54 protein-coding genes and 1 pseudogene (2 of these 55 cut by a window edge) are annotated in these 56,045 nt (G+C 64.4%); 35 read left to right on the forward strand and 20 right to left on the reverse strand.

The window, feature by feature from the left end; genetic code table 11:
* Together X265_RS07365 and X265_RS07370 are read right to left on the reverse strand one after the other, a co-directional pair.
* Positions 1–84, reverse strand: partial view of an acyl-CoA desaturase gene (locus X265_RS07365; protein WP_128964209.1) — the beginning only. It extends 1,080 nt beyond the left edge of the window; the window shows 84 of its 1,164 coding nt (coding positions 1–84); the start codon lies at positions 82–84; the stop codon falls past the left edge of the window.
* 277 nt (positions 85–361) lie between these two features.
* Entirely contained in the window at positions 362–880 is a 519-nt protein-coding gene (locus X265_RS07370) for a DUF2231 domain-containing protein (RefSeq protein WP_128964210.1), read from the reverse strand.
* A gap of 402 nt (positions 881–1,282) precedes the next feature.
* Between X265_RS07370 and tolQ the strand changes: the two genes are divergently transcribed.
* The 11 genes from tolQ to X265_RS07425 all read left to right on the forward strand — a co-directional run bounded on the left by tolQ (position 1,283) and on the right by X265_RS07425 (position 14,045).
* A complete protein-coding gene (tolQ, locus tag X265_RS07375) occupies positions 1,283–1,999 on the forward strand; it encodes a protein TolQ (protein ID WP_027532430.1) in 717 nt (238 codons plus the stop codon).
* Positions 2,000–2,042: 43 nt separating this feature from the next.
* Positions 2,043–2,495, forward strand: coding sequence for a protein TolR (gene tolR / locus X265_RS07380; RefSeq protein WP_128964211.1), 453 nt, complete (start codon positions 2,043–2,045; stop codon positions 2,493–2,495).
* A gap of 4 nt (positions 2,496–2,499) precedes the next feature.
* Entirely contained in the window at positions 2,500–3,462 is a 963-nt protein-coding gene (locus X265_RS07385) for a protein TolA (RefSeq protein WP_128964212.1), read from the forward strand.
* A 41-nt stretch (positions 3,463–3,503) separates the two neighbouring features.
* A complete protein-coding gene (tolB, locus tag X265_RS07390; protein ID WP_128969167.1) occupies positions 3,504–4,850 on the forward strand; it encodes a Tol-Pal system beta propeller repeat protein TolB in 1,347 nt (448 codons plus the stop codon).
* Positions 4,851–5,094: 244 nt separating this feature from the next.
* On the forward strand, positions 5,095–7,425 hold the full coding sequence (locus X265_RS07395; protein ID WP_128964213.1) for a putative bifunctional diguanylate cyclase/phosphodiesterase: 2,331 nt from the start codon (positions 5,095–5,097) through the stop codon (positions 7,423–7,425).
* A gap of 158 nt (positions 7,426–7,583) precedes the next feature.
* The gene (locus tag X265_RS07400) at positions 7,584–8,345 is read left to right on the forward strand and encodes an N-acyl amino acid synthase FeeM domain-containing protein (RefSeq protein WP_128964214.1); all 762 of its coding nucleotides are present in this window, start codon (positions 7,584–7,586) and stop codon (positions 8,343–8,345) included.
* A 237-nt stretch (positions 8,346–8,582) separates the two neighbouring features.
* Positions 8,583–9,071 (forward strand): peptidoglycan-associated lipoprotein Pal, encoded by a 489-nt coding sequence (gene pal / locus X265_RS07405; protein WP_128964215.1) that lies wholly within the window; start codon positions 8,583–8,585, stop codon positions 9,069–9,071.
* Positions 9,072–9,256: 185 nt separating this feature from the next.
* The gene (gene ybgF, locus X265_RS07410) at positions 9,257–10,279 is read left to right on the forward strand and encodes a tol-pal system protein YbgF (RefSeq protein ID WP_128964216.1); all 1,023 of its coding nucleotides are present in this window, start codon (positions 9,257–9,259) and stop codon (positions 10,277–10,279) included.
* A 79-nt stretch (positions 10,280–10,358) separates the two neighbouring features.
* On the forward strand, positions 10,359–11,441 hold the full coding sequence (gene tilS / locus X265_RS07415) for a tRNA lysidine(34) synthetase TilS (RefSeq protein ID WP_128964217.1): 1,083 nt from the start codon (positions 10,359–10,361) through the stop codon (positions 11,439–11,441).
* A gap of 254 nt (positions 11,442–11,695) precedes the next feature.
* Positions 11,696–13,621: an ATP-dependent zinc metalloprotease FtsH gene (ftsH, locus tag X265_RS07420; protein ID WP_128964218.1), complete on the forward strand. Its 1,926-nt coding sequence runs from the start codon at positions 11,696–11,698 to the stop codon at positions 13,619–13,621.
* Positions 13,622–13,634: 13 nt separating this feature from the next.
* Complete coding sequence (locus X265_RS07425; RefSeq protein ID WP_128964219.1) at positions 13,635–14,045, forward strand: DUF3052 family protein; 411 nt, start codon at positions 13,635–13,637, stop codon at positions 14,043–14,045.
* A 79-nt stretch (positions 14,046–14,124) separates the two neighbouring features.
* Here the strand turns inward: X265_RS07425 and X265_RS07430 are convergent, their stop codons facing one another.
* The 3 genes from X265_RS07430 to X265_RS07440 all read right to left on the reverse strand — a co-directional run bounded on the left by X265_RS07430 (position 14,125) and on the right by X265_RS07440 (position 17,880).
* A complete protein-coding gene (locus X265_RS07430) occupies positions 14,125–14,460 on the reverse strand; it encodes a hypothetical protein (RefSeq protein WP_373291552.1) in 336 nt (111 codons plus the stop codon).
* A 103-nt stretch (positions 14,461–14,563) separates the two neighbouring features.
* Positions 14,564–16,369, reverse strand: a complete 1,806-nt coding sequence (locus X265_RS07435; protein WP_128964221.1) for a hypothetical protein — start codon at positions 16,367–16,369, stop codon at positions 14,564–14,566.
* 11 nt (positions 16,370–16,380) lie between these two features.
* Complete coding sequence (locus X265_RS07440) at positions 16,381–17,880, reverse strand: hypothetical protein (RefSeq protein ID WP_128964222.1); 1,500 nt, start codon at positions 17,878–17,880, stop codon at positions 16,381–16,383.
* Between the two features lie 514 nt (positions 17,881–18,394).
* Here X265_RS07440 and X265_RS07445 point away from each other — a divergent pair.
* Positions 18,395–18,559, forward strand: a complete 165-nt coding sequence (locus X265_RS07445; protein ID WP_128964223.1) for a Flp family type IVb pilin — start codon at positions 18,395–18,397, stop codon at positions 18,557–18,559.
* Positions 18,560–18,728: 169 nt separating this feature from the next.
* Positions 18,729–19,958 (forward strand): glycosyltransferase family 87 protein, encoded by a 1,230-nt coding sequence (locus X265_RS07450; protein ID WP_128964224.1) that lies wholly within the window; start codon positions 18,729–18,731, stop codon positions 19,956–19,958.
* Between the two features lie 92 nt (positions 19,959–20,050).
* On the opposite strand, the gene X265_RS07455 is transcribed toward X265_RS07450, so the two are convergent.
* A complete protein-coding gene (locus X265_RS07455; protein ID WP_128964225.1) occupies positions 20,051–20,695 on the reverse strand; it encodes a c-type cytochrome in 645 nt (214 codons plus the stop codon).
* A 316-nt stretch (positions 20,696–21,011) separates the two neighbouring features.
* On the opposite strand from X265_RS07455, the gene X265_RS07460 reads away from it, so the two are divergent.
* From X265_RS07460 to X265_RS07475, 4 genes are read left to right on the forward strand one after another with little or no spacing between them, the layout of a single operon-like run.
* Complete coding sequence (locus tag X265_RS07460; protein ID WP_244659250.1) at positions 21,012–22,568, forward strand: cytochrome C; 1,557 nt, start codon at positions 21,012–21,014, stop codon at positions 22,566–22,568.
* 25 nt (positions 22,569–22,593) lie between these two features.
* The gene (locus X265_RS07465; protein WP_128964226.1) at positions 22,594–23,370 is read left to right on the forward strand and encodes an outer membrane protein; all 777 of its coding nucleotides are present in this window, start codon (positions 22,594–22,596) and stop codon (positions 23,368–23,370) included.
* Between the two features lie 33 nt (positions 23,371–23,403).
* Entirely contained in the window at positions 23,404–24,027 is a 624-nt protein-coding gene (locus X265_RS07470; protein ID WP_244659249.1) for a c-type cytochrome, read from the forward strand.
* A gap of 58 nt (positions 24,028–24,085) precedes the next feature.
* The gene (locus X265_RS07475) at positions 24,086–24,682 is read left to right on the forward strand and encodes a c-type cytochrome (RefSeq protein ID WP_128964227.1); all 597 of its coding nucleotides are present in this window, start codon (positions 24,086–24,088) and stop codon (positions 24,680–24,682) included.
* A gap of 164 nt (positions 24,683–24,846) precedes the next feature.
* Here the strand turns inward: X265_RS07475 and X265_RS07480 are convergent, their stop codons facing one another.
* A complete protein-coding gene (locus X265_RS07480) occupies positions 24,847–26,406 on the reverse strand; it encodes a glycosyltransferase 87 family protein (protein WP_164938459.1) in 1,560 nt (519 codons plus the stop codon).
* A gap of 413 nt (positions 26,407–26,819) precedes the next feature.
* On the opposite strand from X265_RS07480, the gene X265_RS07485 reads away from it, so the two are divergent.
* Positions 26,820–27,500, forward strand: a complete 681-nt coding sequence (locus X265_RS07485) for a TetR/AcrR family transcriptional regulator (protein WP_128969170.1) — start codon at positions 26,820–26,822, stop codon at positions 27,498–27,500.
* Positions 27,501–27,651: 151 nt separating this feature from the next.
* Here X265_RS07485 and pyk read toward each other — a convergent pair whose 3' ends face one another.
* Together pyk and X265_RS07495 are read right to left on the reverse strand one after the other, a co-directional pair.
* Positions 27,652–29,088, reverse strand: a complete 1,437-nt coding sequence (pyk, locus tag X265_RS07490) for a pyruvate kinase (protein ID WP_128964229.1) — start codon at positions 29,086–29,088, stop codon at positions 27,652–27,654.
* The gene (locus X265_RS07495) at positions 29,085–29,690 is read right to left on the reverse strand and encodes a DUF1036 domain-containing protein (protein ID WP_128964230.1); all 606 of its coding nucleotides are present in this window, start codon (positions 29,688–29,690) and stop codon (positions 29,085–29,087) included. Before X265_RS07495 ends, pyk begins: the two co-directional genes overlap by 4 nt.
* A 180-nt stretch (positions 29,691–29,870) precedes the next feature.
* On the opposite strand from X265_RS07495, the gene X265_RS07500 reads away from it, so the two are divergent.
* A complete protein-coding gene (locus tag X265_RS07500; RefSeq protein ID WP_128964231.1) occupies positions 29,871–30,176 on the forward strand; it encodes a DUF1244 domain-containing protein in 306 nt (101 codons plus the stop codon).
* Between the two features lie 196 nt (positions 30,177–30,372).
* Positions 30,373–30,645, forward strand: a complete 273-nt coding sequence (locus X265_RS07505; RefSeq protein ID WP_018641571.1) for a DUF2312 domain-containing protein — start codon at positions 30,373–30,375, stop codon at positions 30,643–30,645.
* Between the two features lie 69 nt (positions 30,646–30,714).
* Here X265_RS07505 and X265_RS07510 read toward each other — a convergent pair whose 3' ends face one another.
* From X265_RS07510 to X265_RS07520, 3 genes are all read right to left on the reverse strand, one after another.
* The gene (locus tag X265_RS07510; protein WP_128964232.1) at positions 30,715–32,328 is read right to left on the reverse strand and encodes a peptidoglycan L,D-endopeptidase MepK; all 1,614 of its coding nucleotides are present in this window, start codon (positions 32,326–32,328) and stop codon (positions 30,715–30,717) included.
* A gap of 261 nt (positions 32,329–32,589) precedes the next feature.
* The gene (locus X265_RS07515) at positions 32,590–34,815 is read right to left on the reverse strand and encodes a L,D-transpeptidase family protein (protein WP_128964233.1); all 2,226 of its coding nucleotides are present in this window, start codon (positions 34,813–34,815) and stop codon (positions 32,590–32,592) included.
* 348 nt (positions 34,816–35,163) lie between these two features.
* Entirely contained in the window at positions 35,164–36,660 is a 1,497-nt protein-coding gene (locus X265_RS07520; RefSeq protein WP_128964234.1) for a sigma-54-dependent transcriptional regulator, read from the reverse strand.
* A gap of 127 nt (positions 36,661–36,787) precedes the next feature.
* On the opposite strand from X265_RS07520, the gene X265_RS07525 reads away from it, so the two are divergent.
* From X265_RS07525 to X265_RS07575, 11 genes and pseudogenes are all read left to right on the forward strand, one after another.
* The gene (locus X265_RS07525) at positions 36,788–38,683 is read left to right on the forward strand and encodes a M3 family oligoendopeptidase (protein WP_128964235.1); all 1,896 of its coding nucleotides are present in this window, start codon (positions 36,788–36,790) and stop codon (positions 38,681–38,683) included.
* A gap of 99 nt (positions 38,684–38,782) precedes the next feature.
* Positions 38,783–39,007, forward strand: a complete 225-nt coding sequence (locus X265_RS07530) for an AbrB/MazE/SpoVT family DNA-binding domain-containing protein (RefSeq protein WP_128964236.1) — start codon at positions 38,783–38,785, stop codon at positions 39,005–39,007.
* A 14-nt stretch (positions 39,008–39,021) separates the two neighbouring features.
* The gene (locus tag X265_RS07535; protein ID WP_128964237.1) at positions 39,022–39,417 is read left to right on the forward strand and encodes a type II toxin-antitoxin system death-on-curing family toxin; all 396 of its coding nucleotides are present in this window, start codon (positions 39,022–39,024) and stop codon (positions 39,415–39,417) included.
* Between the two features lie 96 nt (positions 39,418–39,513).
* A complete protein-coding gene (locus tag X265_RS07540; RefSeq protein WP_018317799.1) occupies positions 39,514–39,666 on the forward strand; it encodes an aa3-type cytochrome c oxidase subunit IV in 153 nt (50 codons plus the stop codon).
* Positions 39,667–39,808: 142 nt separating this feature from the next.
* Entirely contained in the window at positions 39,809–40,936 is a 1,128-nt protein-coding gene (locus X265_RS07545; protein WP_128964238.1) for a Re/Si-specific NAD(P)(+) transhydrogenase subunit alpha, read from the forward strand.
* A gap of 12 nt (positions 40,937–40,948) precedes the next feature.
* Positions 40,949–41,266, forward strand: coding sequence for a proton-translocating transhydrogenase family protein (locus tag X265_RS07550; RefSeq protein WP_014492434.1), 318 nt, complete (start codon positions 40,949–40,951; stop codon positions 41,264–41,266).
* Positions 41,267–41,305: 39 nt separating this feature from the next.
* Positions 41,306–42,706: an NAD(P)(+) transhydrogenase (Re/Si-specific) subunit beta gene (locus X265_RS07555; RefSeq protein ID WP_128964239.1), complete on the forward strand. Its 1,401-nt coding sequence runs from the start codon at positions 41,306–41,308 to the stop codon at positions 42,704–42,706.
* Positions 42,707–42,770: 64 nt separating this feature from the next.
* A complete protein-coding gene (locus X265_RS07560) occupies positions 42,771–43,571 on the forward strand; it encodes an alpha/beta hydrolase (protein ID WP_128964240.1) in 801 nt (266 codons plus the stop codon).
* Between the two features lie 60 nt (positions 43,572–43,631).
* Positions 43,632–44,729, forward strand: a complete 1,098-nt coding sequence (locus X265_RS07565; protein WP_128964241.1) for a calcium:cation antiporter — start codon at positions 43,632–43,634, stop codon at positions 44,727–44,729.
* A gap of 25 nt (positions 44,730–44,754) precedes the next feature.
* Positions 44,755–45,044 (forward strand): annotated as a pseudogene (locus X265_RS07570) (cupin domain-containing protein).
* 93 nt (positions 45,045–45,137) lie between these two features.
* Complete coding sequence (locus tag X265_RS07575) at positions 45,138–46,067, forward strand: hypothetical protein (protein WP_128964242.1); 930 nt, start codon at positions 45,138–45,140, stop codon at positions 46,065–46,067.
* An 89-nt stretch (positions 46,068–46,156) separates the two neighbouring features.
* On the opposite strand, the gene X265_RS07580 is transcribed toward X265_RS07575, so the two are convergent.
* Positions 46,157–46,807 carry a tetratricopeptide repeat protein gene (locus X265_RS07580; RefSeq protein ID WP_128964243.1) on the reverse strand — a complete coding sequence of 217 codons (651 nt, stop codon included), beginning with the start codon at positions 46,805–46,807 and terminating at the stop codon, positions 46,157–46,159.
* A 120-nt stretch (positions 46,808–46,927) separates the two neighbouring features.
* On the reverse strand, positions 46,928–47,224 hold the full coding sequence (rpsU, locus tag X265_RS07585; protein ID WP_027545547.1) for a 30S ribosomal protein S21: 297 nt from the start codon (positions 47,222–47,224) through the stop codon (positions 46,928–46,930).
* Between the two features lie 256 nt (positions 47,225–47,480).
* Between rpsU and aqpZ the strand changes: the two genes are divergently transcribed.
* Complete coding sequence (aqpZ, locus tag X265_RS07590) at positions 47,481–48,203, forward strand: aquaporin Z (RefSeq protein ID WP_128964244.1); 723 nt, start codon at positions 47,481–47,483, stop codon at positions 48,201–48,203.
* A gap of 36 nt (positions 48,204–48,239) precedes the next feature.
* Here the strand turns inward: aqpZ and X265_RS07595 are convergent, their stop codons facing one another.
* Both X265_RS07595 and purE read right to left on the reverse strand, forming a co-directional pair.
* Positions 48,240–49,346 carry a 5-(carboxyamino)imidazole ribonucleotide synthase gene (locus X265_RS07595; protein ID WP_128964245.1) on the reverse strand — a complete coding sequence of 369 codons (1,107 nt, stop codon included), beginning with the start codon at positions 49,344–49,346 and terminating at the stop codon, positions 48,240–48,242.
* A complete protein-coding gene (purE, locus tag X265_RS07600) occupies positions 49,343–49,831 on the reverse strand; it encodes a 5-(carboxyamino)imidazole ribonucleotide mutase (protein WP_128964246.1) in 489 nt (162 codons plus the stop codon). Before purE ends, X265_RS07595 begins: the two co-directional genes overlap by 4 nt.
* A gap of 141 nt (positions 49,832–49,972) precedes the next feature.
* Between purE and X265_RS07605 the strand changes: the two genes are divergently transcribed.
* Positions 49,973–50,683, forward strand: a complete 711-nt coding sequence (locus tag X265_RS07605) for a GGDEF domain-containing protein (RefSeq protein ID WP_164938460.1) — start codon at positions 49,973–49,975, stop codon at positions 50,681–50,683.
* Positions 50,684–50,687: 4 nt separating this feature from the next.
* On the opposite strand, the gene X265_RS07610 is transcribed toward X265_RS07605, so the two are convergent.
* The 3 genes from X265_RS07610 to X265_RS07620 all read right to left on the reverse strand — a co-directional run bounded on the left by X265_RS07610 (position 50,688) and on the right by X265_RS07620 (position 51,525).
* Positions 50,688–50,939: a hypothetical protein gene (locus tag X265_RS07610; RefSeq protein WP_008131177.1), complete on the reverse strand. Its 252-nt coding sequence runs from the start codon at positions 50,937–50,939 to the stop codon at positions 50,688–50,690.
* 19 nt (positions 50,940–50,958) lie between these two features.
* Entirely contained in the window at positions 50,959–51,177 is a 219-nt protein-coding gene (locus X265_RS07615; protein WP_128964248.1) for a hypothetical protein, read from the reverse strand.
* A gap of 141 nt (positions 51,178–51,318) precedes the next feature.
* On the reverse strand, positions 51,319–51,525 hold the full coding sequence (locus X265_RS07620; protein WP_128969171.1) for a YdcH family protein: 207 nt from the start codon (positions 51,523–51,525) through the stop codon (positions 51,319–51,321).
* A gap of 326 nt (positions 51,526–51,851) precedes the next feature.
* Here X265_RS07620 and X265_RS07625 point away from each other — a divergent pair, with 326 nt between their 5' ends.
* Positions 51,852–52,034, forward strand: a complete 183-nt coding sequence (locus tag X265_RS07625; RefSeq protein ID WP_092302764.1) for a YdcH family protein — start codon at positions 51,852–51,854, stop codon at positions 52,032–52,034.
* Positions 52,035–52,204: 170 nt separating this feature from the next.
* Here the strand turns inward: X265_RS07625 and X265_RS07630 are convergent, their stop codons facing one another.
* Positions 52,205–53,308 (reverse strand): NAD(P)/FAD-dependent oxidoreductase, encoded by a 1,104-nt coding sequence (locus X265_RS07630; RefSeq protein WP_128964249.1) that lies wholly within the window; start codon positions 53,306–53,308, stop codon positions 52,205–52,207.
* Positions 53,309–53,513: 205 nt separating this feature from the next.
* Between X265_RS07630 and X265_RS07635 the strand changes: the two genes are divergently transcribed.
* Positions 53,514–56,045, forward strand: the 5' portion of a protein-coding gene (locus tag X265_RS07635; RefSeq protein ID WP_128964250.1) for a sensor domain-containing protein. 147 nt of this gene lie beyond the right edge of the window; the window shows 2,532 of its 2,679 coding nt (coding positions 1–2,532); its start codon is at positions 53,514–53,516; its stop codon lies off the right edge, out of view.

Consider the following 56,045-nt stretch of genomic DNA (forward strand, 5'->3'; position numbering starts at 1 on the left):
GCCGAGATGGACCAGCAGGAACGGCACGGCGGAGGGGTACATGATGTCGTCGTGGTGGTCGTCGGCGGGCGCGTGGGTCGGCATATCTTGGCGTAACCTCGGGTAACGGTATCTGGGATCTGCTTCGGCCCGGCCGAAGGCAATCGGGTACGAAAAACCCGCGGATGGCGGACCACCGCGGGGTCTGGACGATATGGTTTGCGTGCACATCCCCGGCCGATGCAGCATCAGCCGGAAATTTGCGGGACTATATGGTCGCGGACGTCTGGCATACAAGCTCGTAGCCTTACGGAGCTCAGATGGCCCGTAACGATTCGCAGCTCTCGGCAGTGGCGTGGCTGCGGCTTGAGGCGCTGTTCGCTCAAGCGGCGCGGCGGTGACTCTGGCCGCCATGATGCGGCGTGACCGGCTCCGAGCTGGTCTGGCCCGGCGCGTCCAGCACGGCGACGTGATGGCGGTAGACCATCTCCCAGCCCTTCCATCCCGTGAACAGGAGGATGCCGACGACGATCAGGGAGAGCACCACGCCCCACGGCTTGATCGCGGCCTCGGTGCCCTGCGCGTAGCGCAGATAGAAATTGACCAGGGCCAGCACGACCGCGGCAAGGTTGCCGACCATGTGGTACCAGGCATCGTTGAGGCTGCGAATGCGGGCATCATTGAAGAAGTCCGTGAAGCCGGCTGCTGCCGCGATCAGCGCCATGACGATGCCGGCGCCGATCAGCCACATGGCGGCGCGAGCCCAGAAGGCGTCGCCGGTTCCGATAAACGCCAGGTCGGCAATGGGCGCGCCGACCAGGAACGCCACGGGGAAGGGGATGATCATGGGGTGGAGTGGATGGTCGCCGATGGCGGCGGTCGTCTTGGGGTTGATGCTCATGGCAAATCCTCGCCAAAAGTGATTTTCGGGATAATTTGCCGGCGGGAGCACTGGTTCCTGCGAGCGGGTAGCAGCCAGGGATGAAGCGGAACTCTCGTGTCCCCATCCCCCTGTGTCGCCTTGCTTTCCCGGAACCAAATTCGTCCCTGGTAACCCGGCATTAACTATCGCCGGGCTCTGGTATTTATGGACAATCGCGCCCGGAGCCGTCGTCGAGGCCCATAGTTTTGACATCTTGGCAGGGAATGCAGGCGGCGGCTTTGGACGAGCCCCTGCATCCCAGAAAGACAAGGCTTTGAGCGGGCTTGCCGGCCGCGCCGGTTCTAGCGCGGCTAAAGGGGAACCGGACGCCATTTGGCCGACCGGGACATAGGTAACGATCGCCTTGAGAGGATATTTTAGATGAATCCGGCCGACGTGGCTCAATCCGCCCTTCCGGTTGCCGCCTCCGCCGACGTGTCGCTGATCGCGCTGTTCTGGCAGGCTCACTGGATCGTGAAATGCGTCATGCTGGGCCTGTTGTCCTGCTCGGTCTGGGTCTGGGCGATCGCGATCGACAAGATCTTCCTTTACGCGCGCACGCGGCGTTCGATGGATCGGTTCGAGCAGGCATTCTGGTCCGGCGAGTCGATCGAGGAGCTCTATCGCACGCTCTCGGCCAAGCCGACCCATTCGATGGCGGCCTGCTTCGTCGCCGCGATGCGCGAGTGGAAGCGCTCGTTCGAGAGCCACGCCCGCTCGGTCGCGGGCCTGCAGATGCGCATCGACAAGGTCATGAACGTCTCGATCGCCCGCGAGGTCGAGCGGCTTGAGCGCCGCCTTCTGGTGCTCGCGACCGTCGGCTCCGCCGGACCCTTTGTCGGCCTGTTCGGCACGGTCTGGGGCATCATGTCGAGCTTTCAGTCGATCGCGGCGTCGAAAAATACCTCTCTGGCGGTGGTGGCGCCCGGTATCGCGGAAGCGCTGTTTGCGACCGCGGTTGGCCTTATCGCCGCCATTCCTGCCACTATCTTCTACAATAAGTTCACCTCCGAGGTGAACCGGCAGGCCCAGCGGCTCGAGGGCTTCGCTGATGAATTTTCGGCCATCCTGTCCCGCCAGATCGACGAGCGGGGCTGACGGGCGGCATGTATAGTGTGAAGGCGAGATTGGGCACCAAGCCATGGGCATGAACGTTGCGAGCTCGTCCGGAGGCGGCGGCCGTCGCAGCCGGCGCAAGCCGGTCATGGCCGAGATCAACGTCACGCCGATGGTCGACGTGATGCTGGTGCTGCTCATCATTTTCATGGTGTCGGCGCCGTTGCTCACCGTGGGCGTGCCGCTCGACCTGCCGCAGACCCAGGCCAAGAGCCTCGACCAGAACGACCAGAAGCCGCTCCAGATGTCGGTCGACATCAAGGGCAAGGTGTTCATCAACGACACCGAGGTCGCGCTGACCGATCTGATCCCGAAGCTGAAGGCGATCACGGACGCGCGTGGCGGGCTAGAGGAACGCATCTATCTGCGCGCCGACAAGAAGGCGGATTACGGCACGGTGGCGCGGGTGATGGGCCTGTTGTCCGGCGCCGGGTTCAAGAAGCTGGCGCTCGTCACGGAAGCGGATCAGGGATCCTAAGCCGGTGAAGGTGAACGTCGACAAGACACTCGTTGCGTCGATTGCCCTCCACGTCCTCGTGCTGGGATGGGGGCTGCTGACCTTCAGCAGCAAAGCCTTCATCGCGCCGGAAGAGTCGCTTCCGATCGACATCATCTCCAGCGACCAGCTGGCGCAGATCACCAACGGGCAGAAGACCGGCAAGAAAGAAGAGCCGAAGCCCAAGGTCGAGAAGATCGCCGAGGCCAAGCCCGAGGAAGACGCCGTCGGCAAGGTCACCGAGAAGAAAGAGCTGATCAAGACCAACTCGACCCCCGATACGCCGCCGCCGAAGCCCGTCGAAAAGCCGGTCGAGAAGAAGCCCGATCCGCCGAAGCCGGTCGCCGAGACCAAGCCGAAGGAAGAGCCGAAGCCGCAGGAAAAGAAGCCTGATCCGGCCAAGGAAGATCCGATCGCGGAGCTGCAAAAGAAGCTGGAGACCAAGAAGCCGCCGCCGAAGCCGGTGGAGCAGAAGGTCGCGGCGGTGCAGCCGCAGCAGCAACCGAAGCCGAAGGAGCGTACCTTCGATCCCGCGCAGATTGCCCGCGACCTCGACAAGCGGGCCGCGACCCGGCACGAACTTGCCGGCTCGGCGCTGAATGCGTCGGCCTCGCTGGGCTCGACTTCAGGGACAGCCGCTACCAATGTCGCGACCTGGCAAGGTGCGTTCCAGGGCGCAGTCAAGCGCTGCTTCACGCCGACCTATAACGGGCAGGATGCCAACCAGTACGAAGCCGACATCGACATTCCCATGAGGATCGACGGATCGCTCGCGTCCGAGCCCGTCATCGTCGCGGTGCGCGGACCGTCGCGGTCGATCGCCCAGGCGGTGGCGGAGAGCGCCAAGCGCGCGATCGTGCAGTGCCAGGTCTATTCGTTCCTGCCGAAGCAGCAATACGACAGCTGGAAGGTCATTCCCATGACCTTCGGCCTTAAAGACATGTTGTGACATCCGAACAAAAGAATTTTGCGATGAATGACGTCCGATCGATGAACCGCCGCCGCTTCATGACCCTGACGGGATCGACGCTCGCGATGCTCGGGGGCGGACATGCCTTGGCTCAAGGCCAGCCGCGGCTTCGCATCGATCCCACCGAGTTCCGCCCGATCCCGATCGCGGTCACGAATTTCGTGCCGGGCACGCCGGCCGACGGCGATGTCAGCAACGGCGTCACGCAGGTCATCACCAACAATCTGAAGCGCTCGGGACTGTTTGCCCCGATCGATCAGGCCGCCTTCATCGAGCGCATCAGCAACATCGACGTCGCCCCGCAATTCCAGAACTGGAAAACCCTCAACGCCCAGGCCCTCGTCACCGGCCGCATGACGCGACAGCCGGACGGCCGGCTCAAGGCCGAATTTCGCCTGTGGGACGTCGTCACCGGCCAGCAGCTCGCGGGCCAGCAATATTTCACCTCGCCGGAATATTGGCGCCGGATCGCTCACATCATCTCCGACCAGATCTACGAGCAGATGACCGGCGAGAAGGGCTATTTCGACAGCCGCGTCGTGTTCGTCGACGAGTCCGGGCCGAAGGAGCGCCGCGTCAAGCGGCTCGCGATGATGGACCAGGACGGCGCCAATGTGCGCTATCTCACCCGCGGCTCCGACCTCGTGCTCACGCCGCGCTTCTCGCCGAACTCGCAAGAGATCACCTATATGGAGTTCGGTCAGGGCGATCCGAAGGTCTATCTCTTCAACATCGAAACCGGCCAGCGCGAGATCGTCGGCAACTTCCCCGGCATGACCTTTGCGCCGCGCTTCTCGCCGGACGGCCAGCGCGTCATCATGAGCCTGCAGCAGGGCGGCAATTCCAACCTGTTCGTGATGGATCTGCGCTCGCGCTCGACCACGCGTCTCACCGACACGCCGGCGATCGACACCTCACCGTCCTACTCGCCTGATGGTACCCGCATCTGCTTCGAATCCGATCGCGGCGGCCGGTCGCAGATCTATGTGATGGCGGCGGGCGGCGGACAGGCGCAGCGCATCTCCTTCTCCAAGGACGACAACAACGCCACCTATTCGACGCCGGTGTGGTCACCGCGCGGCGATTACATCGCCTTCACCCGGCAGGGCGGCGGCCAATTCTCGATCGGCGTCATGAAGCCTGACGGCAGCGGCGAGCGGCTGCTCACGTCAGGCTTCCACAATGAAGGCCCGACCTTCTCGCCGAACGGCCGCGTGGTGATGTTCTTCCGCGATCCCGGCGGCAATTCCGGACCGTCGCTGTTCAGCGTCGATATCTCCGGTCGCTTTGAACAGAAGGTTCCGACGCCGGGCTTCGCCTCCGATCCGGCATGGTCGCCGCTGCTCTCGGCGACGGCGGGCCAGTAGATCGATCGCGCGCCGCAACGCGCGATCTTCTCGAAAAAACAAAGCCGATTTTCCGCTTTCTGCGAACGCGGCAAGGTTTCCTTCACCTTGCGCTCGGCAAGGCTTGCCTAGCTGCTTGATTTTTCAGCAGAAATATCTTCGCTATTGCCGAAAAACAACTCGACTTTAACGATGTTCCCTCAGAAAGGCTTCATCTGGTCTGGGTAAGACTACGTCCCAAACAGGACGCGCGTACAAACAACAGATGCAGCTCGCAAGGCATAGCGGAGAGCCGGAACAGCGGCCGCCGAAAACTTCGGCGGCGCAAATCGATTCGCTGTTCGAAGCGCCTGGCCCGCTGCTGGCGGGTCTCATCTTCGTGTCGATCGGTGCGAGCCTGACCGCGCTGAGGACGGGCGAGCCGCTGATCTGGGCGTGCGTGGCGCTTCTTGTCCTGGCTGGTACCGCCCGGGCCATCGACTTGCAGCGCTACCAGGCCCGCAAGACTATGATGACGGCCGAGGCGGCCGAGCGCTGGCAGAAGCGCTACCAGATTGGCGCGAGGATTCAGGCGGCAGCGATCGGCATCTGGTGCGCCACCGCACTTCTGGCCACGGACGATGCCGTCGCCCACATGATCGCCTTGTCGGTCACGACCGGGATCGCGGCGGGCGGTGCGGGCAGGGCGTACGGCCGGCCGGCAATTTTCCATCTTCAGGCCATGCTCATATTCGGTCCAGCGGTGCTCGCATTGGCGCTGCGTGGAACGCCCTACTACATCGCGATGGCCCTGGTGAGCGCTGCCTTCCTGGTGGCGATCATGCAGCTCTCGGTGAACCTGCACAGGATCTTCATGGGGGCCGTGGTGGCCCGTGAGCGCGAGGCCGCGCTCGCCGGACAGTTCGATACGGCGCTGAACAACATGCCGCACGGACTCTGCATGTTCGGTGTCGACGGACAGCTTGCGGTCATGAACTACCGGTTCGCCGCAATGCTGAACCTGCCTGAAGTTCTCACGCAGAACGGCACCAGCGCGCGCGACGTCGTCGGGGCGTGCGTCGGCGCCAGATCCATCTCGGCTGCAAGCGGCGAACGCATCGTTGCGGATATCGAGAGATCGCAGGCCGAAGAGATCGTTACCGTCGATCTCAATCCGCAACGAAACCGCTCGCTGTCCTGGACCGTGCAGCCGATGGCCGATGGTGGCGCCGTGGTGTTGCTCGAGGACATTACGGAGCGGCGCAACGCCGAGGCCAAGATCACGCATTTGGCCCGTTACGACGATCTCACCGCGCTGCCCAATCGGGTCCATTTCCGCGATGAGATCGAGCGTCTGCTCGCCCATTCGAACCATTCCGAACGGCTCTCCGCGCTGCTGTTCGTCGATCTCGACCAGTTCAAGCAGGTCAACGACACACTCGGTCATCCCTGCGGCGACCAGCTCCTGTGCGCGGTCGCCAACCGTTTGCGCGAGATGTTGCGGCCGGAGGATTTCGTCGCCCGCTTCGGCGGCGACGAGTTCGTCGTGTTCCAGCAGAACATCAATGCGCCCGAAGACGCTGCGAGCCTCGCCCGCCGCATCGTCGAGCGGCTCAGCGAGCGCTATCGCATCGACAATCATCTGGTGGAGATCGGCGCCAGCGTCGGCATCGCGCTGACGTCGCCGGAGAGTGCCAGCGCCGACATTCTGCTCAAGAATGCCGACATGGCGCTATACCGGGCCAAGGCCGACGGCCGCGGTACCTTCTGCTTCTTCCGTGACGAGATGGCGGCGACGGTCGAGGCGCGCCGCACCCTCGAGCTCGACCTGCGCAAGGCGCTCGCCAACGAAGAGTTTGAGCTGTTCTATCAGCCGCTGGTCAATCTGAAGTCGGGCAAGATCACCACCTGCGAGGCGCTGTTGCGCTGGAATCATCCGGTGCGCGGTACCGTCTCTCCGATCGACATCATTCCGGTTGCCGAGGACATGGGCCTGATCGTCGATCTCGGCCGCTGGATCCTGCGCCGTGCCTGCATGGAATGCATGAAGTGGCCGGAGGGCGTCAGCGTCGCCGTCAACTTCTCGCCGCAGCAATTCCATCAGCGCGACGTGCTGAGCGAGATCCGTTATGCGCTCGAAGTCTCCGGCCTGCCGGCTCATCGCCTCGAGATCGAGATCACCGAATCCTCACTGCTGCGCAACACCCAGCTCACCCACGACATCCTGTCGCAGCTGCATGCGCTCGGCGTGCGCATCTCGCTGGACGATTTCGGCACCGGCTATTCGAGCCTCAGCTATTTGCACAATTTCCCGATGCAGAAGGTCAAGATCGACCGCTCCTTCCTGGAGGGTATCGACACGGACCGTCCGTTGACGCTGCTACGTGGCGTGGCGCGGCTGTCGGCCGACCTCGGCATGTCGGTCGTGGTCGAGGGCATCGAGACCAACGAGCAGCTCGAGCTGATCAGCGCCGACGGCACCGTGACCGAAGGGCAGGGGTACCTGTTCAGCCGGCCCGTTCCGGCCGTGCGAGTCCGGCAGTTGCTCAACGCCTCCTATGGCCGTCGCATGCCTGACGACCAGATCACGATCGTGTCGTCGCGATCGATCGCCTGATCCATTCCTGACACTCCTTCGCCAAAATCAGCTCTCGCGTGCCGTAGTCTTGCGGGCCGCAAAGGTTAACCCTAACGATTCTAAGGCTTTGCAATTCTGTTAAGGAACCATTAATCTTCGGCCACTCGCGGAAGTTGCTTGGAGTTTTGAGGTACCAGATGAAGTCCGGAGCCGAACCGAACGCGGCGCATCTTCCACGAGGCGCCGCGTTATTTGACCGCATCGACTACCGGCTCATCGAGACTTCCGAGGACAAGGACAGTCTGTACCTGATGCGCTACCGGGCCTATCTGCAGGCCGGTTTGATCGAGCCGTCAGCTTCACTGCGCGTCACCGATCGCTTCGACGAAACGCCAAACACCTGGAATTTCGGGATCTATGTTGACGGAGAGCTCTGCAGCTCCGTCCGCATCCACCTTCTGACGTCCGAATGGCGGATGTCCTATACGACCGAAGTCTTCGGCGACGTCCTGCACCCCCGCCTCGATCGCGGCGAGGTTTTTGTCGATCCGTGTCGGTTTGTTGCGGATCCCGACAAGCAGCAGCGCTTTCCCGAATTGCCGTATCTGACGGTGCGCCTCGCCTTTGTCGCGTGCGATCATTTCAATGCCGACACCGGCCTTGCGATGATACGGACCGACCATCAGGCGTTTTACCGCCGCGTCTTCCTGCACGAGACCATTTCGCCCGAGCCGCGGGGGTTTCCGGGGTGGCCGACCAAGAAGGCGGTTCTGATGGCCACCGACGTCCGGAGGCAGCGGGATCGGGTTCTGACCCGCTTTCCCATCATGCGCTCCAGCGCGTTCGAGCGGCGCATGCTGTTTGAACGCAGTCCCCGCCAGGCAGCCCCCCGCCCGATGCTGCTGACCACCCCGCGGACTCTCGATGTGGCGGCTCCGGCACTCGGTTCCATCTATTAGGCCATCCACTCTCCACGGCCGTCCAAATCCGCGAAAGCGGGCATTTTGCCTGTCGATGCGGCTTGCCTTCACCCTCGCGCCACATTTACAACGCATTAACCATGACGGGTGCTTTTCGCTGGTTGGGGGCATTTGACCGGCTGAGGCAAGGTTCCGATAAGGTTGACGGAACGTTCGCTTAACCAACCCCCTGTAGACCGGACGGCAGTGGACGAACGTGAGCGTGGAGGCTCCGGAATGAAATATCCTATGCGTATCCTCCAGGGATTGAAGCTGGCTGCAGTGGTCGCAATCGCGCTGTCGATGGGCGCCTGCGCCAAGCAGAATGCGGGCCTGGACGCCAATGCGAGCGCGGCGACGCCGGGCAGCCAGCAGGACTTCGTCGTGAACGTGGGCGACCGCGTGTTCTTCGAGAGCGACCAGACCGACCTGACCCCGCAGGCGATCGTGACCCTGGAGAAGCAGGCGCAGTGGCTGCAGACCTATCCGCGCTATTCCTTCACCATCGAAGGTCACGCCGACGAGCGCGGCACCCGCGAGTACAACATCGCGCTCGGCGCACGCCGTGCCCAGTCGGTGCGCTCGTTCCTCGCCTCCCGCGGCATCGATCCCAACCGCATGCGCACGATCTCCTATGGCAAGGAGCGGCCGGTGGCGGTCTGTAACGACATCTCCTGCTGGTCGCAGAACCGTCGTGCTGTGACCGTGCTGAACGCGAGCTCCTGACGCTTCAGGCGCCGTTCATCTTTGGAAACCGAATATGCCGGCGCCCTCACGGGCGCCGGTTTCGTTTCAGCGACCTGTGATTTAAAACCGCTTGGTGGCAGTCACAGTTTTGGCGTACTCCCCTTCAATGTGTGGCGCGTCGCATGTTCCGTCGCAGGCCATTTCGCTTTCGTCGTCAGGGCAAGATGTCATCCAGATTTAAGGTCTTTACCGGCACCGTGGCCATCGCCGCGCTGCTCCCCTTGTGCACGCCTGTCTTCGCGCAGACGGACGATGATCCCGAGATGCGGATCGAGCGGCTGGAGAACCAGCTGCGCCAGCTCACCGGACAGAACGAAGAGCTGCAATATCGCAACCGCCAGCTCGAGGATCGCATCCGCCAGCTCGAAGGCGGCGCGCAAGGCGCGCCCGGGCAGGCGCCCAATGCCGCCGCGATGCCGCCGGCCCAGATCGCACCGAACCAGGTCGCCCCCGGCTATCGCCAGCCGCCGCAGCAGCAGGCGGTGCAGCCGAATTACGAGCAGCCGCAGATCGCCTCTCCCGCACCGATCGTCCAGGAGCAGCCCGGCCCCGGCGCGCCCGGCAGCCGCCGGCGCGGGGATGCGTTCGACCCGAACCAGAATCCGAGTGCACCCGGTGCGCCGCGGGCGCTGGGCGGCGGCCAGCAGCCGCTCGATCTCAGCGCCAATGGCGGCCGCTATCCGCAGGCCGCAGCGGCGCCGACCCAGCAGGCCTATCCACCCGCCCAGCAGGGCTATCCGCCTGCCCAGCAAGGCAATCCCGCGCAGGGTGGTGGCCCGGCTCTGGCGACATTGCCGCCGTCGGCCACGCCGCGCGACGAGTTCGATCTCGGCATCGGCTATATGCAGCGCAAGGACTATGCGCTGGCCGAGCAGACCATGAAGAATTTCGCCGGCAAATATCCCAACGACCCGCTGCTCGGCGATGCGCAATACTGGCTCGGCGAAAGCTATTTCCAGCGCCAGCAATATCGCGATGCCGCCGAATCCTTTCTCGCCGTCACGACGAAATACGACAAATCGGCCAAGGCGCCGGATGCACTGCTGCGGCTCGGCCAGTCGCTCGCAGCGCTGAAGGAGAAGGAGGCGGCCTGCGCCGCTTTCGGCGAGGTCGGCCGCAAATATCCACGCGCCTCGGCCGGCGTCAAATCCGCCGTCGACCGCGAGCAGAAGCGCGTGAAGTGCTGAACTGCGGCGGCGCTCGCTGACAAGGCGCATGGCGCTGCGCTAGACTTGCGCCGCCATTCGCCGCTGTCAGGGCCGCGTCATGTCAGACGACGACAATTCTCCGATCTCCGCGCGTGCGGCGAAGCAGCTCTTCGCCGAGTTCAAAAGCGCGCCGGCGCTGGTGCTCGCGGTGTCCGGCGGCCCCGACTCTGTCGCGCTGATGTGGCTCGCGGCGCGCTGGCGGCGCAGCCTTGCGCGCGGCCCGGAGCTCAACGTGGTCACCGTCGATCACGGCCTGCGGACCGAGGCGGCGCGCGAGGCGCGCGAGGTCAAACGGCTCGCGACCGAACTCGGCCTTGCCCACCGGACGCTGCGCTGGCGCGGCGCCAAGCCGACGACGGGATTGCCCGCCGCCGCGCGCGAAGCGCGCTATCGCCTGCTGGCGCAGGCCGCACGCAGTGCCGGCGCGAGCCACGTGCTGACGGCCCATACCCGCGACGACCAGGCCGAGACGCTTCTGATGCGGCTGCTGCGCGGCAGCGGCATTGCCGGGCTGTCGGCGATGGCGCGCCTGTCGATGCGCGACGGCATCGTGCTGGCGCGGCCGCTGCTCGACGTGCCGAAATCGCAGCTGATCGCGACCCTGAAGCGGGCCAGGATCGGCTTCGTTGAGGACCCCACCAACCGCGACGCCTCTTTCACGCGGCCGCGGCTGCGGGCGCTGCTGCCCCAGCTCGCGGCCGAGGGCGGCGATATCAGAACCTTCGCGCGGCTCTCGGCGCGGCTTGCCCGGGCGAACGCGGCCGTCGAGGTGCTGACCGACGGCGCCGAACGTTTCCTCCGCCTGCGGGATCGCGGCCCTGCGCCGCAGCCGGGCGTTCGCAGCTTCGAGGCCTCGTCCTTCGCGAGCCTGCCGGAAGAAGTCCGGCTGCGACTGCTGCTGCGGGCCATCAACGCCCACGGACACGAAGGGCCGCCGGAACTCGGCAAGGTCGAGGCCCTACTGGCCGCGCTCGATCAGGCCGTGGAGCTGTCGATGACCGGAAGGCCCCGCATCGGCGCAAACGACCGTACCCTTTTGAAGCAGACCCTTGCGGGAGCCTTGATCAGCCTTGCCGGGGGGCGTATCCACATCGCGCCTGCGCCGGCCCGGCGGTCCAAAGCGGGATCCAGGGGCGAATGAGGGCGGATCATGACACCGGCTGTTTCCGCAGCCTGCCGTCAGGACACCTTAACCAGGCAGGAAAAACCCCGCCTCGGGCGCCATTATTTCAGCGGGAATCGCGCTAAGATGGGCTAAATAGTCCCATCGCGTTCCCTTGGCAGCGACCGGGACGGCACCTAAATTGTATGCGTCTAACGATGAGGATTCCTTGGGGATTTCCTCGTAGAGCCCAAGGATGAGGCCGCGATCCGCGCGACCACGAAGGAAGATCGATGAACGCCAATCTGCGCAATTTCGCCCTCTGGGTCATCATTGTTTTGCTGCTGTTGGCGTTGTTCACGCTCTTCCAGAATCCGGGTCAGCGGGCCTCCTCGCAGGACATCGCCTTCTCCCAGCTGCTCAGCGAAGTTGACCGCGGTAATGTGCGCGACGTCGTGATCCAGGGGCCTGACATCCACGGCACCTTCACCAACGGCTCGAGCTTCCAGACCTATGCGCCGAACGATCCGACGCTGGTGAAGCGCCTGTACGACAGCAAGGTGCAGATCACCGCCAAGCCGCCCGGCGACAACGTGCCGTGGTTCGTCTCGCTCTTGGTCTCCTGGCTGCCCTTCATCGCGCTGATCGGCGTCTGGATCTTCCTGTCCCGCCAGATGCAGGGCGGCGCCGGCAAGGCGATGGGCTTCGGCAAGTCGCGCGCGAAGATGCTGACCGAAGCGCATGGCCGCGTCACCTTCGAAGACGTCGCCGGCGTCGACGAAGCCAAGCAGGACCTGCAGGAGATCGTCGAATTCCTCCGCGACCCCGGCAAATTCCAGCGCCTCGGCGGCCGCATTCCGCGCGGCGTGCTGCTGGTCGGCCCTCCCGGCACCGGTAAGACCCTGATCGCGCGTGCGGTCGCGGGCGAAGCCAACGTGCCGTTCTTCACCATTTCGGGTTCGGACTTCGTCGAGATGTTCGTCGGCGTCGGTGCCAGCCGCGTGCGCGACATGTTCGAGCAGGCCAAGAAGAACGCGCCCTGCATCATCTTCATCGACGAAATCGACGCGGTCGGTCGTCACCGCGGCGCCGGTCTCGGCGGCGGCAATGACGAGCGCGAGCAGACGTTGAACCAGCTGCTGGTCGAAATGGACGGCTTCGAGGCGAACGAGGGCGTGATCCTGATCGCCGCGACGAACCGCCCTGACGTGCTCGATCCCGCGCTGCTGCGTCCGGGCCGCTTCGACCGTCAGGTCGTGGTGCCGAACCCCGACGTCGTCGGCCGCGAGCAGATCCTGAAGGTTCACGTCCGCAAGGTTCCGCTGGCGCCCGATATCAACCTCAAGACCATCGCGCGCGGCACGCCTGGATTCTCCGGCGCCGACCTGATGAACCTCGTCAACGAAGCAGCCCTTACCGCCGCCCGCCGCAACAAGCGGATGGTGACCCAGGCCGAGTTCGAAGAGGCCAAGGACAAGGTGATGATGGGCGCCGAGCGCAAGTCGCTCGTCATGACCGAGGAAGAGAAGCTGCTGACGGCCTATCACGAGGGCGGCCACGCCATCGTCGGCCTCAACGTGCCCGCGACCGATCCGATCCACAAGGCCACCATCATTCCGCGCGGCCGTGCGCTCGGCATGGTGATGCAGCTCCCCGAGCGCGACAAGCTGTCGATGTCCCTGGAGCAGATGACCTCGCGCCTCGCCATCATGATGGGCGGCCGCGTCGCCGAAGAGCTGATCTTCGGCCGCGAGAAGGTGACCTCGGGTGCCGCCTCCGACATCGAGCAGGCCACGCGGCTTGCCCGCATGATGGTGACGCGCTGGGGTCTGTCGGAAGAGCTCGGCACGGTCTCCTATGGCGAGAACCAGGACGAAGTGTTCCTGGGCATGTCGGTCTCGCGGACGCAGAACGCCTCCGAGGCCACCGTCCAGAAGATCGACTCCGAGATCAAGCGCCTGGTCGAGGAAGGCTACAAGGAAGCGACCCGCATCCTCACCGAAAAGCACGCCGATCTCGAGGCCTTGGCCAAGGGCCTGCTCGAGTTCGAAACGCTCTCCGGCGACGAGATCGTCGATTTGCTCAAGGGCAAGAAGCCGAACCGCGAGTCGGTGCTCGAGCCGACCACGCCGCGCGCCTCCGCCGTGCCCCCGGCCGGCAAGTCGCCGCGCCCGCGCCCCGATCCGGATCCCGGTCTGGAGCCGCAGCCTCAAGCATAACGGCAAGCGTCTGATGGCCGGCACTTCCGGCAAACCTTTAGTGCAGAAGCTCGGCATCAAGCCGGGCTTTTGTATTTTCGTGGACGGTCTCGTGACGTCCTATCGGGATGTCGTCGGCGAACTACCTGACGGTGTGAGCATCGCAAGCACTGCCATAGCCCGGCTGGACATGGTGCATGTCTTCGCCGCCGAGGCGAAGGGCCTCGCCGCCAAACTGCGCAGCTACCGCAAGGCGATCGCACCCGACGGCATGATCTGGGCGTCCTGGCCGAAGAAGGCCTCAGGCATCGCGACCGACGTGACCGAAGCCCTGGTGCGCGAGACCGCGCTTGCGAACGGCCTCGTCGATATCAAGATCTGCGCCGTCAACGATATCTGGTCGGGCATGAAGCTCGTGATCCCCGTCAAGGATCGGGGCGAGTGAGCGAACTAACTCCGCTCCACCCTACGATTGCTGTTCCACAAACCGTCATTGCACTTGCGACCGTGTCCAGGACATCCCCTCACGACGCGAGCCGAAGCCATACGTCCCGGCTCGCCAGCGTGCCATCGGGCGTGGCGATCTCCATGTCCATGACATGCAGGGAGCCCGGCTCGTCTCCGTAGACGTATTTGAGATGCCACATGAGCCCCAGATCCGGCGTGATCACGAAGTCATCGAGCCCGTCGGTGATCGCCCGGACGGCCTCGCGGTGCGTCAGCGGCGCCGAAAACATCGCCTCGAGCAAATTGGCGAGGCTCATGCCTTCGACCAGCATCAGTCGTGCGATATCGTCCCCGTGGACGTGACGAAGCGCCGATACGATGGCAGCGACAGCCTCCGGATTCTTCAATGACACGGAAAAACGAGCCTCCGCCTCCATGATGCCGGAGGCGGATCAGTGCGCGCAAGTGCTCTCTCGGCGGTGCCGCCAAGCATAGGGCTCGCCTGGCTCGCGCTCTCTACTTGCGCACGCGCCAGACGGTCCAGCCGGGCTTCGATACCGCCTGTATCCGCTCCAGATAATCCGGAGCTTCGCCGCGGCCGAGCTGTGCGGCGAGGCCCTCCGGCGCGAGGCGGACGAGATCCTCCTGATCGACGGAACCGTTGCATGTCAGGATGTAGTCGACCCCTCGCGCGCGGAGCACCTCGCGCGCAGCTTCCGGTGTGTCCATCATCGTGTGCACCATGACGAGGTTGCCGTCATTGTTGCGGTGGTAGGGGGCGGCGAAGACGGAATGCCTGGTCGCAGTCAGGATCGCCGGACCCGAATCGATCGGGGCCATCATCCGCCCGGGCGGCAGATCGGCGAGCGGCGCGGCGCTGGAGATGGTCTGGCAGGATGCGGCGAGGTCCGGCATCGCAATCCCGGGGGCGACCCTGCCCGCGGCGAGGGCCGGCCAGACCGCGAGGCCGATGCCGCCGAGCGAGGCGGGCGACACGAGCAGCGCGACACGGACCAGCCGCCAACCGGCCACCACCTCCGTGCGAAGCCTGACGATGGCGGCGACGCATAGCGGGGCGGCAACGATGTTGGCGGCAGCGGCGCCGCGCAATTCCCACAGGCTCACGCCGAACAGCGCTGCGAGCGTGGCGGTCGAGACGATCCAGCGGAAGCGGCTTTGCGGCGTGCAGCCGATCACGGCCGCAACACACAGGCCGAGCGTCAGCAATGGAAAGGCATAATAACCCAGCAGCTTCTGCGGCTGCAGCTGTGCGATCTCGCTCACCGGCATGGTTTCGGCGACGCGGCCAAGCCAGAAGCTGACGAGCAGGGGATCGACCTGCGCGTAGGGCGAGGCCACGCAGCCCGGGTACGACTTGAAGAATGCGCCCAGCAGCAGCGCGCCGGCGAGCGCGCTCGCGGTCAGCCGCGTCCACAAGCCCTGCCGAAGCCAGCTCGCACCGGCAATCGCGAGCAGCGCGATGCCGCCGCCCGCGCACAGGAGCAGGATGGGGCCGCCGAAGGCATCGCAGACCGGATTGAAGAGACTGCTCATCGGAAGCAGCAGGAGCGCCAGCAGCAATGACGAGACGGTCAGGCCCGCACCAAAAGCGCAGGCCGGGCGCAGGACGTCAGTGCCTTTCCACACCAGCAGTCCCACCACCGCCATGCTCGCCATGGCGATCGCGGGCAGCATTTCCAATCCGATCGACAGCGAAAGCGCGGCGAGAAATCCCGCCAGGGCCGCCTTGGCCGTATGGTGTTCGGAATCGGAAACGCAAAGCACCAAGCCGAGCAGCAGCACCATCTGCAGATTATGATGGTCGATCGCGCCGGCACGGAAGTGGATCAGGGCAGGGATCGACAGCGCCGTGACCAGGATGGCTGCAAGCCGTGCCCGCGACCTGTCGGCCGGGGCGCTTGCCTGGCTTGCAATCGTCGCTGCGAGCCATAGCGCGGCGGCCATCAGCAGCGAGGGCCACAGCACCAGCGTGAGCGCTTCGGCATGGTGCTGGCCGAGCAGCGGGCGGAACAGGAGGATCAGCACGGCGAGGGGCGCATCGACGATGCGGGACCAGTGCATGGCAATTCCGGGTGGATCGAGCCGGTATTGAGTGAGGTCGAACCAGCCCTGGCCGGCCAGAAGATCGCGCACTTCGACCAGACGCATGGCATCGTCGGTCGACAGCGCGTCGAACACGCCGGCCTTGATCGCGGGCCATCCGAGCGCCGCGACGATGATCGCCCAGGCGACCGCGAGCACGATCGCGGGCTTCGGCTCCGTGGTCGATCCTTGCCCGGTCGGCTGGACGCGCGGCGACATCGTCCGGCGGTTCAGTTCGAATGCGCTGGCATCGGCGTTTCCGCGTCCGGCGGATCATCGCGGACATGGATCACGGCGATGTTGTCGGTATAGAGCCGTTTCCATCCCTTGAGGTAATCCAGGATTTGCGGACCCGGCGTATCAGCCCCCAGCAGCGTCGCGTCTATCTTGTACTCGTCGAGCAGGCGCGGCAGCAACTCGGGCCTCTTGCCCTCGGCGGCCTTGAAAAAATCCATCACGAACTTCTCGCCGTAGAGCTCGGCGCGGCCGTCGACGAACACCGGCACGTCGCGCGAGATCAGGTAGCCGCCGAACTGGTAGCCGTTGAAGATGCGCTGCGCCTTGCGCTCTCGCAGCAGGTCGACGGCAGCGACCGGTGTCTGGTCCATCGTGAAGGCGAAGCGGTGATGCGACATGTAGATCGAGGTCGAGGTCCACGCCGCGGCCGCGATCATCAGCGCGCCCGTGATGGTGACGTAGCGCGCCGCCCAGCTCTGGGTCGCCTCGGCGCCAAATTGCGACAGCGGCGATGTTTCGCCGAGGGGCTTGGCCAGCACCAGCGGCACCAGGAAGGCAAAGGCTTCGATGCTCCGGACATGGGTGAGCCCCATCCAGGTGAAGAGCAGGATCAGCAGGATGCGCGGCGGCGACAGCGTGAGTCCGCGAAACAGGCCGAGCGCGATCAGGCCGAGGATCGCGGCTTCGAACGCCGAGAAGGAAGCGAAATTCACCGGCATCCATTCCGAGATGACCGACAGCAGCTCGCCGAGATTGAGGATGTTGGTCGCGCCCAGCAGCGTGCGCCAGCCATAGGGCGTGACGCAGGCGGCCGCCAGCGCGGCCACGCCGAACAGGAACCAGCGCGCGAGCAGGCGGATCTGCTTCGCCGAATCCAGCGTCCAGATGGCTTCGATCGCCATCGGGCCGATCAAGGCGAGGCCGAGCACGAAGCCGCCATGGAGATTCGCCCACAGCGACATCAGAGGCAGCCAGGCCCATGACGGCGGGACCTTGCGGTCGGCCGCATTCATCAGCACGCCGACCCAGGCGATCATCACCGGCAGGGCCAGCATGTGCGGACGCGCCAGGATGTGGTGCAGCGACAGCACGACCGCCAGCATCGCGAACAGCACCGAGCGCGGAATCTCGAGATGTGCATCGAGCAGATAGACCAGGATCGCGGCCGATGCGGCCATCGCGAGCGCGGTGAGGATCACGGGCCCGGCCCAGTCCCATTGCGCATAGGAGACGGCGAACAGGACTTGCGACAGCCACGAGGTCGAAATCCAGGGCTCGCCGGGCCGCGTGAAGGAATAGAAGTCCGTGTAAGGCACGGCGTGGTGATCGAGGATCCACTGACCGATCTTGATCTGCCAGAACGAGTCGGAATCCTGAAGCAGCGTGTTGCCGACAGAGAGGAAGAACAGATAGGCGCCCGCGCCGACACACAACGGCACCAGCGCCCGCGCGCGGCCCTGCACGGCAATATTGTTCGTAAAGGAAAGGGACATGCCGCCTCGTCGTATTCTTAAGTGTTGCCGAGCGGGCGGCATTGGACCACGGCGGTCATAACTTCGAGTAAATCGGCGGAACGAGAACGTGCTGCGATGCGACTCGATCACCGCCGCGACAAAGGTCCGTTCCCTCCCCCCTTGTGGGGGAGGGCTAGGGAGGGGGAGCCCAGGAAAAGGTGCTGATTATCGATATGTGCTGGGCACGCGGCGCGATTGATAGAATCCCCGTGTGGGCCCCTCTCCCTGCCCCTCCCCCACAAGGGGGGAGGGAATGGAGAGAGCGCTGCGCTCGGCCAAGATGTCGTGCGAAGTCGTGCATCCGCGCAATTTAACCGATTGTTTTAGATTTCAGTTTACCATCGACGAATACGCGCAAACCGTTCCGTGTTTACGTAGCCGAATTAACTGCGGCGCAATTCTTTGCCCCTAGGTTGGGTTCCATGGTCGGGCGGCGCTGGGAAGCCGGAATGACCAGACCATTAATGCCCTCGTGTACCCTTTGGAGCAGTTTATGAAGAACCTCGTTTCGCGTTTCGTGAAGGATGAATCCGGCGCCACCGCCATCGAATACGGCCTGATTGCCGCCGGCATCGCGCTGGCGATCATCACCGTCGTCAACCAGCTCGGCACCACGCTGAACGCCAAGTTCACCTCGATCTCGTCCAGCCTCAAGTAAGCCGGACGGTCGACGGAAATAGCGAAGAGCCTCGTCATCGACGGGGCTCTTTTGCTTTGCCCGGAGCATGCACGGGCCATTCGACAGCAAAGGCTTAAGCCTCCTGCAAGTCATCAGGGTGTATGGCTCGAACGCATCCGCCTTATCGTGTTGCGTCAAAGGAAGCCGCATGGCCGAAGTTTCGATCGTCCCGCCAGCTATCGCCCGTCACGGCGCGCTCCCTGCGACACTCCTCAACATCTCCTTCGCGCTGGCGATCGTCACGCTGGCGTATTTTCCGGCGGCCTATCTCGCGCATCTGTGGATCTTCGACGCAGACGGCCGCGGCATCCCGACGGACTTCGTCAATGTCTGGGCGGCCGGAAAGCTGGCGCTCGAGGGCCATCCCGCGCAGGCCTGGGATTGGGACATCCAGAAGCAGGTTGAGCTCGCGCTGCTCAAGCAGGATTTCGTCGGTCATTTCGCCTGGCACTATCCGCCGCCCTTCCTGTTCGTCGCCGCGTTGCTCGCGCAGTTTCCCTATGCGGCGGCCTTCATCGGCTGGGCGGCGTTCAGCATGGTGCCGTATCTGGCCGTGATGCGCGCGATCGTCGGGCGCAATGCGGGCCTCGTCATTGGAATCGGCTTTCCCGCCGCCTTCCTCAACATCCTGGTCGGGCAGAACGGCTTCCTCACGGCATCCCTGATCGGCAGCATGCTCTATCTGCTGCCGACGCGGCCGGTGCTGGCCGGAGTGTGTCTGGGCCTTCTGAGCTACAAACCGCAATATGGACTGCTGTTTCCGCTGGTGCTGCTCGCCGCCGCCGAATGGACCGTGCTGTTCACCGCCGCACTCGTCACGGTGGCGATCGCGCTGGCGTCCTGGCTCGCGTTCGGGACGGAAAGCTGGCAGGCCTTCTTCCACTGGATTCCGATGTTCTCGCAGGCCTTCCTGACCGAAGGCCGCGCACCCTGGTTCAAGATGCAGAGCATCTTCGCGCTGGTGCGCTATGTCGGCGGCACCGAGCAGCTCGGCTGGATCTTCCAATGGGTGTTGACGGCCGCGGTCGGCGTCGTGCTGGTGGCGGCGTGGCGGAGCAGGCTGCCGTACGCGCTGAAAGCGGCGATGCTTGCGGCGGCAACGCTGCTCACGACGCCCTATCTCTTCATGTACGATCTGGTCGTGCTGGGCATCGCGGTGGCGTTTCTGATCCGCGCCGGCTTAGATGAAGGTTTCGCGCGCCATGAGGTGATGGCCCTGGCGCTCGTCTTCGCCCTGCTTGCGAGCTTCCTGTTTCTCGGCCAGCCGGTCGGCTTCCCGGCGATCCTCATCGTCTTCGCCCTGATCCTCAGCCGCTGCGCGGCTTGGCGGACGGCCGAGGTGGCGTCGCCGCGGCTCTTAGGCTCGCAGACGAATTGAGAGGTTCGATCGGGCTTGGATCGGGGCTCCGGCGCGAGACCTCAGGGCGCGTACTGATGCGCGCGCTCACTCGTAACCTGCGCTGCAGCGGGCTACTCTAGTTGGCTGACATAAGCCGCCACAGACTTGATTTGCGCCTGCGTCAGCTCGTGCGCAATCGGCTGCATGATCGTTGAGCTGTCCGGATTGGCCTTGTCCTGTCCTCGCTCCTTGTCCCAGTTCGTCAGCTTTCTGGTGACGTAGTCGTTGAGTTGTCCTGCGAGCCGCGGAAACTGACCGTCGCCCTTGGCATCGGCTCCGTGGCACGATGCGCAGGGCGGTACGTTGGCGCTGGGAACGCCCTCCTCATAAATTTTCTTGCCTTCCGCGACGTTCGCGGTCGGCGCGCCACCCAGCGGCTTTGGATTCAGATTTTTGAATTCCGTGGTCAGCGCCGCCAGCATGGCGGGGGTGAGCACATGTGCCACGTTGAACATCACGGGGTTGTTGCGACGGTGTTCGACGAAGGCCTTCAATTGATTTTCGATGTATTCCGGCTGCTGCCCCGCCAGTCGCGGCATTGGGTATGATCCGCGAAAACCTTGCGCGTCGATGCCATGACAGGTCTTGCAATATTCAGTCTTTGCCTTGAGGTCGTGCGACGATACTTGCACGCCTTTCTCTTGCGCCTGCGCGATCGTCGATATCGAGGCGACGACGATCGCGGCCGCTATCCGCCCGAGCGATTGCAGGTTCATGAGCGCCCCCGCTTTGATGAGCGCACGCTACGCGCGGCGACGCACTTTGGTCCAGTTGATTCTCGTCGAGCGTGACCACGATTTTCGCAGAAGCGCACGAGAGGTAATGCGATGCGGAGTTCCGCGGTAATCAGCTGCCTTATGCAACCGCTTCCTACAAGCGTGTGCATCTAACGTTGCGGAAAAGTCTCGCGAGATTTGAAAACGGCTGACGCGCCGCGAATGTCGCTTGGCGAAACGTCGGTGTGCTGGCCTACTTGGAAACGCAAGCGGTTCGCAATATCCCAAGTTAATTGAGCGCAACGGGACAGGCGCTATGTGGGGTTACCGTTACAGTGTCATCGCGAGCAACGGCAGGTGGCTTTTCGCCGCACTCGCGTTAGCGGCTCTCTCGACGGCCGCATCGCTCATCGGCTCGACCACGCCGGCGCAAGCCTTGCCGAGCTTCGCGCGTCAGACAGGGCAACCTTGCGGCACCTGCCACACCGACTTCCCTGCACTGACGCCCTATGGCCGCCGCTTCAAATTGCTCGGCTACACCGCCGGTGGCGGCCAATTCAGGACGACGCCGTTCTCGTCCGAGGGCGGGCGCGCGGCTCGCGCTGAACTCGACAAGCTCCGCGGCTACGTGAAGGCGTTGCCGCAGGAATCGCAGACCGATGCTGACCGCAAGGAGTGGGTGCCGCCGATCTCGTTCATGGCGATCGAAGGCTACACGCGCACCCAGGGACCGACCATTCCGGATCCAACGGAGCCGTTCAAGACAAACGACAATATCGTTGCCTCTCCCGTCAGCGTGTTCTGGGGCGGCGCGATCACGGATCACATCGGCGCGTTCGCCCAGTACACATATGCTGGCGCGACCCCGCTGTCGTCGTTCTCGGGCACACCGGCGGACCAGTTCATCCACAGCTGGGGATGGGACAATACGGACGTCCGCTATGCCAACACGGCGAGCGTCGGGCCGTTCGATTTCGTCTTCGGCGTGACCGCCAACAACAATCCGTCCGTTCAGGATTTGTGGAACACCACGCCGGCTTGGGGCTTCCCCTACGCGTCATCGACGCTGGCCGCGGGTCCTCCCGGCACGACGCTTGAAGGCACTTTTGCAGCGCATGTCGGCGGTGTCGGCCTCTACACGATGATCAACGACCTGCTCTACCTGGAAGTCACCGGATACAAGTCGATCGGCTTCCACGCACTGAATGCGCTCGGAGCGAATCCGTTCGATACCCCGGGCCAGCTCGGCGGCGTGGCCCCCTATTGGCGCGCGGCGATCGAGCCGCATTGGGGACGGCACACGCTGATGGTCGGCACGTTCGGGATGATTTTCGACGTGCATCCGTGGTTCGACACGACGTTCGCTTCGGGCTCGACCGCGGTGTTGCCGGTATCGGACAGATTCACCGACGTCGGCTTTGACGCGCAATATCAATATCAGGGCGACAATTATTGGCTGACCCTGCGTGGCAGCTACATCCGCGAGTTCCAGCGCCTCGATGCAAGCTTCGCCGCTCTCGGCATTGCGTCCAATCCGACCAATCAGCTCAACAGCATGAAGCTGCAGGCCTCGCTGGCGCTGGGTGCCGACAACCGTGTCGTTCTCACCGGGCAGTACTTCAATGTCTGGGGCACGTCCGACCTGCTTCTCTTTGGGCCCGATCCCGTCACCGGCCAGGCATTGACTCCCGACACCAACGGCTGGACTGCCGAGATCGCCTACATCCCATTTGGGGCCAGCAAGATGATCGGTTGGCCGTGGTTCAACGCCCGCATCGGCCTGCAATACACCTACTACAACAAGTTCAACGGCACCACGGTCGGCGCCCATGACAACAACACCCTGTTCCTGCACGCATGGTTCGCCATGTAGGCCGCGCCGCAAAGGAGATTGTCAGATGAAGAAACTGCTTTCCGCTCATCTTGCAGCCTTCGCAGTCGCGCTGGCAGGATCGGCGTCTGCCGCCGATCTGGCCGTGAAGGCCCCGCTTCCGGTCGCGGCACCCTTCAACTGGACGGGCTGCTATATCGGCGTCCATGTTGGGGCGGGCTTTGCGAAGAAGGACATCACTGATCCCGTGCAGCTCGTGCAGGATTCCTTCAATGGTCTCGGCTCCACGGTTGATGTCACCACGGTCAGCCCGGCGCCGCGCGGTGCCGTCATTGGCGGCCAGGGCGGCTGCGACTATCAGTTTGCTTCCTCCCCGGTCGTCATCGGCATTCAGGGTGATGCCGCCGGTGCAACGCTGAGGAGCAACAGGTCTGTCGCCCTCCCGCTCGGCAATCCCGGTGAGACCGCGGTCGTGGACGCGAAAACCGAGTTTCTGACCAGCGTGACCGGCCGCATCGGCTATGCCTTCGACAACATCCTGCTCTATGGCAAGGCCGGCGCGGCGATGGCCGGTGACAAATACGAGGTCAGCGGCACGTTCACCGGCGTGCCGTTCGATTTCAGGGGGCTGGAGGACCGCTGGGGCTGGACCGCCGGCGCGGGCGTCGACTGGGCCTTCGACCGTCACTGGTCGGCCAATTTCGAATACGACTACTACGGGTTCGGTACCCGGACCTCGACCTTTGCCGATCAAGCCAACGTCTTCCAGGGGCCGGTGAGCGTCAGGCAGTCGATCCAGGTCGTGAAGGTCGGGGTGAACTTCCACATGTGGGCGGGACAATAGATGCTCCCGGCCTCTGGACCAGGGCGGTCATCGTTGCGGCGCGTTGGTCGCCTGCGTGCGGTGCTGTGCGCCATGGCCCTGACGGTGGTCGGCTCCGCCGCTTCTCACGCGCAGGACAGGAGCGGCTTCGAAGCCAAGATCGAATATTGCAAGACCTGCCACGGACTGTCGGCGCAAGGCTATCGCGGCTGGTTTCCGATGCCGCGACTGGCGGGACAGCAGCCGCAATATCTCGAGAACCAGCTTCGCGCTTTCCTCGAGCACCGGCGTACCAATCCCGTCATGGCCAATGCTGCCCATGGGCTGAGCTCGGCGATGATCGCCTCGCTTGCAACTCACCTGAAAAACCTCGATCCAAAACCGATTGGCGGCGCACCGAGGGGGTCGTTGGCCGTCGGCAAGCGCATCTACGAGGAAGGTCTTCCCGATTCCAACGTGCCGGCCTGTGCTGCCTGCCATGGCAGCGACGGCAAAGGGCAGAACGAAATTCCTCGGCTGGCCGGGCAGCTCTATGAGTACACCGTGGGTCAGCTCGCCGGCTGGACGAAAACGCGTGGGTCGGCGACCGACACCTCGGCGATCATGGCGCCGACGTCGCATAACCTGGCGCGGTCTCAGGTCGAAGCGGTGGCTGCCTATGTGAGCTACATGCAATGAGACGCGCGAGTCCGGACATGCAGAGCGGGCGGACCACATTGCGCAGGGGCGAGAGGTCATGAAGCGCATCGGACTAAAGACAGCGCTGCTCGCAATGCTGGCTTGCATGGGCCCCGCAATGGCGTGGGACGGTGCCAGCGTCCGCAACTGCACCTGGTGTCATGGGACGTCGGCGCAGGGCTACACGGTGGCCCCAAGACTAGCCGGGCAACGTCCGGCCTATCTCGAAAGCCAGATGCGGAGCTTCCGCGATCACAGCCGGGATAATCCCTTCTCGAAACAGTACATGTGGGGAGCCGTCGCAGCGCTCGATTCCCGCGATGCGCGCGATCTTGCGGCTTACTTCGCAACCATTCCGCCAAGGCCCGCCAATGACGGCGACCGCAATCTGATGGCGAAGGGAAAGGCCATCTACATGGAGGGCATTCCCGAAGCCAACATCGCGTCCTGTTACGCCTGTCACGGCCCGAACGCCGAAGGCGTGCGGGAGATTCCCCGCCTCGGCGGCCTTGCCTATTTCTATGTCAAGGCACGGCTCGAGCAGTGGGGCCAAGGATATCATTCGGGCATGGGAACGCCCATGCCTGTCGTTGCGCGCTCCCTCGGCCCGAACGAGATCGAGGCCCTGGCCTCGTATCTCAGCTTCGTCAGATAGCCGTCAATCGAGACAGCAATTCTGGACGTCAGCCTGCCCGCTCGGAGCGGCCGGGTGTATCGCCGATGGCCCGTTCCGGTCACAAGCCGCTGTGATGCCAAGCATTTTCTGCGAGCAGATATTTTCCGCCCGGCTGTCGGCAACACCGCCTCGGGAGTCCAGTTCTAACGCGCGGTCCGCTCGATCAGCGGACAGCTTTCGAGCACGGTGCGGGGGCGGGCGCCCTCGATGCTGACGCAGGGCCGGGAGCGGTCGATGGCGAGCCCGTAGCGCTCCAGCAGCGCGCTGCGGTCGGATTCGCCGCGCATGTGCAATTCGCGGACGCCGCCGGGCAGGGGAGCCTGCAACCCCGCGCGGATGCGCTGGTCGAAGATGCCGCCGGGGATGATGGGCACGCCGATATCGGCGAGCTGGTAGAAGCGCGACTGCGAGGGGAGCTGCGGCGCGATGTAAGCGAGCGGCTTGCCGAGGATGAAATAGGTCGCGGGCTGCGCGAGCTCAGCTGCAATTTTCGGTCGGTAGGTTTCGGACCAGGGGCGATGCCACCAATCCGCAGGCTGCGACCACAATGCGATTCCCGCTGCAACCGTCAACGTCAGTACGTTCAGCGGAAGCGAGGACGTCGCGGGCCATGTCAGGCCAGCACTCGCAGCGAGGCGTGCGAGCAGCACAACGATGAGGGGGGCGCACAACAATTCCAGAACGACCGCGTAGCGCTGGATTGCAAACAGGCCGAGCCACGCCAGGTATGAGACGGTAAACATCACCACGAGCTGCACGTCACGCCGTGTGAGGATCGCGCTATCGCGGATCATGCGCACCGTCAGGGCGAGCACGAACAGCACCGTCACGATCGCGAACCGTGCGTCCCGGAACGGATGCTCCGCGCCTCTGTGGTCGCCGACCAGCCAGTAGAAGGGATAGGCGAGCGCGTCGAGCAGTCCATGCGGCATGAACTGCGCGTCCATCAGATTGACGGCCGCCACTTCGCGTGACTGGAACACCGCATTGAACAGCGGGAAGATCGGATTGCCGGTGTCGCGCCAGGTGATCAGGCACCATTCGCCGCCGGCGAGCGTCGCGCCGAGGATCCCGCCAATCGCAAGAAGGGTCGTCGCGCGAAGTGGCCGCGCGGCAGCGAGCACGCCCGCGGCGGCGCCGACTGCGTAGACGACATTGGTCAGCTTCAGCCCGACCGCGGCGCCGATCAGCAATCCCGCCAGCAGACAGCAGGCTGCGGGCCGGCGATCCGCCACCAGGATCAGAAGGAAGCCGCCGATCACGGGCAATGCCAGCAGCACGTCGGAAAAGCTCGTGCCGACTTCCGAAAGCGTCATTGGGCCGAAAGCCGCGATCACAACCGCCGCCGCGATCACCGCGACGCTGGCCGCCTCGCGCAACACCAGGCGCGCAAACAGGCAGATCAGCGCGAGGTTGAGCCCGTGAACTGCGCCAAGGATCATCAGCCCATATGGCGACGGCAGGAAATGGCGAAGATAATAAACCGGAAAATAGACGATCGGATTGAAGTAGGTCTGAAAGCCCGGCGGGACGGCATCGATGGCATAGCGGCCGTTGAGCACGGCCCAGACATTGTATTCGTGATAGTTCTGCCAATCCCAGTTGACGTCCTCGCCCATCGCGAGCGTGTAGAGCGCCCCCAGCAGCATCGAGCAGACGACGATGGCGACAGGCGCCAGTGCTTTGCTGCGCAGGCGCGTCATCCCTCGTCGTAGGCCTCCGGCCCCCGGCATGGCGTCGGGCAAGTCAGCAGCGGTTGGCGTACGTTGCAGCATCAACGCGCCACGCTTGAGGTGCGTAACCCGTCTTCGGCAAGGTGATGCGACGCGGAAGGCAGGCTCGTGGGGCGCATGGCCGAATTCCGGAATTCCGGTTGATGTCCGTAAGGACTATGTCCAGCCAGTTAAGGTTGCATGAATCGATGCAGGAACCGTTTGGCTGGCGTGTCCCTCGCGAGGAATTCCGACGTCCGTTGACGCGCGCGGAGCATCACGCATTTGCTTCTTGTCATCTCTCCTGAATAGTTGTTCAGTCCTTGGGGCGATTTGCAACGATATCAGTGACGAAGCGTTCGGCCGCAGGGCGTGCGGGCGGCGTGTGGGACAGGAAGCGCGCCATGGTCTATCGGCGGACGCATCAAGTGGTGAAGCGCCTTGCGGCTCGGCGCAGCGCCATCCTGGCGGCGGCACGGGAAGCCGCAGCCGAAGGCGGCATGGCAGCGGTGCAGATCGCGCCGGTTGCGGTCAGGGCCAATGTGGCGGCCGGCACCGTCTATCGCTACTTCCCCTCCAAGGCCGAATTGATCTCCGAACTGATTGCCGAGGTCTCCCGCGACGAGCTCGCGGCGATCAGGCGGGCGGCCGATGCCGCGCCGGGGCCGTCCTCGGCACTGGCGGCGGCCGTGACGACGGTGGCGGTCCACACCCTGTCGCAGCGGCGCCTCGCCTGGGGCATCCTGGCCGAGCCCGTCGATGTCGACGTCAGCGCTTCGCGCCTCGCCAGCCGCCGCGAGATCGCCGGCGAGCTCGCCTCGCGGATCGACGCTGCGGTGCGCGCCGGCCATCTGCCGGCGCAGGACACGGCGCTCGCTGCCACCGCCCTGCTAGGCGCGCTGCATGAGGCGCTGGTCGGCCCGCTCGCACCCGACAATCTCGAAGATCCCGTGAAGATGCGCGACGCTGTCCAGACCGTGACGCTGCTGGCGCTCCGCGCCGTCGGCGTCATGGACGCCCGCGCCCGCGGCCTCGTGGTGCAGCAGACGCTGCTGCCGACGACCAAGGCGCTGGTCGGGGCTTGAAGTGCCGCTGCTGATGGGAGCGGTGGCCTGACCGCGCTCAGGTCTCTGCCTGAGCACATCTTTTCGAAAACGCCGCGCAAAGCAGCCGGTTCGGCCGGCTACTGTGCATGGGGTTGTTTTCGCGTTTTGTGTCGGGGACGGGTCCGCCGCCTCACATATTCGCGTCGCCCTCGGGGCCGACCGAGGCGATGCGCACCATGTTGGTGGTGCCGGGGATGCCGAGCGGCACGCCGGCGACGATGATGACGCGCTGGCCGGCGCGGACAAAGCCGTCGCGGAACGCGATCTGGCCGGCGCGGTTCACCATGTCGTCCTGGTCGCGCGCATCCTCCGCCACCACGCAATGCACGCCCCAGACCGCCGCGAGCCGGCGTCCGGCGGTGATGTTCGGCGTGATCGCCACGATCGGCGGCTTCGGCCGCTCCCGCGCGACGCGCGTCGCGGTCGAGCCGGATGAGGTCCAGCAGATCAAAGCGGGCAGGTCGAGCGTCTCGGCGATCTGCCGCGCGGCGTCGGCGATGGCGTCGCCCGCGGTCGATTCCGGCGCGGGGCGCTGCGCCGTGATCACCGACCGGTAAGTCGGGTCGCGCTCGACCTCCTCGCCGATGCGGTTCATGGTCGAGACCGCTTCGACCGGGAATTTGCCGGCCGCCGATTCCGCCGACAGCATGATGGCGTCGGCGCCTTCATAGACGGCAGTGGCGACGTCGGAGACTTCGGCGCGGGTCGGCACCGGAGACTGGATCATCGACTCCAGCATTTGCGTCGCGACCACGACCGGCTTGCCGGCGCGGCGCGCCATGCGCGTCATTTGCTTTTGAAGGCTCGGCACGCGTTCCAGCGGCAGCTCGACGCCGAGGTCGCCGCGCGCCACCATCAGCGCATCCGAGGCATCGATGATGTCGGCGAGGCGGTCGATCGCCTGCGGCTTCTCGATCTTGGCCATCACGGCGGCGCGCCCGCGGATCATCTTCTTGGCTTCGAGCACGTCGTCGGCGCGCTGCACGAAGGACAGCGCGATCCAGTCGACGCCGGTGACGAGCGTTGCCTCGAGGTCGGCGCGGTCCTTCGGCGTCATCGCCGAGACCGGCAGGTCGGTATCCGGCAGGCTGACGCCCTTGCGGTCGCTCATCTTGCCGCCGACCACGACACGCGTCACCGCGTGCTCCTTCGAGGTCTCCTCCGCGATCAGCCGCACCTTGCCGTCGTCGAGCAGCAGCGCGTGACCGGGCCGCAGCGCAGCCAGGATCTCCGGATGCGGAAGATTGACGCGATTGGCATCGCCCGGCGTCTTGTCGGAATCGAGCGTGAAGGTCTGGCCGTTCTGGAGCTGGACCGAGCCTTCGGCGAAGGCACCCAGCCTGAGCTTCGGGCCCTGGAGATCGACCAGGATGCCGATCGGCCGGCCGTAGCTCGATTCGACATTGCGGATGGTCGCCACCAGCTCCCGCATCTTGTCATGCGGGGTGTGGCTCATATTGATGCGGAACACGTCGGCGCCAGCCTCGAACAGGCGGCGGATCATCGCGAGGTCTGAAGAGGCAGGACCCAGGGTCGCGAGAATCTTGATACGGCGAAGACGCCTCATGGCTTATTTCCAGGCGGGGGCGAGGGCGGGGCAGCGGCCGGTGGCAGGCCGGGCGAGCCCGGGGGCGTAGCACCGGGCGGGCTATTGGGCAAACCCGGAACGCCGCCACCAGGGCCCACAGGGCCGGGCATGCCGGGGACGCGCGGCTGCGAGGGCTGCTCGTTGGCATCGGTGAGTTGCACCGTCCATGCCCGCTGCTCGCCGGTGTCGACCTCGAAATAGCCGGTCCGGTCGTAGCCGCGCGCCAGGCAGTCCTCGGTGCCGCGGATGGTGAATTCCTTGTCGCGCGAGCACATATAGGCCTGCCCCGACCATTCGCCGCCGCGGTCATAGTCGATTGCGTAGATGTAATAGTAGCGGGCGACCAGCGTTCCCCTGAGCAGGGTCTCGCAGGAGCGGGACGAGATGTTCCACCAGCCCTCGGTGGTCCAGCCGTCGGCGTCCTTGTAGCCGAGCGCGATGCCGACCCGGCTGGATGTGTTGTTGCAAAGCCGGAAGTCGGCCGAAGCCGGACTTGCCCAGAAGCACATGAGAGCAACCGCCAGCACCGGGACCAACCGGGCGAGCAGTCGAAGGGGGAAGGGGGAAGATTCGGCGATCATTGTCGCGGAACGTATACCAGATGATTGACGATTTGGCGTAGGGCCGGGGGAAATGCCCCCTGTGCCGTCTCAGCGGCCGTTTGCGCCGCGATATGGCAAAATCTGTGACAGAACCCCACCTGATCCCGTAAGGGTGACCACCATCAAGGTCGGAACGCGAGACAGCTGAGAGGTCCAGCCATGGCAATCGACGACAAAACCAGAACGGAGCTCGAGGCAGCCGCTTTCCGGCGCCTGATCGATCATCTGAGGACGCGGACCGACGTCCAGAACATCGATCTGATGAATCTGGCCGGCTTCTGTCGCAATTGCCTGTCCAACTGGCTCAAGGACGCGGCCGATGCCCAAGGCGTGCCCCTGAGCAAGGATGAGAGCCGGGAGGCCGTCTACGGCATGCCCTACGAGACCTGGAAATCGAAGTATCAGGGCACGGCCACGCCCGAGCAGCTTGAGGCGATGAAGAAAGTGCATCCTCACAATCACTGAGGGACTGTCCGAAGCCGGCGCTGAGTCGCACCACACAACAGCTTTCTTTGTACGCCCGCAGGAAGATGTGGGCGCGCTGTGGACGAGCGTGATGCTTGCTTGAACGTGGCCGGCACGAACCCTAACAGTTCTGCCAGCACGCGCGGTGAGGATGCCGGCGTCACCTCGTTTTGCCAGTTCCATTGGGAGTACCAAGATGGCCACCTCCGCCGCCGTCCGCGACGACGAGCCCGCGACGAAATTTGCCAAGGACCAGCTCAAATCCATCATCGAGCGCATCGAGCGGCTGGAGGAAGAGAAGAAGGCGATCTCCGACGACATCCGTGACGTCTATGCCGAGAGCAAGGGCAACGGCTACGACGTCAAGGCGCTGCGCACCATCGTGCGCCTGCGCAAGCAGGATCCCAACGAGCGGGCCGAGGCCGAGACGATTCTCGAGACCTATATGCAGGCGCTGGGGATGCTCTGAGGCGAATGGTCGTCCTCGCTTTGCGCCAGGACGACCAGGCAATCTCCGAAGCAGCGAAATGCCGAAGCGTCAGCGCAACGCGGCGGTGCGCATGACGAACGAGGTCGTCTCGATCTTGGCGGTCGCACTGCCCGAGAAGCTGTCGCAGGACAGGCCCTGCATGGGATCGTCGGTAAAGCCCATGGCGACCACGGTCTGCGGCTTCACGAAATAGCCGCGCAACGCCACCATATCGAGCTCGCCCATCAGCGTGACCGACATCGCGCGGCTGGCGCTCGGCGACAGCATCACGATCTTGAGCCAGATGCTCTCGCCCTTGGCAGCGGACAGCCGGGTTGCAGTTGAGATCATGCCGTCGGTGCTCTTGCCGACGACCGTGTTGATCTCAGCGGCGGGCGCCTGATTGCGCGCGGTGGCCGGGCGCGCCGTGCGCGGAATCGGCGCGGAGGCGGCGACGACTTTGGTGCGATCCGGTGAGGCGGCCGGCGCGAAAGCCAGCGCCTCGAGCGCTGCGTTTGAGACGCTCGCGGTCGGTTGCGGATCGGCGGCCGCGGCAAGCGCCTGGCGCGCCTTCAACGCGGCGACCTGGGCCGGCGTCGCTTGCTGCGGCGCGGACGGAATATCATCCCAGAAGCCGCGGGCATTGATGATGTCGGAGGGGGTCTCGGGCTTGCCGGGCGCCGGCTTGTCGGCCACAGGCGCCGGCTTCGGCTTTGGCGGCGCGGCGAGCTGCGCGTCGGCGGAGGCGAGCTGGAGCGCCGAGGCGATCTGCGGCTTGGCGCGGGGCGTCGGCACCGGATCGGCGGACTTGACGGCGGCGGCAACCATACTGGGCGCAGCGGGCTTGGCGGCCGGGGCGGGTGCGCCCTCGTCATCCTCGTCACTGGCGGCTGCCGAAGCCGACTTGCCCTTGAACAAGGCGGCGAAGAAGCCCGGCTTACTGGCGCCATCGCCATCGCTGCGCCGCTCGATGTCCGCCTTCGCGAGCTCATACCCTTTCAGCGGTACGCCATCGGTCGGGATATGGACCGTGCGTTCGTCGGGGAACACGCGGACGAGTTGGTCATGCGTCATGCGCGGCCAGTGCCGGACGTTGCCGGTGTCGAGATGTACAAACGGCGAACCCGAGGTCGGATAGAAGCCGACGCCGCCGCGCTGGAGGCGCAAGCCCGCGAAGCGGATCTGCTCCAGCGGCACGCCCGGAATGTAGAAATCCATCGCATGGCCGAGCATGTGCTGGCTGAAGCGCGCCACGCCCGTATGGGCAGAGCGGCGACGGAGCATGGCGTTGGTGGCGGGGGAACGATAGGAGGAGATGATCTGGATCGGCTGCTTGCCGTCGACGTCGCGATAGACTTCCCAGAGAATGTCGAACAGGTGACGGTCCATCACCGTCTCGTCCTGGGTCCGCCAGTCGCGCAGGAAGTGATTGAGCTGCTTCAGCGCGGCGTCGTCGTAACGGCCATCGCGCTTGAAGGTGACGGTGAGGTCTTCGCCGGAATGGGTGTGGTGGAACGAGAGCGTCTTGGTCTCGTTCAGCGCGGCGGCGTTATGGACTGAACCTGCGGCAGCCAGCAGCAATGCGGAAGCAAGGCCGATCCGAGATCCGACCTTCACTCCCGCATGGGACAACGACAACGCAGCGAATTGGCGTGCGAAACCAGCCAGCACGTATGAGCCCACCCAGTCGACGAGCGTTCAAAATGGACTCTCCCGCCAACCCCGTTAGCGCGCGAAAGAGGATGAACGCTTTCTTAAAGCGAGAAGGTTAATTCGAGGTTGACCTTCCCGCCCCCAAACCAAGTCAGACTACAATCCTAAACGGTTGACTGTGGCAAAAAAACGCCGAGGTGGCCGGGCTCAGGAGGAGAATGGTTAACGTTAAACGGCCCCGTCCAGAGGAGGGGGCCGTTGATTTCATTGCTAAAGCTGGCCGGACGGGGCTTAGCGGGTGAATACCCGCTGCGTCCGGCGACCGACCGGAGCGGGCGGCGGGGTCGGCGCCCCACCCCCGAACAGCCGCTCGAAGAAGTTCAGACCGGACGAGCCGCCGCCATTGTTGGCGATCGCAACGCCGTTCGGCAGGGTCGTTGCCGGGCGCGAGTAGCTCGGCTGGGAATGCGCGACGACCATTTCGAGGTCCTTGCCGCGGCCGTTCTTCAGGATGTTGATCATGGTCGCGTCGCGGCCATAGACGTCCTTGCGGAACTGCAGCTTGCCGGCGTCGTCCACAAACGCGGTCTGGTAGGTGATGTTGACCGGAATCGGCGTGGGGAATTTCAGGTCGACTTCACCCGAGCCGTACATGGAGCGTACGCGCTCCGGCGTGTAGTGCTCGTTCGGCATGGCGATGTTGAGCAGCACGGAGGCGTACTGATCCGGATATTGCACGCGCATGCAGCCATGGCTGAAGGCGCGCTCGTCCTTGGCGAACAGGTACTTGTCCGGTGTGTCGTGCTGATAGACCAGGAACTTGTTCGGGAAGTTGAAGCGGATGCGGCCGAGCGCATTGGCTTCACCGGGCGGCTGCGAGATGTGCACCGAGCCGTCGCGGTTCTGCTCCAGCTTCAGGCCCATGCGCTGAAGCACGGTCGGATCCTGCTGCAGCGCCGGCAGATATTCGCCATAGACGATTGACGGCGGCACGTTCCAGGTCGGGTTGACCGTGATGTACTTCATCGTCTCGGTCAGCAGCGGGGTCGCGTGCTGGCCCGGCTTGCCGGTGACGACGCGGGTGGTCCAGACCTGCTGGCCGCGCTGCATCACCTTCAGCGTGTAGTCGGGAATGTTGAGGATGACATAGGCATCGCCCAGCGAGGGCACGCCGAGGTCGCGCGGCAACCAGCGCCAGCGCTCCATGTTCACAAGCACGGTGTCGATCTGCTTGTCGCGCTTCGGGCTGTTCAGCGCCTTGACGGTCTTGTCGTCGAGCACGCCGGTCGCTTTCATCTCGGCGCCGTCCTGGAACTTGCGCACGGCTTCGGCGACCGTCGCGTCATAATGATCGTCGCTCGCGTTCTCGCTGATGCCGAGCTTGGCGCGCAACTGCGGCACGCGCGGATCCTGCACGACGATCTCGGCCTGCTTCTTGCCCTTGGCGGGCGTGTATTTCAGCGCCGGGCCGTCGGCAATCTCGATCACCGGGCCGTCGCCCTGGCCGCGCAGCTGCGCGAGCTTGGCCTTCAGCTCCTTGTAGAGCTTCTGCGGCGGGTTGTAGCTGTCGAGCGCTGCGGAAGCGTCGGCTGCCGTGGTCACCTTGGCGAGCACTTCGTTCGGATCGACCGGATGCTCGGGATAGAGGATGTCGGCGCTGACCTGGGACCAGTGCATGCGGCCGCTCTGGGCCTGGCGTGCATAGTCGAGCATGCTGGCAGTGAGCTTCAGCTCGGCATCGGCGAGCGCATCGGGCGTCGTCGCAGCGGCGAAGTCAGGCACGGGATAATCCGCGGGATTGAGACCATCGGAGGCCGCATCCTTCAGCCGTGCGATCACGCCCTTGGCCGTAGCGGTCAGGGCGCCACCCTGCGTCCAGACTGGAGCGAAGTCGCGGGCGCCGTAGAATTTCTCGACGGCGGCGCGCTCGTTCTTGCGCTCGAAATGACGCGAAGTCTTGGCGCCGATGATGTCCTTGAGCTTGTCGGCGACCGGCTGGTCGGCGGCGGGAACGTTGCTCGCGGCTTTCACCGGCTCGGCGGCCGGCGCTGCTGCTGCCGCAGGAGCTGCGGGAGTGGCCGCCGGTGCTGCTGCGGTGTCAGCCTTTGCAGGCTCAGCTTTTGCAGGCTCCGATTTCGCCGGCTCTGTGGTGGCCGGCTCGTTCTTGGCCGGCTCGTTCTTGGGCGCGTCGGCTGCTGGCGTCGCGGCGACGTCGGACGGCTTGGTCTCGACCTTGACTGGGGCTGGAGCAGCTTCGGCCTTGACCGGCTCCGTGGCCGTGTCCTTCGGGGCGTCCTGCAGCGTCGCGGTGGTGTCGAGCTTGATGTCGGAGGCGGTCGGGGGCGGGACGTTGGCAGGCTCGGGGCGCGGGATCGCGGCTTCGATCGCGAGCTCGGCGGCGCTGCTGCGCGCCTGATCCTGTGCCAGCGCCGAGCCGGCGGAGACCGTGAGGAAGGTCGCTGCGACCGTCGCCAAAACACGGTCAAATCCTGCACGGTGGTTCAAACAGTCACGCATTGTGTCGCACCCCTTGGGTGAACTGTCCCTCGCGGAACAGCTTTCGTTATCGCCTAATTGAGCTTGCGGCTAAACCGCGCCGGCCTCTCGGAAGTTGAACGCCTGCACGCAACGATTCATACGCAGACGATATACAGGCCCCGTTTTGGCAGCTAGCGCTAGTCCGGGAAACTCACGACAAACTGACTTCAAGACAGCGCGTTTGCAACGGATTGTGCGCCTTCGCCGCGCGCTTTTCCCGGTGTCTGTCACTTCCAGGTCACGGTCTGAGTCGCAGCCGAATTTTGCCGTAATTCAACGGCTTGCGGGTACATCGTCGCCTCGCGAGAACCTCCGTTCGCATGAGGTTCAGTGCGTCTCTTCACCGCTTTTCCCGCCATGTCCGGGAACCCCGGCTTCGTCGAGTTTGCGATACAGCGTGGACCTGCCGATCTTGAGGCGACGTGCCACCTCGGACATCTGCCCGCGGTAATGCGAGATCGCAAAGCGGATGATCTCGTTCTCCATGTCCTCGAGCGGGCGCACATCGCCGGTCGAGGTCAGCATCGAGAGGGACCCTGCCAGCGGTAGCGGCGCGATCGGTATTTCGTTACCGGATACCACGGAAGGCGCCGCCATCGGCTCGATCATCAAGGGCGCGGTCGGAATTTCCGTTGCGGCATGCGGCTGCGAGGTGAGAAGCGGGAAATCGTCGAGACCGAGCTGATCGCCCTCGCTCATCACCACCGCACGGTAGACGGCGTTTTCGAGCTGGCGGATGTTGCCGGGCCAGTCGAGCTGGGTGAGATGCGCCACGGCCTCGCCAGAGACGCCGGAGATCGTGCGGTTCTCCTCCGCCGCAAAGCACGCCAGGAAGTGCCTGAGCAGATGCGGGATGTCCTCGCGCCGGGCCCTGAGCGAAGGGATCGTCAGCGGCAGCACGTGAAGGCGATAGAACAGATCTTCGCGGAAATGACCCTGCTTGACCCGCTCCAGCAGCTTGCGGTTGGTCGCGGAAATGATGCGGACGTCGACCTTCACAGGCTTGCGGCCGCCGACGGACTCGACTGCGCCCTCCTGGAGCGCGCGGAGCAGCTTGACCTGGGCGGTCAGCGGCAGCTCGCTGACCTCGTCCAGAAACAGGGTGCCGCCATGAGCTTCCAGGAATTTGCCGGTGTGCCGTTCGGTCGCGCCGGTGAAGGCGCCCTTCTCGTGGCCGAACAGGATGGATTCGACGAGATTGTCGGGGATCGCACCGCAATTGACCGCGACGAACGGCTTTGCCTTGCGCTCGCCGCTGCCGTGGATGGCGCGTGCGAACATCTCCTTGCCGACGCCGGACTCGCCTTCGATGAGCACCGGGATCGAGGAGTTCGCCGCTTTCTGCGCCGCGCGCATGACCGGCGCCATGGCTTCCGCACGCGTGATGATGTCGGAGAAGGTCAGCCTGCCCTCGCGGCTGTGACGGATGCGTTGCAGTTCGCCCTTGAGCGCGGAGGCGTTGAGCGCGTTGCGCAAGGAGACCTGGAGCCGCTCCATTCCGACCGGCTTGATCACGAAATCGGCCGCGCCGGCGCGCATCGCCGAGATGACGTTATCGATGCCGCCATGGGCGGTCTGCACGATCACGGGGATGCTGAGGCCGGCTTCGCGGATTTTCGCCAGCACGCCCATGCCGTCGAGGCCGGGCATCACCAGATCGAGGATCACGGCATCGATCGCTGGTGCGTCGGGGGCCGTGAGGGTTGATATCGCGGCGTCGCCGGACTCGACAACGATCGTCTCATAGCCGCATTTCTGCACCATGTTCTCGACCAGCCGGCGGGCTACAGCGTCGTCGTCGGCGATCAAAATACTGGCAGCCATGGTGTTCCCCGCACGCTACTACTATCTGTCTCGAATCGGGTCACTCTGGCCGAAGCCGATTAACGCCCTCTTAAGCCTTGCTGCCCCCGTCCGCCGTCGCGACTGTTGAACACAGGTTTTCCACACGATGAATTCGCGCCCCAGCTCCGCTCTTAAAAAGCCCGCCGTTCGCAAGCCAGCCACCAAGACGTCCGTCGCCAAGAAATCTGCCGTCAAGGCAAAACCCTCCGCAAAGCCTGCGAGCAAGACTGGCAAGCTTCCGGAGTGGAACCTCGCCGATCTCTATTCCGGAATCGATGCGCCGGAAGTGGCGCGCGATCTCGAAAAGATGGATGCCGATTGCGTCGCGTTCGAGACGGATTACAAGGGCAAGCTCGCAACAGGCACAGCAAACGGAGATGGCGGAAAATGGCTCGCCGAGGCCGTGCGACGCTATGAGGCGATCGACGACCTCGCTGGCCGCCTCGGCTCCTACGCCGGCCTCATCCACGCCGGCGACAGCGTGGACCCCAAGATTTCAAAGTTTTACGGCGATGTCTCCGAGCGGTTGACGGCGGCGTCGACGCATCTCTTGTTCTTCGCGCTCGAGCTCAACCGCATCGATGACGATCTTTTGACCCGCGCGATGCAAGCGCCCGAGCTTGCGCATTATCGTCCCTGGATCGAGGACCTCCGCAAGGAAAAGCCGTATCAGCTCGACGACAAGCTCGAGCAGCTGTTCCTGGAGAAGGCGCAGACCGGCTATTCCGCCTTCAACAGGCTGTTCGACCAGACCATCTCGAGCCTGCGTTTCAAGGTCGGCTCCAAGGAATTGGCGATCGAGCCGACGCTGAATCTCCTGCAGGACCGCGATGGCGCCAAGCGCAAGGCTGCGGCGGAAGCGCTGGCAAGGACCTTCAAGGCCAATGAGCGCACCTTTGCGCTGATCACCAACACGCTCGCCAAGGACAAGGACATCTCCGACCGCTGGCGCGGTTTCAAGGATGTCGCCGATTCCCGCCATCTCAACAACCGCGTCGAGCGCGAAGTGGTGGACGCGCTGGTCGCCTCGGTGCGGGCGGCCTATCCAAAACTGTCACATCGCTATTACGCGCTGAAGGCGAAGTGGTTCGGCAAGAAGCGGCTGGCCTATTGGGACCGCAATGCGCCGCTGCCCTTCGCCGCCACTGACGTCATCGGCTGGCCCGATGCGCGCAACATGGTGCTGACGGCCTATCGCGGCTTCTCCCCCAAAATGGCCGACATCGCCGAGCGCTTCTTCACCGACCGCTGGATCGACGCCCCGGTGCGTCCGGGCAAGGCGCCGGGCGCGTTCTCGCATCCGACCACCCCGTCCGCGCACCCCTACGTGCTGATGAACTATCAGGGCAAGCCGCGCGACGTGATGACGCTCGCGCATGAGCTCGGTCACGGCGTCCACCAGGTGCTGGCGGCGAAGAACGGCGCGCTGATGGCACCGACGCCGTTGACGCTCGCCGAGACCGCGAGCGTGTTCGGCGAGATGCTGACCTTCCGGCGGCTGCTGGCGCAGACCAAGAGCGCCAAGCAGCGCCAGGCGCTGCTCGCGGGCAAGGTCGAGGACATGATCAATACCGTGGTGCGGCAGATCGCGTTCTATTCGTTCGAGCGCGCCGTCCACACCGAGCGCAAGAACGGCGAGCTCACCGCGACGCGGCTCGGCGAGCTCTGGCTCTCGGTCCAGGGAGAGAGCTTAGGTCCCGCGATCGAGATCAAGGCAGGGTATGAGAATTATTGGATGTACATCCCGCACTTCATCCACTCACCGTTCTACGTCTATGCCTATGCCTTCGGCGATTGCCTCGTGAACTCGCTCTATGCCGTCTACGAGAACGCGGCCGAAGGGTTCGCCGAGCGTTATCTCGACATGCTCGCGGCCGGCGGTACCAAGCACTATTCCGAGCTGCTGCGCCCGTTCGGGCTCGACGCCAAGGACCCGAAGTTCTGGGACGGCGGCCTCAGCGTCATTGCCGGCATGATCCATGAGCTGGAGGCGATGGGCTGACGGCGAGCGTGCCTTATTTTTGAGCGGCGGCGTAAAACATCTGTTGAACCGACCCTCCGACAGCGTTATACATGTGTACAACACTGTCGGAGCGAGATCATGAAGATCGAAATCAAAAAGATCGGCAATTCCGATGGCCTGCTGTTGCCTCGTGAATTGATGCAGCGGCTCGATCTCAAACGCGGGCAGCAATTGCATATTGTTGAATTGCCTGGCGGCGGCTTCCAGGCACTGCCTTATGACCCGGATTTCGAGCGGACGATGGAGATCGCCGACGAGGTGATGGACAAGTATCGCGACGCGCTCGCCGCGCTTGCGAAATAGGGTTTGCTGCACAGATGAGCGATCCCCAGGAGCCGCTGTGGATCACCTACGAGCAGGCGGTCGCAATCCACAGCCGACAGCTTCGGCGCTTTGGCGGCGCGGCAGGGCTGCGAGACGAAGACATGCTGCGCTCGGCCCTCGAGCGGCCGATCCATGAATGGCGCTATGAACAAGCGACGATGGACGAACTCGCTGGAGCATATGCATTCGGCTTGGCAAAAAACCATGCATTCGTCGACGGAAACAAGCGCCTCTCGTTTATGGCGATGATGGTCTTTCTGCGCAAGAATGCCGTGGCCTTCAGTCCCGATCCCGCGGAAGCGACAACCATCATCCTTTCCCTCGCCGCCGGCGAAGTCAGCGAGCCGAACCTCGTCCGCTGGATCCGCGATAATCTGGATTCCAAATGACCTGATTTGCGGGAAAACCACGCTTCCGTGCCGTTGCCCTGCTCAAATGTTTAAGGTATCCCAGCCGAAGAATTGGACTTTCGACTGGGGACATCCATGGCAGATCATAGCGAAGTTGCGTACAGCACCGCCGATGGCAACGACTACGTTGCGCACGAGCAGACCTACGAAGGCTTCATCAAGCTGGTGAAGTACGGCACCGCGTCGGTCGCCCTGATTGTGATTCTGATGGCGATCTTCCTCACCTAAATCGACTTTGGCGGCTGCCCACGCTTGCGGCGGCGGCTGCCCACAAAATTTGCAAACAAGCCGGCGGCAAAGCCGGTATGCAACGCTGCGGGAGTAACGCTACTTTTTTGTGCGTGCGCTGTCCCGCGCCGCCGGAGGACCTATGAAGATCGCCGTTGCCAAGGAAATCGATCCGTCGGAGCCGCGGGTCGCGGCTTCGCCCGATACGGTGAAGAAGTTTAAGGCGCTCGGGGCCGAGATCGCCGTCGAGCCCGGCGCAGGCATCAAGTCGGGTCTGCCGGATTCCGAATTCACCGCCGTGGGCGCCACCGTCAGCGCCGATGCGCTCAAAGATGCCGACATCATCATCAAGGTGAAGCGTCCCGAGGCCTCCGAGCTCTCGCAGTACAAGCGCGGCGCGCTCGTCATCGCCATCATGGATCCCTACGGCAACGAGGCTGCGCTGAAGGCGATGGCCGATGCCGGCGTCTCCGCCTTCGCGATGGAATTGATGCCGCGCATCACCCGTGCGCAGGTGATGGACGTGCTGTCTTCGCAGGCCAATCTCGCCGGCTACCGCGCCGTGATCGAGGGCGCCGAGGCCTTCGGCCGCGCCTTTCCGATGATGATGACCGCCGCCGGTACGGTTCCGGCCGCAAAAGTATTCGTGATGGGCGTCGGCGTTGCCGGCCTGCAGGCGATCGCGACCGCGCGCCGCCTCGGCGCCGTCGTCACCGCGACCGACGTTCGCCCTGCCACCAAGGAGCAGGTGGAATCGCTCGGTGCGAAATTCCTCGCCGTCGAGGACGAGGAGTTCAAGAACGCCCAGACGGCCGGCGGCTATGCCAAGGAGATGTCGAAAGAGTACCAGGCCAAGCAGGCCGCACTCACCGCCGAGCACATCAAGAAGCAGGACATCGTGATCACCACCGCGCTGATCCCGGGCCGTCCGGCGCCGAAGCTCGTCAGTGCCGAGATGGTCAAGTCGATGAAGCCGGGCTCGGTGCTCGTCGATCTCGCCGTCGAGCGCGGCGGCAATGTCGAGGGTGCCAAAGCCGGCGAAGTCGTCGATCTCGATGGCATCAAGATCGTCGGCTACACCAATGTCGCGGGCCGCGTCGCGGCGTCGGCCTCCAGCCTGTACGCACGCAATCTGTTCTCCTTCATCGAGACCATGGTCGACAAGAAAGAGAAGAAGCTCGCCGTCAACTGGGACGACGAACTCGTCAAGGCCACCGCGCTGACCAGGGACGGCGCGGTCATCCATCCGAACTTCCAGCCGAAGGCGTAAGGAGAGCACGTCATGGAGCATGCTGCACAGGTCGTCGACCCCTTCATCTTCCGGCTGTCGATTTTCGTCCTCGCCGTCTTCGTCGGCTATTTCGTGGTGTGGTCGGTGACCCCGGCGCTGCACACGCCGCTGATGAGCGTCACCAATGCGATCTCCTCGGTGATCGTGGTCGGCGCGCTGCTTGCCGGCGGCGTCGCCAACGTCTCGAGCGGTTCGGGATGGGCGCGCGCCTTCGGTTTCGTCGCGCTGATTTTTGCCTGCATCAACATCTTCGGCGGCTTCCTTGTCACCCAGCGCATGCTGGCGATGTACAAGAAGAAGTCGAAGTGAGCGGCCACCTCGGGCTGATGGGATCAATGGGGACCTGAGATGAGCGCTAATCTCTCTGCATTCTTGTATCTCGTGGCGGGGGTGCTGTTCATCCTGTCGCTGCGCGGACTCTCGAGCCCGGCGTCGTCGCGCCAGGGCAATCTGCTCGGCATGATCGGCATGGCGATTGCCGTCGCCACCACGCTGGCCAACCATCCGCCTGCGGACGGTCTCGCCTGGGTGCTGGTGATTGTCGGCATCGCCATTGGCGCTGCGATCGGTGCGGTCATCGCCCGCCGCGTGCCGATGACCTCGATGCCGGAACTCGTCGCCGCCTTCCACTCGCTGGTCGGCATGGCCGCGGTGCTCGTTGCGGCGGGCGCATTCTACGCGCCCGAAGCCTTCGACATTGGCACTCCAGGCAACATCCACACCCAGAGCCTGGTCGAAATGTCGCTCGGCGTCGCCATCGGCGCGCTGACCTTCACCGGCTCGGTGATCGCGTTCCTGAAACTCTCCGCACGCATGAGCGGTGCTCCGATCATCTTGCCGGCTCGCCACGTGATCAACGTCGTGCTCGCGGTGGCGCTGGTCGCCTGTATCGTCGGCCTCGTCATCACCGGCAGCCCGGTGTTCTTCTGGCTCAACGTCATCCTGGCGCTGGCCCTCGGCGTGCTCATGATCATCCCGATCGGCGGCGCCGACATGCCGGTCGTGATCTCGATGCTGAACTCCTATTCGGGGTGGGCTGCGGCCGGCATCGGCTTCACGCTCGGCAACTCGGCGCTGATCATCACCGGCGCGCTGGTCGGCTCGTCGGGCGCGATCCTGTCCTACATCATGTGCCACGCGATGAACCGGTCCTTCATCTCGGTCATCCTCGGCGGCTTCGGCGGCGAGACCGCGGCGGCCGGCGGCGGAGCAGGTGGCGAGCAGAAGCCCGCCAAGCTCGGCTCGGCGGACGATGCCGCCTTCATCATGAAGAACGCCTCCAAGGTCATCATCGTGCCCGGCTACGGTATGGCGGTGGCGCAGGCCCAGCACGCGTTGCGCGAGATGGCCGACATGCTGAAGAAGGAAGGCGTCGAGGTGAAGTACGCCATTCACCCGGTCGCGGGCCGCATGCCCGGCCACATGAACGTGCTGCTCGCCGAAGCCAACGTGCCCTATGACGAGGTGTTCGAGCTCGAGGACATCAATTCCGAGTTCGCCCAGGCCGACATCGCCTTCGTGATCGGCGCCAACGACGTCACCAACCCGGCCGCCGAAGAGGACAAGACCTCGCCGATTTACGGCATGCCCGTCCTCCAGGTCTGGAAGGCCGGCACGGTGATGTTCATCAAGCGGTCGCTGGCGTCGGGTTACGCGGGCATCGACAACCCGCTGTTCTACCGCGACAACACCATGATGCTGCTCGGCGACGCCAAGAAGGTCACCGAGAACATCGTCAAGGCGATGTAGCGCGAGCCGCGCGCCGCTTGCACGTCGCCGCTGAGGCGGCGTGCGCCTGCCGCGGAGGCCCGCGATGACAATCCTCAAATGGATCGCCATCATCCTCGCAGCCGGCTATTGCGCCGGGCTCGTCCTGCTGTTCGCAAAGCAGCGCAGCCTGCTGTTTCCGATCCCGACCACCGAGCGCACCGCGCCTGCCGCCGCAGGATTTCCGCAGGCCGAAGAGCAGGTCCTGACCACCTCCGATGGCGAGAGGGTCATCGTCTGGCATGTGCCGCCCAAGCCCGGCCATGCCGTGGTGCTGTACTTCCACGGCAACGGGGATTTTCTCGCGGGACTTGCCGGGCGTTTCAAGGCGATCACTGCCGACGGCACCGGCCTCGTGGCGCTGTCCTATCGCGGTTACGCGGGCTCCAGTGGCGCGCCGAGCGAAGACGGCCTGCTGCGTGACGGGGCGGCCGCGTATTCATTCGCGGCGGCGCGCTATGACCCCCAGCGCATCGTCGTGTGGGGATTTTCGCTCGGGACCGGCGTTGCCGTTGCCGTCGCGTCGGAGCATCCGATCGGCAAGCTGATCCTCGAGGCGCCCTACACGTCGATTGCGGACGTCGCGGCCGCGCATTTCCGCTTCGTTCCGGTCCGCTTCCTGATCCGCGATCCGCTCCACTCGGACCGGCGCATCGCGCGTGTCGCAGTGCCGCTCCTGATCGTGCATGGCGCGCAGGATCAGACCATCCCGATCGCATCAGGCGAGAAGCTGTTCGCGCTGGCGCACGAGCCGAAGCAGTTCGTTCGCATTCCTGCGGGCGGGCATGACGATCTCGGCAATTTCGGCATGGTCGAGATCGCGCGAGGTTTCATCAACGGACCCTGAGGGCTGACGGGCGCGATCTTCTCGCGCATAATCGGTCCGTCGAATGAGGGAATCGCCTGCATGAGTGCGCACGGACCGATGCCGCGGTCGTCCTGGATCTTTCCTGCCCTGGCGGTGCTGCTGTTCCTGATCGTCGCGGTGAGCGGCTACAGCTTCACCCTGTCGGCCGGCGGGGGCCTGTTCGCCATCGTCCTGCTGGTGATCCTGTTCGGCACCGTGTTCGCGGCCGTGCATCATTCCGAGGTGATCGCGGAGCGGATCGGCGAGCCTTTCGGCACGCTGCTGCTCACGCTCGCGGTGACCATCATCGAGGTCGCGCTGATCACCACGATCATGCTGGGCGACAAGCCCGCGCCGACGCTTGCGCGCGACACGGTCTTCGCGGTGGTGATGATCGTCTGCAACGGCCTCGTCGGCCTCTGCGTCTTCATCGGCGGACTCCGCTACCGCGAGCAGGGTTTTCAGGTCTCGGGCGCCAACGTCTATCTCAGCGTGCTGATTGCGCTCGCGACGCTGACGCTGATCATGCCCAACTACACGCTGTCGACGCCGGGGCCGGTCTATTCGACGCTCCAGCTCGGCTTTGTCGACCTCGTGACCATCGTGCTCTATGGCGTGTTCCTCTACACCCAGATGGTCCTGCACAAGGACTATTTCGTTCATGAGCGGGCGGAGGGCGAGAGCGGCGGAATCCATCTGTCGGGCATGATGCTCGCGCTGAGCATCGCGCTGCTCCTGATCTCGCTCCTGGCCGTCGTCCTCCTCGCCAAGAAGTTCTCGCTGGTGGTGGACGCCGTCGCCGACAGGATCGGCGCCCCTCCGGCGTTCGCTGGCCTCCTGGTCGCGCTCCTGATCCTGATGCCGGAGGGCGTTTCCGCGATCACGGCGGCCCGCAAGAACGACCTCCAGAAGAGCATCAACCTGGCGCTGGGGTCCTCGCTGGCCACCATCGGCCTGACCATCCCGGCGGTCGGGCTCGCCACCTATGTGATCGACCAGCCGCTGGTGCTGGGCCTCAATCCCCAGAACACGGCGCTTCTGATCCTGACATTCTTGCTGAGCATGCTGACCTTCGGCACGGGCAGGACGAACGTGCTGTTCGGACTGGTTCATATGGTGGTATTTGCCGTCTACACGTTCATGGTGTTCGTGCCCTGAACCGCTTCCCCGAACGAGGTTCCAGATGCTTGCCGCCAGGTCCGAAGTCCAGGTCGATAACGAAGAGGTCCGGGTGACCGAATGGCGGCTCGCCCCCGGCAGCGCGACCGGACATCACATCACACCCACGGGATGGACTACGTGATCGTTCCCGTCGTGGCCGGCGAAATGACCATCGTGGCGCCGGGCGGCGAGCGTTCCAAGGCGCAGCTTGCGGCCGGAAAATCCTACTTCCGCAAGGCCGGTGTCCAACACGACGTACTTAACGAAACCTCAACCGAGATCGTGTTCCTTGAGATTGAGCTGAAGCCGTAAGGCACGCGTAGACTTTGCCATCGATCCGTCGCAGTTGATCCCTTACAATGCCCCAAAGTTCCCGCATCAGATCGCGCGGGGAGTGGCCGAGAAATGCTGAAATACCTCGCTAAAATCTCGATGGATATTTTCCCCTCGGTGCTCGCGACGATCATCGGGGCCTACATCGTTAATCACTACATTAACGCCAAGCCGGCGGCAGATACGCCAGCCGCGGTGGTGACCCCTGCCGATGCCGCCAAGAACGGCAAGCCCGCCGACGTCGCCAACCTCCCGGGCCCCGGCGTCAAGGCCAAGGGCGTCTCCGAGAAGAGCATTTCCGAGAAGAACGCGTCCGACAAGCCCGCGGCTGAGAAGCCTGCCGAGACCAAAGCTGCCGACGTGACGCCCGGCGAGACCGCTTCGCACGGCCGTACCCCGGCCCACGAGAAGTCGGTTGCCAAGTCTACCCCGGCGGCGCCTGCTGCCGCGCCGGTGGTTGAGGCCAATTCGGCGCCGGCGGCCGCATCTCCGGCCGCGACCCCTGACGCCAACGATCTCGCGCGGGCTGCCATCGAGCGCCTGCGGAAGTCGCCGGAGGGCAAGGCCGCTGAAAAGGCGGCCGAGGCCAGACCTTCCGAAATCAGGCCGGCCGAGGCCAAGGCCGCCGAGCGGACGCCGGAGCCTGCGGTGCAGGAAGCGTCCCGGACGCCTGAGGCCCCTCGCGTCGTGACTGCGCTGCCGTCGACGGTGCGTCCGTTGCCGCCGCCGATCAACGTGTCCACGCCAGCGCCCGAGGCCTATGGCAATGGTGGCCCGTCGCAGGCGAATCCGCCTTACACGGCATCGGTCGGCAACGACGATCCGAATCGGTTGACGCCGCCGGCCGATATTCCGGTGCCGATGATCGCTCCGCCGCTCGACCTCCGCGCCGATGCCGGCGCGACCGCGCCACGCCCCAAGACCAATGTTGCCGACGAGATGCTGTCGGGCATGAAGTCGATGTTCCATGCGGTTCTGCCGAAGGGCGCCACCCCCGATTAAGGGGGTGGATGCGCTCTCCCGGCGCGCTTTCGCCCGGGGGATGCCGGTCGTGTCACGACAACGCGTCAGGTTCAACCTTAAGGAATTCGTCAGCCGCCGACGCGGGCAAGGCCGCTGCGGGCGGCGTCATCGCGTGGGCGCAATGCGAGGGCCTTGCCGTAGGAGGCCGCCGCCTTGGTCTTGTCGCCCAGCCGTTCATAGGCCTGTCCCCGTGTCGTCCAGACCTGAGCGTTGTGCGGATCGGCTTCGGAAGCCTCGTCGAGATCGGCCGCGGCCTCTTTGACCTTGCCAATGGCGAGATAGCTGACGGCACGGCCGAGCAGCGGTTCAGCCTTCTGCGGATTGAGGCCGCTGGCGGCACCGAAATCGGCGATCGCGAAGTCGTGCTGGTTGTTGCCCTGGTAGAGCAGGGCGCGGCCGTAGAGCGCCTGGGCATTATAGGGATCGAGCGCGACGGCGCGATTGAACTCGTCCAGCGCGGCCTGGGTCTCGCCTGACTTCGCCAGGCCTTGCGCTTTTGCCGTGTGGGCCTGGGCCTCGGTGACGTTGGCGGCGCTGACTGCGCTATCCGGCGCAGCCGCCGCCTTGGGCGCCTCTTGCGGCTTTTCCTTCTCCGGCATCAGCGAGCCCAGATCGAAGGAGCAGCCGCACAACGCGATCCCCATCACGGCCAGCGCGAGCGGCTGACGCCAGATCCGGCGCCACCGCACCAAGCCGGGCTCGGGGAAAGGGGAGGTCATCTACGGTTCGCTCGTGCCGCATCTGTAGTGCCCCGTCCCAGAAAGGCACCGCTCACAAAATAATAACGCGGGCCAGGAGCCCGCGTTATCGAAAAACTCAGTCCTGCACTGTCGGCAAGATCAGCGCGGTCCGCGCGGACCAGCACCCGGGCCGCCGCGGCCGCCACGCTCGCCACCGGGGCCAGCGCCGAACACCGGCTTCGGCTTCATCGGCAGCAGGCCTTCGCGCTGCAGCTTCTTGCGGGCCAGCTTGCGCGCGCGGCGCACGGCTTCGGCCTTTTCGCGGGCCTTCTTCTCGGAGGGCTTCTCGTAGTGACCGCGGAGCTTCATCTCGCGGAAAATGCCCTCGCGCTGCATCTTCTTCTTCAGCGCCTTGAGGGCTTGGTCGACATTGTTATCGCGAACGAGAACCTGCACGCGGCATCCTCTTCAGTGGATCGGATTTGAATTCTGGTAAGTCAAAGGGGATGGCAAAACGCGCAAGCCCTTAACCTGAGGGCGCGGATGTATCAGACAAAAGCTGGGATGTCCACCTGCCAAGCGGGGTTTCGGGCCAAGTTCAGCCACTAAATGCGGCGAAAATGCCCCCTTGCGGCCCTGATTTGGGAGAATCGGCGCTAAGAAGGGCCGCAGCGGACCTTGTCCGGAATCTTGCAATCAGGGGAGACGCCTCATGGACATGAAGAAATACGCGGCCGAAGCCATCGGCACGTTCTGGCTCACATTCGCAGGCTGCGGCAGCGCGGTGATTGCGGCCGGCTTTCCGCAGGTCGGGATCGGCCTGGTCGGCGTGTCCCTGGCCTTCGGCTTGAGCGTTGTTACCATGGCCTATGCGATCGGCCATATCTCCGGCTGCCATCTCAATCCGGCCGTCACGGTCGGCCTCGCCGCCGGTGGACGGTTTCCGGCCGGCCAGATCCTGCCTTATGTGATCGCGCAGGTTTGCGGGGCGATCGTCGCTGCCGAACTGCTCTATGTGATTGCCAGCGGCGCCCCCGGTTTCGACATCACCAAGGGCTTTGCCTCCAACGGCTATGACGCGCATTCGCCCGGCCAGTACAGCATGATCGTCTGCTTCGTCACCGAAGTGGTGATGACGATGATGTTCCTGTTCGTCATCATGGGCGCGACCCATGGCCGCGCGCCCGCAGGCTTCGCGCCGCTCGCGATCGGACTTGCTCTGGTGATGATCCATCTCGTCAGCATCCCCGTCACCAACACGTCGGTGAATCCGGCGCGCAGCACCGGCCCTGCGCTGTTCGTCGGCGGCTGGGCGCTGTCGCAGCTCTGGCTGTTCTGGGTCGCGCCTTTGATCGGCGGCGCATTGGGCGGGGTGATTTATCGCTGGCTCAGCGAGGAGCCCGCTGGCGTCGTCGTGGGCGCGAAGATGGCTTAGCGGAGAAGGGGGATCGGAGCTCTTGCTGCGGTCCCCTTACTTGCCCTTCGAGGGGCGGACTTCGGTGACGTGGCCCATCTTGCGGCCGGGACGCGGAGCGCCCTTGCCGTAGATGTGCACGGTCGCGCCCGGCACGCTCAGCCACTTCTCGTAATCGTTGATCTCGTCGCCGATCAGATTGGTCATGGTGACGACCTCGCCGTGGCGCACAGGCTTGCCGAGCGGCCAGCCTGCGATGGCCCGGATGTGCTGCTCGAACTGGGAGACGGACGCGCCGTCGAGCGTCCAGTGGCCGGAATTGTGCACGCGCGGGGCGATCTCGTTGACCAGCACCTTCGATCCGCCGCCATTGGCGAGCACGAACATCTCCACGCCGAGCACGCCGACATAGTCGAGCGCGGTCGCGATCTTGCCCGCGATGCTGCGCGCCTCTTCAGCCAGCGCATCGGGGATCGGCGCCGGCGCACGCGATATCTTCAGAATGTGGTCGCGATGCTCGTTCTCGGTCACGTCGAAACACTCGACTTGGCCTGATGCCGAGCGTGCGGCGATCACGGAGATCTCGCGCTCGAACGGCACGAACGCCTCCAGGATCGCCGATTTGGTGCCGAGGCTGGTCCAGACTTTCGCGATGTCGTCGCCCTCGCGAATGATGGCCTGGCCCTTGCCGTCATAACCGAAGCGGCGGGTCTTCAGCACCGCGGGAAGGCCGATTCTGGCGATCGCCTCGCGCAGCGAGGAAACGGAAGTGACGTCGGCATAGCCTGCAGTACCGATGCTGAGCCGCGTCACGAAATCCTTTTCGGCGAGGCGGTCCTGGGTGGTCTCGAGGATCTTGCGGTTGGGCAGCACCGGGCGGCGCGCGTCCAGCACCATGGCGGCTGCGGCCGGCACGTTCTCGAATTCGTAGGTGATGACGTCGACGTCGTGAGCGAACAGCTCGAGCGCCTCGACGTCGGCATATTCGGCGCAGGTCGCGTTCAGCACGACGTCGAACGCCGGCGAGTCCGGATCGGGTGAGAATACCTGGCAGCGCAGGCCGAGCCGTGCTGCGGCCATGGCCAGCATCCGACCGAGTTGTCCGCCGCCGAGGATCCCGATGGTGTCGCCGGGCTTCAGCTTCACCTGCTTTGCGTCAGTCACGCCTTGTCCTCCGGGCGCTCGGCAACCGCCTCGGTCTGGGCCTTGCGCCAGGCGGCGAGACGGTCCGACAGATCAGGATCGGACAGCGCCAGCACCGATGCCGCGAGCAGCGCCGCGTTGATGGCGCCGGCCTTACCGATCGCGAGGGTGCCGACCGGAATGCCGGCGGGCATCTGAACGATCGAATAGAGCGAATCGATCCCCTTCAGCGTCCTGGACTCGACCGGTACGCCGAACACCGGCAGTTCCGTCAGCGCCGCGGCCATGCCGGGCAGATGCGCAGCCCCTCCGGCGCCGGCGATGATGACCTTGAAGCCGGCAGCCTTGGCGCCCTTGGCGAAGGTAAACAGGCGCTCCGGGGTGCGGTGTGCCGAAACGACGCGGGAGTCGGAGGCGACGCCGAGCGCTGCAAGCGTATCGGCAGCGTGCCGCATCGTCTCCCAGTCCGACTGGCTTCCCATGATGATGGCGATCGGCGCGGTCATGACGTCAATTGTGCTCGGAAAACAGAAGGATAGGCCAGATTAACGGTTCCGGCCGGCGGCTCGCAAGGCGGTGGCAAGGAGAAGGGAATGCACTATCCTGTCTTGGTGAATCCCCGCAAGCCTTCATTGAGCAGGAAGCCCATGAAGAAACCAAAAAGGGCGACCGCCGCGAAGGCCAAAAAGGGCCGGAAAACCAGCGGGAGCCGCACGAAAACTGCACCTAAGCGGGTTGCGGCGTCGCGCCGCGCGGCCGCCGCCAATGACGCGGGCAAGGATGGCAGCAAGGCCGTCATCCGCAGCCTGCGGACCAAGCTGGCGAAGGCGCTGCGTCGCGTTGCCGAGCTCGAGGCTGCGGCCGACACTGATTTCCTGCTGGATATACCCAACCGGCGGGGCTTCGAGCGCGAGCTCCAGCGCGCCATCGCCTATATGAAGCGCTACCGCGCCAGCGGCGCGCTGATCGTGCTCGATGTCGACCGGCTGAAGCCGATCAATGATTCCTTCGGTCATGCCGCGGGGGACGAGGTGCTGAAGGCGATCGCCACGACGCTGACGCGGCAGATCCGCGCCTCCGACGTGGTCGGTCGTCTCGGTGGCGATGAGTTTGCCTTGCTGTTGTGGAATCTCAGCGAGACCGATGCCAAGGCGAAGGCCGCCATCTTCGAGCAGGCGATCGACGATTTGTCATTCACCTTTCGCGGCCAGCACGTCACGGCGGGCGCCTCAGCCGGCATCTCGCTGCTTGGTGTGCACTCAGAGGCCGTCCGTGCGCTCGAGGAGGCCGATGCAGCCATGTATGTGCGCAAGGCCCATCGACGGCACGAGCCGCGGATCAGGCTCGTGAGCAGCTGACCCCCTAGAGGGTGGCGAGATCTTCCGGCACGTTGCCGAATTTGCGCAGTAGCGTGGCATCGCCGAATTCGCCCGTCATGGGATCGCCGCTGCGGCTGAATGCGACCGCGCCGATATGACCGGTGCCGCGCGCCAGCGCCTCGGCGCGCCGCAACGCGGCTGTCGAGCTCTGGCATTCCTCGGCGGCGCCCGCGACAGGCGATCCGTCGGCATCAATCAGGAAGGGCATTGCAACGTAATAGGTCACATCAGACATGGCGTTGCTCCTTTGAAGCTCAGGCGGCGCTGCTGTTGCTCCGCACTTTGCTGCGCGACGTCTCGGGGATGCAGCCGGCCGAAATCGCCGCCTGCAATTCCTCCAGCTCGGCTTCCAGATATTCGTTGGCCATGATCAGCGCCTTGATGGTGCTGCGCAGATTGCCGTCGCACATCGCGATCGCCTGATCGCAGGCCTGTTCATAATGGCTGTTGTCGAGAAGGGCGGGGACTGACATCGGCAGCGTCCTTGCGGGTTGTCTTTGGGCGTTTCCTGGGGGCCGGGGGCAGTATTTATGTTCCTCTTTTGTTCTTTTTGAGTCAAGCGATTCACGCGCGGCAATTCGCCGGCGAAGCCAACGAGAGCAGGTGCTCGCGGGTCAGGCGATGATGTCGGGCGTGATCTGGTCTTCGATGAAGGCGATGCGGTCGCGCAACAACAGCTTGCGTTTCTTCAGCCGCTGTAACCGCAACAGATCGGGGGCAGGCGATTGATGCAGTGCATCGATCGCCGCGTCGAGATCTCGGTGTTCCTGCTGCAACCGGGTGAGCTCAGCTTCGAGCTCACGCTCGTTTTCATGGGTCATGTCTGCGGTGGCCGAAAACCGATAGCTTGAGATCAAGGCTGTGGATGCCCTGTGGAAATTATCGTCCTTGCGCGGCGTGATCGCAAGCGATCTGCCTCTCCTCACACCGCCATCCCGCAAGATATTTCAATGATTCGGAGCCGCGTTGCGCAAGCGCATTGATATCATGGATCTTTCGGCGCGTGGTTCCTTACTCACGCTTCATTACATATGAATTTTCAAAAATGACGGTGCGACGACGGATACCCATCGACAGAACGAATCGGTGATGTACACTTCCTCGTCCGGATCGAATCCAAGGTTCACACCTACCGAGGAGGTTTCGAATGACAATTCAGGCACATCTGGTTGAATTGGAACGGAAGCATAAAACTCTCGAAAACGAATTGCACGAAGCTCTCGTGCACCTTTCAACAGACGACCTGCAAATTGTTGAGTTGAAGCGCCGCAAGTTGCTGGTCAAGGACCAGATAGAGCGACTGAAGCAGTCCGGCGACACGCTTCACTAGTAACCCCCGTAACAGCGTCAAGTTCGATCGTAGCCCTTCAGACAGGGATGAGACGCTTGCGCTCATCCCTGCTGTAAGGTGCGCGCCGCGCGATGATCGTTGCGCGGCATGAGCTTTTGTTTGGACGCGTTTCCTAACGCGAACCGGTCTCCACCCGATTTGAAACCGATCTAGATCTCGGCGAGCTCCGCGACGTGGTCCGCAATCGCGAGCGACGACGTCAGGCCCGGCGATTCGATGCCGAACAGATTGATCAGGCCTGCAACGCCATGATCGCGCGGACCCTGCATCAGGAAATCCTGTGTCGCCACCGCCGGCGGCACGATCTTCGGGCGGATGCCCGAATAGCTCGGCATCAGTGCGCCGTCGGGCAGTGTCGGCCAGTATTTGCGGATCGCGGGATAGAAGCGTTCGGCGCGTGACGGATCGACCTCATAGTCGATCGTCTCGATCCATTCGACGTCGGGGCCGAAGCGCGCCTGTCCCGCCATATCCAGCGTCAAATGCACCCCCAGCCCCCCGGGCTCGGGCACCGGATAAATCAGGTGGGAGAACGGCGCGCGCGCATTGCAGCTGAAATAATTGCCCTTGGCGAGATAGGCCGGCGGAATCCGGTCGACAGGCATGCCGTCGATGTGACGTGCCACGCTCGTTGCGGAAAGTCCTGCGGCGTTGACGAGCAGGCCGCATTGCAGCGTCATCGGCGCTTCGCCGCCGGCTTCGATCTCGATGATTCCGCCATCCGCCTTGGCGCGGATCAGCGGCGTGTGAAAGGCAAAGGCTGCACCTGCCTCCTCGGCCTCGCCGCGCAGCGAGAGCATGTAGGCATGGCTGTCGATGATGCCTGTTGAGGGCGACAGCAGCGCGGCATCGCAGGCCAGCGCCGGCTCCAGCGCGCGTGCGGCCTCGCCCGGGAGCAACTGCATGTCGAGCACGCCATTGGCCTCGGCATGCGCCTTGATCGATTGCAGCTTCTCGGTTTCCTTCGGATTCGTCGCGACGATCAGCTTGCCGCAGTTCTTGTGCGGGATGCCGCGCTCGCCGCAATAGCGGTACAGCGCGTGCTTGCCGCTGACGCACATGCGGGCCATCCAGCTTCCGGCACGGTAATAGATTCCGGCATGGATCACCTCGCTGTTGCGCGAGGAGGTCACGGTGCCGATGGCCTCGGCTTCCTCGAGCACGATCACCTCGCGGCCGGCCTGTGCGAGCCGCCTTGCCACCGCGAGCCCGACCACGCCGGCTCCGACGACGACGCAGTCGACCCTATCCATGGTTGTGCTGGCGCCCTGTTGAAGAGGCTGATGGCGCCGGTTTGCCTTGCAGGCCTGCCGTGCGGCCGTTTTCCGTTAAGGAAGCATTTATCATGTCAGGGCAATTGCCGTAATTCACGTCACATTTTTCTGTTGGGCGTACAGGCGTTTACCCGATCCAAACCCGTGAAGCCAGACAATCCGCAGTTGAAATCGCGGGTGGCTGATGGCTGAGAAGAACTGGCAGGAAGGCAGCATGCTTCCGATTGCTGTGCAGGCCGTCGTGGGCCTGACCGGCGCGGTCGCGCCTTCGCGTGCCTATGCGGAGAGCCTCGCGGCGCCGAGCCGGCTCGGCGATCTCGATCCCAATCTGATCTGGGAAGTCCTGATTGGGGGCATCGTCGTCTGCGCGTTCCTGGTCGCCATCGCGCTGTGGATCCATTCCGCGCTGCGTCGGAACAGGCGTGCGCAGCTGCGCCGCAACGCCTTCATCTCTTCCGCTATGAACAACCTCAATCAGGGCGTAGTGATGACGGATGCGCAGCGTCGCATCATCTTCTGCAACGACCGCTATCTCGAGATCTACGGCTTGGCGCGCTCGGATCTCCGGGCCGGGATGACCGGCTACGACATCCTTGAGCTCAGGCGAAAGCGCGGGGTCCTTGGCGTCTCCGACGACGACTTCTACGAGAAGGCGTCAAGTCCCAACGGCCTGATCACCGAATTGCCCGACGGTCGCGCCATTCTGGTCAAATATTTCATTCTGCCCAACGGCGGCTCGGTGGCGACCCATCTTGACGTCAGCGAGCAGCGCAAGCTGTCGCGGCAGCTTGCCGCGACCAAGCAATTCCTGGAATCGGTGCTGGACCACGTGCCCGCCTGCGTCGCCGCCAAGAACATCGAGGACGGCTGCTATATCTTCGCGAACAGCGCCTATGAGCGGTTCTGGGGATTGTCGCCTGACTTCGCGGTCGGCAGGAAAGCGCGGGAGCTGTTTGCGCCCGGCTCGGCGGCCAGCATCGAGGCGGCCGACCGGGCGGCGCTCGATTCGCCCGATGGCCAGTACCGCAACGAGTTCGAGGTCGATCGTGCCGGTGCGCGGCGCATGGTTGCCTCGATCCGCATCGTGGTTCGCAACGAGAGCAACAAGCCGGAATTCCTGCTGGTGGTGTTCGAGGACATTACCGATCGGCAATCGCTGTCCAAGGAGCTGGAGAGCACCAAGAAGTTCCTCGAGCTCGTGGTGGACAACATTCCGGTCGCGCTGATCGTGGAGCAGGTCAAGGATGGCCGCTACCTGCTCGCCAATCGCAGCGCCGAGACGATCCTCAACCGCAGGCGCGAGGAAGCCACCGGCCTGACCGCCTCCGATATCTTCAATGCCAAGGAAGCCAAGCTGATCATCGCGCGCGACGAGGCCGCGATCAAGAAGCGCGGGATGATCACCGAGGAGCATCCGATCTCCACCAAGGACGGCTTGCGCCTGTTCCTGACCCGCCGTGCCACGGTGCTCAACGACGCCGGCGAGCCGCAATATCTGATCAAGACCCACGAGGACGTCACCAACCGCCGGCAGACCGAGTCGCGCATGGCGCATATGGCCTATCACGACGGCCTGACCGACCTGCCGAACCGCGCCGCCTTCCTCCAGGCGCTGAACCAGATGATCGAGGCCTGCGAGGGCACCGACGAGGAGTTCGCGGTGCTTTGCGTCGATCTCGACGGCCTCAAGGAGGTCAACGACGTGTTCGGCCACGCGCTTGGCGACAAGCTGCTGGTCGAGGTGGCGCAGCGGCTCCAGGATGCCGCACGCGGCGGCCTGGTGGCGCGCCTGTCCGGCGACGAATTCGGCCTGATCATCGACGGCAAGCAGCCCGATGCAGGCCTTGCGCTGGCGCAGCAGCTCGGCGAGGTGCTGGCGCCGGAGTTCCACATCGATGGCCGCGCGGTTCGTGCCGGCATCACCACGGGCATGTCGATCTTCCCGCACAATGGCCCCGATGGCGCCGCGCTGCTCGCCAATGCCGGCGCGGCCCTGTTCCGCGCCAAGCAGAAATCGCGCGGCACGATCAGCCTCTACCAGCCCGAGATGGACCAGCAGATCCGCGACCGCCGCGTGCTGCATCAGGACCTCTCGATGGCAATCAAGAACGGCGAGCTGTCGCTGGCCTTCCAGCCGCAGGGCATCGCGCGCAACAGCGTCGCCGAGAGCGAGATCATCGGCTTCGAGGCGCTGGCGCGCTGGCAGCACCCGGTGCGCGGCCAGGTCTCGCCCGCCGACTTCATCCCCATCGCCGAGGAAAGCGGGCTGATCGTCGAGATGGGCGAATGGATTCTGCGCGAGGCCTGCCGTGAGGCGGCGTCGTGGCCGAAGCCGCTCCAGGTCGCGGTCAATTTGTCGCCGGCGCAGTTCATGCACGGCGACGTTGTCGGGCTTGTTCATTCGATCCTGATCGAGACGGGCCTTGCGCCCGGCCGGCTCGAGCTCGAAATCACCGAGGGCGTGCTGATCGAGGATTTCGATCGCGGCCTGGCGCTGCTGCGTCGGCTGAAGGCGCTCGGGGTGCGGATCTCGATGGACGATTTCGGCAGCGGCTATTCATCGTTGAGCTATCTGCAGGCGTTCCCGTTCGACAAGATCAAGATCGACCGCGCCTTCATCGTCAATCTCGGCCGCAATCCGCAATCGGCCGCGATCGTCCGCGCCGTGATCGACCTCGGCCACGGCCTCGAAATGTCGATCATCGCCGAGGGCGTC

This window comes from Bradyrhizobium guangdongense (assembly GCF_004114975.1).
In the GTDB taxonomy this organism is placed as follows: domain Bacteria; phylum Pseudomonadota; class Alphaproteobacteria; order Rhizobiales; family Xanthobacteraceae; genus Bradyrhizobium; species Bradyrhizobium guangdongense.

Coding starts and splice junctions, on each gene's coding strand:
- X265_RS07370 (WP_128964210.1), bottom strand. CDS start 880: ATGAGCATCAACCCCAAGACGACCGCCGCCATCGGCGACCATCCACTC.
- tolQ (WP_027532430.1), top strand. CDS start 1,283: ATGAATCCGGCCGACGTGGCTCAATCCGCCCTTCCGGTTGCCGCCTCC.
- tolR (WP_128964211.1), top strand. CDS start 2,043: ATGGGCATGAACGTTGCGAGCTCGTCCGGAGGCGGCGGCCGTCGCAGC.
- tolB (WP_128969167.1), top strand. CDS start 3,504: ATGAACCGCCGCCGCTTCATGACCCTGACGGGATCGACGCTCGCGATG.
- X265_RS07395 (WP_128964213.1), top strand. CDS start 5,095: ATGCAGCTCGCAAGGCATAGCGGAGAGCCGGAACAGCGGCCGCCGAAA.
- X265_RS07400 (WP_128964214.1), top strand. CDS start 7,584: ATGAAGTCCGGAGCCGAACCGAACGCGGCGCATCTTCCACGAGGCGCC.
- pal (WP_128964215.1), top strand. CDS start 8,583: ATGAAATATCCTATGCGTATCCTCCAGGGATTGAAGCTGGCTGCAGTG.
- ybgF (WP_128964216.1), top strand. CDS start 9,257: ATGTCATCCAGATTTAAGGTCTTTACCGGCACCGTGGCCATCGCCGCG.
- tilS (WP_128964217.1), top strand. CDS start 10,359: ATGTCAGACGACGACAATTCTCCGATCTCCGCGCGTGCGGCGAAGCAG.
- ftsH (WP_128964218.1), top strand. CDS start 11,696: ATGAACGCCAATCTGCGCAATTTCGCCCTCTGGGTCATCATTGTTTTG.
- X265_RS07425 (WP_128964219.1), top strand. CDS start 13,635: ATGGCCGGCACTTCCGGCAAACCTTTAGTGCAGAAGCTCGGCATCAAG.
- X265_RS07435 (WP_128964221.1), bottom strand. CDS start 16,369: ATGTCGCCGCGCGTCCAGCCGACCGGGCAAGGATCGACCACGGAGCCG.
- X265_RS07440 (WP_128964222.1), bottom strand. CDS start 17,880: ATGTCCCTTTCCTTTACGAACAATATTGCCGTGCAGGGCCGCGCGCGG.
- X265_RS07445 (WP_128964223.1), top strand. CDS start 18,395: ATGAAGAACCTCGTTTCGCGTTTCGTGAAGGATGAATCCGGCGCCACC.
- X265_RS07450 (WP_128964224.1), top strand. CDS start 18,729: ATGGCCGAAGTTTCGATCGTCCCGCCAGCTATCGCCCGTCACGGCGCG.
- X265_RS07455 (WP_128964225.1), bottom strand. CDS start 20,695: ATGAACCTGCAATCGCTCGGGCGGATAGCGGCCGCGATCGTCGTCGCC.
- X265_RS07460 (WP_244659250.1), top strand. CDS start 21,012: ATGTGGGGTTACCGTTACAGTGTCATCGCGAGCAACGGCAGGTGGCTT.
- X265_RS07465 (WP_128964226.1), top strand. CDS start 22,594: ATGAAGAAACTGCTTTCCGCTCATCTTGCAGCCTTCGCAGTCGCGCTG.
- X265_RS07475 (WP_128964227.1), top strand. CDS start 24,086: ATGAAGCGCATCGGACTAAAGACAGCGCTGCTCGCAATGCTGGCTTGC.
- X265_RS07480 (WP_164938459.1), bottom strand. CDS start 26,406: ATGACGCGCCTGCGCAGCAAAGCACTGGCGCCTGTCGCCATCGTCGTC.
- X265_RS07485 (WP_128969170.1), top strand. CDS start 26,820: ATGGTCTATCGGCGGACGCATCAAGTGGTGAAGCGCCTTGCGGCTCGG.
- pyk (WP_128964229.1), bottom strand. CDS start 29,088: ATGAGGCGTCTTCGCCGTATCAAGATTCTCGCGACCCTGGGTCCTGCC.
- X265_RS07495 (WP_128964230.1), bottom strand. CDS start 29,690: ATGATCGCCGAATCTTCCCCCTTCCCCCTTCGACTGCTCGCCCGGTTG.
- X265_RS07500 (WP_128964231.1), top strand. CDS start 29,871: ATGGCAATCGACGACAAAACCAGAACGGAGCTCGAGGCAGCCGCTTTC.
- X265_RS07505 (WP_018641571.1), top strand. CDS start 30,373: ATGGCCACCTCCGCCGCCGTCCGCGACGACGAGCCCGCGACGAAATTT.
- X265_RS07515 (WP_128964233.1), bottom strand. CDS start 34,815: ATGCGTGACTGTTTGAACCACCGTGCAGGATTTGACCGTGTTTTGGCG.
- X265_RS07520 (WP_128964234.1), bottom strand. CDS start 36,660: ATGGCTGCCAGTATTTTGATCGCCGACGACGACGCTGTAGCCCGCCGG.
- X265_RS07525 (WP_128964235.1), top strand. CDS start 36,788: ATGAATTCGCGCCCCAGCTCCGCTCTTAAAAAGCCCGCCGTTCGCAAG.
- X265_RS07530 (WP_128964236.1), top strand. CDS start 38,783: ATGAAGATCGAAATCAAAAAGATCGGCAATTCCGATGGCCTGCTGTTG.
- X265_RS07535 (WP_128964237.1), top strand. CDS start 39,022: ATGAGCGATCCCCAGGAGCCGCTGTGGATCACCTACGAGCAGGCGGTC.
- X265_RS07540 (WP_018317799.1), top strand. CDS start 39,514: ATGGCAGATCATAGCGAAGTTGCGTACAGCACCGCCGATGGCAACGAC.
- X265_RS07545 (WP_128964238.1), top strand. CDS start 39,809: ATGAAGATCGCCGTTGCCAAGGAAATCGATCCGTCGGAGCCGCGGGTC.
- X265_RS07550 (WP_014492434.1), top strand. CDS start 40,949: ATGGAGCATGCTGCACAGGTCGTCGACCCCTTCATCTTCCGGCTGTCG.
- X265_RS07555 (WP_128964239.1), top strand. CDS start 41,306: ATGAGCGCTAATCTCTCTGCATTCTTGTATCTCGTGGCGGGGGTGCTG.
- X265_RS07560 (WP_128964240.1), top strand. CDS start 42,771: ATGACAATCCTCAAATGGATCGCCATCATCCTCGCAGCCGGCTATTGC.
- X265_RS07565 (WP_128964241.1), top strand. CDS start 43,632: ATGAGTGCGCACGGACCGATGCCGCGGTCGTCCTGGATCTTTCCTGCC.
- X265_RS07575 (WP_128964242.1), top strand. CDS start 45,138: ATGCTGAAATACCTCGCTAAAATCTCGATGGATATTTTCCCCTCGGTG.
- X265_RS07580 (WP_128964243.1), bottom strand. CDS start 46,807: ATGACCTCCCCTTTCCCCGAGCCCGGCTTGGTGCGGTGGCGCCGGATC.
- aqpZ (WP_128964244.1), top strand. CDS start 47,481: ATGGACATGAAGAAATACGCGGCCGAAGCCATCGGCACGTTCTGGCTC.
- purE (WP_128964246.1), bottom strand. CDS start 49,831: ATGACCGCGCCGATCGCCATCATCATGGGAAGCCAGTCGGACTGGGAG.
- X265_RS07605 (WP_164938460.1), top strand. CDS start 49,973: ATGAAGAAACCAAAAAGGGCGACCGCCGCGAAGGCCAAAAAGGGCCGG.
- X265_RS07610 (WP_008131177.1), bottom strand. CDS start 50,939: ATGTCTGATGTGACCTATTACGTTGCAATGCCCTTCCTGATTGATGCC.
- X265_RS07615 (WP_128964248.1), bottom strand. CDS start 51,177: ATGTCAGTCCCCGCCCTTCTCGACAACAGCCATTATGAACAGGCCTGC.
- X265_RS07620 (WP_128969171.1), bottom strand. CDS start 51,525: ATGACCCATGAAAACGAGCGTGAGCTCGAAGCTGAGCTCACCCGGTTG.
- X265_RS07625 (WP_092302764.1), top strand. CDS start 51,852: ATGACAATTCAGGCACATCTGGTTGAATTGGAACGGAAGCATAAAACT.
- X265_RS07630 (WP_128964249.1), bottom strand. CDS start 53,308: ATGGATAGGGTCGACTGCGTCGTCGTCGGAGCCGGCGTGGTCGGGCTC.